This is a genomic window from Kitasatospora sp. Ki12 (genome assembly GCF_054601375.1).
Genome location: NZ_BAAIHT010000001.1, coordinates 747,240 through 804,910, shown reverse-complemented (window position 1 = coordinate 804,910; position 57,671 = coordinate 747,240). Strand labels below are relative to the sequence as shown.

The following is a 57,671-nucleotide window of genomic DNA, read 5'->3' as shown; positions in this document are numbered from 1 at the left end:
GCGGCGCCGACCGGCGGCCGGGTGGCGCTGCGGGAGCCGGTGCCGGGCGAGGACCCGGAGCACTTCCTGGCCGCCTGCCGGGCCGAACTCCACGCCCTGCCCGGGGTGCTGACCGCCCGCAGGGCGCTGGCCAGCATCGAGGGCGAGCCGACGGTGATGTTCGTGGGCGTCCAGCTGGATCCGGCGGCCCCGGCCGACCCGGCCGCGGTGAACGACGCGCTCGGCCGGGCGCTGGGAACCGCGCCGCTGCCGGGCGGCGTCCACCTCGTACTGCTCGACCTCGCCGAGGACCCGGTGGTCGAGTGGCTGCTCACCCGGGTCATGCCTTTCTACACGCGGGCGTGAGCGGGGTTCGTTCGTAGGCACGTCGCCGTGGCGGTGGCCGGTGCCGCGCCATAGGGTGCGTGCAGACGGCCGACGGGCCGGCGGGTTCGAGGAAAGAGGCGCGGCGAGGTGGGCGCATGAGTGCGGGAACGGGAGCGGGAGGGGTGCCGGGGCCCTGGGGCCAGGCACCTGCCGGGCGCCCGGGCACGGATCCGGGCGCGTTGGAGCAGGTCCTGCGCGAGGTCGCGCCGGAGCGCTGGGACGCGTACGAGCGGCTGCTGCACGCGCTGGCGGACGGCCGGGTCTGGATGCTGCTCTGGCACGGTACACCGGGCAGCCCGGACGCCCAGTACGGGAACATGGAGATCAGCGGCCACGGCTACGCGCCGGCCGTCACCTCGCCCGAGCAACTGGCCTCCTCCGGCTGGGCGCGGGCGCACGAGGTCATCTCGGGCCGGGAGATCGCCGCTTCGCTGTACCGCACCCGCTGGGGCCTGTGGCTCAACCCGCACGCGCCCGGCGGCGGCGTCGGCGTGCCCTGGGCGGACCTGCGGCGGATCGCGGCGGGCCTGGACCGGCTGCCGGCCGGGCCACTGAAGCTGAGCGAGCCGCAGCTCAACGCCCAGCAGTTCTTCGCGCTGCTGGAGCGCCAGGCCGGCGAGGTGCGCGCGGTCCGGGCGCTGCGCCGGGCCTGGGTGCAGCCGGCGGTGGGGGAGCCGTACCTGGCGATCGGCCTGGACCTGTACGAGAGCTCTCCGCCGGCGGTGGAGGCGGTGCGCGCGCTGATGCAGCGGGCGATCGCGGTGGCCCCGGAGGGGCTGGCGGTGTCCACGGTGGCGATGTCGGACGAGTACGACCCGGTGGCGCTGTGGATGCGCGCCAACGCGCGGCCGTTCTTCGACCGGGAGGCCGGACGTCCGGCGACCGGTCCGTACCCGCCGGTGCCGCCGCCGGCGTACCCGGGGCAGTCGATGCCCGGGCAGCCGATGCCGGGGTACGGCTACGGGACGCAGCCGCCCGCGCCGGGCTGGCAGCAGCCCCAGCAGCCGTGGCCGGGCTACCCCGGGCGCTGATCGCCGAACCGCCCGGCCGGGAATACCGCCGCGAAGCCGACTTGACCACCCGTCAGGTCGGCTTCGATGCTTTCCGGACGAATTTCCGATTCCGGTATCAGCGCATCTTGACATGCTTGTTACAGGCGTGTGAAGAGGGATATGCCGCAGATCGGCGACGTGCATGCCAGCAGATCACAGTTGGGCATCTGTCGGTTGTCAGGTCTGGCGTAAGCCAAGTCGCATGGCAGAGAGTTCTGCGCAACGCACCGCGCATTCGGAGCCCCACAAAGGTGAGCGCGTACGCCGACCTGCTCGTCCACGCGAAGCCCATCCCGCGTGGCGGCAGTGCCTGTGCACGACGCACTGCCGCGAACACCCGCTCCAGCTAGCACCTTTCGCACGTCCGCAGCCGCAGCGCCGAAGCCGGCGACCGGCACCCGTGGGCCGGCCACCGTCGGCGAGGGGACCAACTGACCATGACCGCATCCGTGACCACCGCCGGGAACGAACCGGAGGCAGCAGCCCCCGACGGCCCGGCCAAGACGATCGAGGGCCGCTCCCTCGGTCAAATCGCCTGGACCCGCTTCAAGCGGGACAAGGCCGCCGTCGCCGGCGGCGTCGTGGTGATCCTCCTGATCCTCCTCGCCGTTCTGGCCAAGCCGATCGAGTCGCTGTTCGGGCTCGACCCGGACGCCCTCCACCAGGACCTCCTGGACGCCAACCTGGGCGGTCTGCCGCTCGGCGACTGGGGCGGCATGAGCCTGGACCACCCGCTCGGCGTCGACCCCCTGCAGGGCCGTGACCTGCTCACCCGCGTCATCGAGGGCTCCTGGGTCTCCCTGCTGGTCGCCTTCGGCGCGACCCTGCTGTCCAACACCATCGGCACCGTGCTCGGCATCATGGCCGGCTACTACGGCGGCTGGGTGGACACGCTGATCAGCCGCGTCATGGACGTCTTCCTCGCCTTCCCGCTGCTGCTGTTCGCGATCGCGATCTCGACCTCGCTGCAGGGCGGCGCGTTCGGCCTGCACGGCCTGCCGCTGCACATGATGGTGCTGATCTTCGTGATCGGCTTCTTCAACTGGCCCTACATGGGCCGGATCGTGCGCGGCCAGACGCTCTCGCTGCGTGAGCGGGAGTTCGTCCACGCGGCCCGCAGCCTCGGCGCCCGCGGCCCGTTCATCCTGTTCAAGGAGCTGCTGCCCAACCTGGTCGGTCCGATCCTGGTCTACTCGACCCTGCTGATCCCGACCAACATCCTCTTCGAGGCCGGGCTGAGCTTCCTCGGTGTCGGCATCCAGCCGCCCCAGGCCTCCTGGGGCGGAATGCTCCAGGACGCGATCCGGTACTACCAGGTGGACCCCCAGTACATGGTCGTCCCCGGTCTGGCGATCTTCATCACCGTGCTCGCCTTCAACCTGCTCGGCGACGGGCTGCGCGACGCCCTCGATCCCAAGAGCAACTGACGCCGCGTCAGACCCTCCCTCCTCCACATCCTCAAGGGGTTGATCTCACCCATGCGTAGGTCCCGTACCGTCGCCCTGACCGCAATGGCCGCCGCCGCGGTCCTGGTCGTCACCGGTTGCTCCAGCTCGTCGAAGAGCGGCGACTCCTCCTCGTCCTCCGCCGCGGGCGCCGGTGCCGACGCGGCCACCAAGAACATCGTCAACGCCTCGGACAAGAAGGGCGGGACGGTCACCTTCGAGATGAAGGGCACCCCGGACTCGCTCGACCCGGGCAACACGTACTACGCGTACATCTACAACTTCTCGCGCCTGTACGCCCGGCCGCTGACCACCTTCAACCCGGCCGCCGGCGAGGAGGGCAACAAGCTCGTCCCGGACCTCGCCGAGTCGATGGGCCAGCCGAGCGCGGACGGCCTGAGCTGGACGTACAAGCTCCGCAAGGGCCTGAAGTACGACGACGGCACGCCGATCACCTCGAAGGACGTCAAGTACGCCGTCGAGCGCTCCAACTTCGCGCCGGACGTGAACTCCAACGGCCCGACCTACTTCCACGACCTGCTGGTGGACAACCCGACGCCGTACGCGGGCCCGTACAAGGACAAGGAAGGTGATCTGAAGTCGATCGAGACCCCCGACGACACCACGATCGTCTTCCACCTGCAGCACCCGTTCGCGGACTTCGACTACCTGGTGAGCGCCCCGCAGACCGCGCCGGTCCCGCAGGCCAAGGACACCGGTGCCGACTACGTCAAGCACATCGTGTCCTCGGGCTCCTTCAAGTTCGAGTCCTACGAGGACGGCAAGCAGGCCACCCTGGTCCCGAACACCAACTGGGACAAGAGCACGGACCCGATCCGGAAGCAGCTGCCGGACAAGATCCAGCTCAAGATGAACATCGACCAGGCCACCATCGACAAGGACCTGCTGGCCGGCAACGCCCAGGTCGACCTGGTGGGTGGCGGTGTCGACCCGCAGACCCAGGCGCAGATCCTGCAGAACCCGAAGCTGAAGGCCAAGACCGACAACGCCTACGGCGGCCGTCTGGTCTACCTGGCGATCAACTCCAAGGTCGCGCCGTTCGACAACGTCGAGTGCCGCAAGGCCGTCCAGTTCGCGATCGACAAGGTCTCGGTGCAGACCGCCGAGGGCGGCCCGATCCGCGGCCAGATCGCCAACACGGTGCTCCCGCCGGACATCCCGGGCCACCAGGACTTCAACCTGTACGAGACCAAGGACAACAAGGGTGACGAGGCCAAGGCCAAGGACGCCCTGAAGGCCTGCGGCAAGGACGGCATCAACACCGTCCTGTCGGCCCGCACCGAGCGCGCCACCGAGGTCGCCGCCGCCACCTCGATCCAGGCCGCGCTGAAGAAGGTCGGCATCAACGCCGAGATCCAGCAGTACCCGCAGGGCAAGTACCTGACCGACAGCGCCGGCGCGCCGCAGTTCACCCAGGACCACAACATCGGTCTGATGATGATGCAGTGGGGCGCGGACTGGCCGACCGGCTACGGCTTCCTGCAGCAGGTCGTCGACGGCCGCGCGATCAAGGCCTCCGGTAACAGCAACCTGTCCCAGCTGAACGACCCGTCCGTCAACAAGCTGATCGACGACGCGGCCGTCAACCCGGACAAGGCCGCCCGCGAGAAGATCTACGGCGACATCGACAAGAAGGTCATGGAGCAGGCCGTCATCGTCCCGCTGACCTACTTCAAGGTCTTCCTGTACCGCCCGGACAGCGCCACCAACCTGGCCTCCACCCCGGCGTTCTCGGGCGAGTACGACTACCTGAACATCGGCTCCGCCAAGTAAGAGCCTGGCTCCGCATCCCTGAAGGCAGGTGAAGGCAGCGGCGCCCGCCGCCGTCCGGAGGATCCCGGACGGCGGCGGGCCGCCGGAGCCGCCCAACTGTGTTTGCCTACATCATCCGCAGGATCTTCGCTGCGGTGATTCTGCTGCTGGTCGTCAGCGCGGTCACCTTCGCGATCTTCTTCCTGCTCCCGCGCTTCGCCGGCGAGACGGCCGACCAACTGGCCGCCCAGTACATCGGGAAGAACCCCTCCCCGGAGGCGATCGCGGCGGTCAAGCAGAACCTCGGCCTCGACCAGCCGCTGTACGCCCAGTACTGGAACTTCCTCAAGGGGCTGGTCAGCGGCGCCGAGTACAAGTTCGGGCCGGAACCGGCCACCTGCCACGTGCCCTGCTTCGGCTACTCCTTCAAGAACCACCTGGAGGTCTGGCCCGAGCTGTCCAAGCGGATCCCGATCACCGTCTCGCTCGCCGCCGGCGCGGCCGTGCTGTGGCTGGTCTCCGGCGTCGCCACCGGCGTCGTCTCCGCCCTCAAGCCGCGGTCGATCTTCGACCGGATCTCCATGGGCGTCGCCCTCGCCGGCGTGTCGCTGCCGGTCTTCTTCACCGGCGCGCTGCTGCTCACGCTGTTCAGCTACGAGTGGCCGATCCTGGACAACCTGCAGTACGTCGACTTCACCGACAACCCGCTGATGTGGGCCCGCAACCTGATCCTCCCCTGGATCTCGCTGGCCTTCCTCTACTCCGCGCTCTACGCCCGGCTCACCCGCGCCGGGATGCTGGAGACCATGAGCGAGGACTACATCCGCACCGCCCGGGCCAAGGGCCTGGTCGAGCGCAAGGTCGTCACCCGGCACGGACTGCGCGCCGCGCTCACCCCGATCGTCACCATCTTCGGCATGGACCTCGGGCTGCTGCTCGGCGGTGCGCTGATCACCGAGCAGGTGTTCTCGCTCCAGGGCGTCGGCCAGTTCGCCGTCCAGGCGATCTCCGACAACGACCTGCCCAAGATCCTCGGCGTCACCCTGCTGGCCGCCTTCTTCATCGTCGCCTGCAACCTCGTGGTCGACCTCCTGTACGCCCTCGTCGACCCCCGGGTGAGGCTCTCGTGACCGAGCTCCAGAAGACCACGGCAGCCGCCGCTCCCGGATCGGCACCGTCCGGCGACCCGTTCCTGTCCGTGCGCGACCTGCGGATCCACTTCGACACCGACGACGGCCTGGTCCGCTCGGTCGACGGGGTCAGCTTCGACCTGCACAAGGGCCGCACCCTCGGCATCGTCGGCGAGTCCGGCTCCGGCAAGTCCGTCACCTCGCTCGGCATCATGGGCCTGCACCGCTCCAAGCGGGCCCGGATCAGCGGCGAGATCCTGCTCGACGGCGAGGACCTGATCACCGCCGGCCCGGACCGGGTGCGCCAGCTGCGCGGCCGCCAGATGGCGATGATCTTCCAGGACCCGCTGACCGCGATGCACCCCTACTACACGGTGGGGCAGCAGATCGTCGAGGCCTACCGGGTGCACCACCCCGAGGCCAACAAGAAGCAGGCCAGGACCCGCGCGATCGAGATGCTCGACCGGGTCGGCATCCCGCAGCCGGACCGCCGGGTGGACGACTACCCGCACCAGTTCTCCGGCGGCATGCGCCAGCGCGCGATGATCGCCATGGCCCTGGTCAACGACCCCTCGCTGCTGATCGCCGACGAGCCCACCACCGCCCTGGACGTCACCGTCCAGGCGCAGATCCTGGACCTCATCCGCGACCTCCAGGACGAGTTCGGCTCCGCCGTCATCATCATCACCCACGACCTCGGGGTCGTCGCCGAACTGGCCGACGACATCCTGGTCATGTACGGCGGCAAGTGCGTCGAGCGCGGGCCGGCCGAGACCCTCTTCGACGCGCCCGAACACCCCTACACCTGGGGCCTGCTGGGCTCGATGCCGCGCCTGGACCGGGAGCTGCAGGACCGGCTCGTCCCGGTCAAGGGCACCCCGCCCAGCCTGATCAACGTGCCGACGGGCTGCGCCTTCCACCCGCGCTGCCCGTACGCCGCCCTGACCGACGGGCGCTCCACCGGCGAGCTCCCGGTGCTGGCCGAGGCCGCGCCCGGGCACTTCGCGGCCTGCCACCTGCCGGCCGACGAGCGGCACCGCATCTTCGCCGAAGAGATCGCGCCCCGGCTGTGAGCCCGGCCTCGTACCACCTTTCTGGAGAGAACCGATGACGGACACCCAGACGGCGCCGATCCCGTCGCCGGCCCCCGCCCCCGACCGCGAGCCGCTGCTGAAGGTGACGGGCCTGACCCGGCACTTCCCGATCCGCGGCGGACTGATGCGGCGCCAGACCGGCGCGGTCCGGGCCGTCGACGGCATCGACTTCACCGTCAACGCGGGCGAGACGCTCGGCGTCGTCGGCGAGTCCGGCTGCGGCAAGTCGACCATGGGCCGGCTCGTCACCCGGCTCGACGAGCCGACCGGCGGGAAGATCGAGTTCGAGGGCACCGACATCACCCACCTGAGCGCCGGGGCGATGCGGCCGCTGCGCCGCGACATTCAGATGATCTTCCAGGACCCGTACTCCTCGCTGAACCCCCGGCACACCGTCGGCACCATCGTCGGCGCGCCGTTCAAGCTGCAGGACGCGGTCCCGGCGGGCGGGCTCAAGAAGGCCGTCCAGGAGCTGCTGGAGCTGTGCGGCCTCAGCCCCGAGCACTACAACCGCTACCCGCACGAGTTCTCCGGCGGCCAGCGCCAGCGCATCGGCATCGCCCGGGCGCTCGCCCTGAAGCCGAAGATGATCGTCGCGGACGAGCCGGTCTCGGCCCTGGACGTCTCGATCCAGGCGCAGGTGGTCAACCTGCTGGACGACCTCCAGAAGGAGCTCGGCCTGACCTATCTGATCATCGCGCACGACCTCTCGGTGGTCCGGCACGTCTCGGACCGGGTCGCCGTGATGTACCTCGGCAAGGTCGTGGAGATCGCCGACCGGGACTCGCTCTACCGCAGCCCGATGCACCCGTACACCAACGCGCTGATGTCCGCCGTGCCGGTCCCCGACCCGCGCCGCCGGCAGCGCGCCGGGCGCGAGCGGATCCTGCTCACCGGCGACGTCCCCTCCCCGATCAACCCGCCCAGCGGCTGCCGCTTCCGCACCCGCTGCTGGAAGGCGCAGGACGTCTGCTCCACCCAGGAGCCGCCGCTGGTGGCGCTGAAGACCGGGCACCAGGTGGCGTGTCACTTCCCGGAGAACGCCCCCGAGAGCACGCCGGAGAAGGTCTCCTCCTGACAGCGCAGGCGGAGGGGAGGGTTCCGCACAGGTCATAGTTGTGTGGTGACCTCGCAGATCTTCCCCTCCGACGTGCAGCAGTCGCTGGACCTCGTCGGCATCTTCGTCTTCGCCCTCTCCGGGGGCCTGCTCGCCGTCCGCAAGAACATGGACATCTTCGGGATCTGTGTGCTGGCCGAGGTCACGGCCCTCGGCGGCGGGGTGATGCGCGACCTGGTGATCGGGGCGACCCCGGTTGCCGCCTTCACCAACCTCGGCTACTTCGTGACCCCGCTCGCCGCCGCCCTGGTGGTGTTCTTCCTGCACCCCGAGGTCGAGCGGATCAACCGCGCCGTGCAGACCCTGGACGCCCTCGGGCTCGGGCTGTTCTGCGTCACCGGCACCGCCAAGGCGCACGACTACGGGCTCGGCGCGGTCGCCGCGATCGCGCTCGGCATGGTGACCGCGGCCGGCGGCGGCGTGATCCGCGACATCCTGGCCGGGGAGATCCCCTCGCTGCTGCGCTGGGACCGGGAGATCTACGCCGTCCCGGCCCTGGTCGGCGCCGCCCTGGTCGCGCTGCTGATCGGCACCGACCGGCTCACCGGCCTGACCGGCACCGCCGCCGCGCTCACCGCCTTCGGCCTGCGGATGCTCGCCCTCAAGTACGGCTGGCGCGCCCCGCGGGCCTGGCACCGCAACGGTTCTCGCACCAGCGAGGAGTAGGCGAGCCGCCGTACGCCAGCGAGATCGCCTCGGCCGTGCAGAGCAGCTCCGGGACCATCCGGGCCAGCTCGGCCGGCGGCACCTCGCCGGCCGGGGCGCTCAGCGCGCAGGCCGCGACCGTCCGTCCGCCGCTGCCCTCGACCGGTGCGGCCACGCAGGTCACCGGCTCCCGGTGCTCGGCCGACTCGGCCGCCCAGCCCCGGCGGCGCACCGCCGCCAGCTCGGGCTCCTCGGCGCCGTCCGCGGGCAGCCCGGCGAGCAGCACCCGGCCGACCGCCGTACCCGTCACCGGGGCGCGGCGCCCGATCCGGGACGGCTCGGCGGCCGACGGTCCGGCCACCTCGTCCAGGTAGAGCACCTCGCCGTCGTGCAGCACGGCGAGGCGCACGGTGTAGCCGCAGCGGGCGTTGAGCGCGGCCAGGTACGGCGCGGCGACCTGCCGGACGTCGAAGTCCTCCAGCGCGCGGTGGGCCAGCGAGAGCACCCGGCCGCCGAGGCGGTAGCGCAGGTCGGGCTGGCGCCGGGCGAAGCCGTGCTCCTCCAGGGTGCGCAGCAGCCTCAGCGCGGTGGACTTGTGCACCCCGAGGCTGCTCGCGGCCTGCTCCAGCGAGAGCGGGGCCTCACCGAGCGCGTCGAGCAGGGTCAGCGCGCGGTCGACCGACTGCGACATGACGCCCCCGTGGATCCGGCTGAGAAACGTCCGCCAGGCTAACCGCTGGACGGCACAGTGGTACAAATCGGTCCGGACACCGCCGTCCGGCATTGGTGCAGACCAGTGCTGCCGCGGTGTCACCGGCCGGGCGATGGCCGGAACGATGCGCAGGCCCGGGGTGCGGCGCCCGGAAGCCCTCTACAATCGGATGGTTATGCCATACCTGGACCATGCGGCGACCACGCCGATGCTGCCCGAGGCGATCGCCGCGATGACGGCGCACCTGGGGGTGGTCGGCAATGCCTCGGCCCTGCACGCGGCCGGCCGCCGGGCCCGCCGGGTGGTCGAGGAGTCCCGCGAGTCGCTCGCCGAATCGCTCGGCGCCCGCCCCAGCGAGATCGTGTTCACCGGCGGCGGCACCGAGTCCGACAACCTCGCGGTCAAGGGCCTCTACTGGGCCCGCCGCGACGCCGACCCGGCCCGCACCCGGGTGCTGAGCAGCCCCGTCGAACACCACGCCGTCCTGGACGCGGTGCACTGGCTCTCCGAGCACGAGGGCGCCACCGTCGAGTACCTGCCGGTGGACGAGTACGGGCGGGTGCACCCCGAGGCGCTGCGCGCGGCCGTCGAGCGCGACCCCTCGTCGGTCGCCCTGGTCACCGTGATGTGGGCCAACAACGAGGTCGGCACCGTCCAGCCGGTGCGCGAACTCGCCGCCGTCGCCGCCGAGTACGGCATCCCGATGCACGCCGACGCGGTGCAGGCGCTCGGTCAGCTCCCGGTCTCCTTCGCCGAGTCCGGGCTCACCGCGCTCACCGTCACCGGCCACAAGATCGGCGGCCCGTTCGGCATCGGCGCCCTGCTGCTCTCCCGCGGCGCCACGCCCGTACCGCTGCTCCACGGCGGCGGCCAGGAACGCGACGTGCGCTCCGGCACCCTGGACGCCCCCGGCGCCGCCGGCTTCGCGGCCGCCGCGGCGGTGGCCGTGGCCCACCGCGAGGAGCACGCGGTGGTGCTCGGCGCGCTGCGGGACTCCCTGGTCTCGGCGGTGCTGGCCGCCGTGCCCGACGCCGTGCTCAACGGCGACCCCAAGCCTGGAGGCCGGCTCCCCGCCAACGCCCACTTCTCCTTCCCCGGCTGCGAGGGCGACGCGCTGCTGATGCTGCTCGACGCGGCCGGCATCGAGTGCTCGACCGGCTCGGCCTGCACCGCCGGGGTGCCGCAGCCCAGCCACGTGCTGCTCGCCATGGGCGTCGACCCGCTGCTGGCGCGCGCGTCGCTGCGGTTCTCGCTCGGGCACACCTCGGTGCGGGAGGACGTCACCGCGCTCGCCGAGGCCATCGGGCCGGTCGTCCAGCGGGCGCGCAACGCCGGGCTGGCGTCGGTGCGGCGGTAGGTTTTCCCCGCCCGGGCATGTCCGGCGGCCCCGTACTCTTGTAGTCACCATGACTGACTTCCCGGGTGCCCCGACCACACCGTCCACCGGCCGACTGCGCGTGCTCGCGGCGATGTCCGGCGGAGTCGACTCCGCCGTCGCCGCCGCCCGCGCCGTCGAAGCGGGCCACGAGGTGACCGGCGTCCACCTGGCGCTCTCCGCCAACCCGCAGTCCTTCCGCACCGGCGCCCGCGGCTGCTGCACCATCGAGGACTCCCGGGACGCCTGGCGGGCCGCCGACGTGATCGGCATCCCGTTCTACGTCTGGGACCTGGCGGAGCGGTTCCGCGAGGACGTCATCGACGACTTCGTCGCCGAGTACGCCGCCGGGCGGACCCCGAACCCCTGCCTGCGCTGCAACGAGAAGATCAAGTTCGCCGCGCTGCTCGACAAGGCGATCGCCCTCGGCTTCGACGCCGTCTGCACCGGCCACTACGCCCGGATCGTCGACCTGCCGGACGGCGCGCGCGAACTGCACCGGGCTGTCGACGCGGCCAAGGACCAGTCGTACGTGCTGGGCGTGCTCGACGCCGACCAGCTCGCCCACTCCCTCTTCCCGCTCGGCGACACCACCAAGGAAGCCATCCGCGAGGAGGCCGAGCGGCGGGGCCTGGCCGTGGCGAAGAAGCCCGACAGCCACGACATCTGCTTCATCGCGGACGGCGACACCCAGGGCTTCCTCGCCAAGCACCTCGGCACCGCGACCGGCGACATCCTCGACGTCGACGGCACCAAGCTCGGCGAGCACGACGGTGCGTACGGCTTCACCATCGGCCAGCGCAAGGGCCTGCGGATCGGCCGCCCGGCCGCCGACGGCAAGCCGCGCTACGTGCTGGACATCTCCCCGGTGAACAACACCGTGACCGTCGGCCCGGTCGAGGGCCTCGACGTCACCGGGCTCACCGCCATCCGCCCCCGCTGGTGCGGCACCGAGCCCCTGGCCGACGGTCGCTACACCGCCCAGCTCCGCGCCCACGGCGAGGAGGTCCCGGTGACCGCCTCGGTGGTCGACGGCGAGCTCCGGGTGCAGCTCGACACCCCGGTCCGCGGCATCGCCCCCGGTCAGGCCGTCGTGCTCTACGACGGCACCCGCGTCGTCGGCTCCGCGACCATCGCGACGACCGAGCGCCCGGCCGTCAACGCGTAGTCCCCTTCTGCCGGGACGGGTCCTAGAGCGGCGGGTTGTCGTCGGCCGTGAACGGGGCGCCGTGGCCGGGGACGATGACGTCCGCCGCCGCCAGGACCCGGCGGCGGGAGGCGCGCAGGACCTCGCGGTCGGGGGCGACCGGGTCGTCGGCGGGGCCGTGCCGGTGCCACCACAGGTCGCCGGCGAAGGCGACGACGCCCGACTCCGTCCCGGCGAGCAGGGTGATGTCCTCGTGGCTGTGGCCGGGGGTGCGGATCAGCTTCAGCGAGGGGGTGAGTTCGTAGCCCTCGGCGTCGCGGTTGGTCCAGTGGTGGCCCTGGTACTCGACCTTGTGGTCGTGGACCCGGGCCTTGCCGAAGAGGCCGACGTTCATCGTGTTGTCGGGGTGGTGGTGGCTGAGGACGACGTCGGTGATGTCGTCGGGGCCGAGGCCCAGTTCGGCGAGCGGGCCGAGGATGTCGTCGTGGCCGGCGACCATGCCGGGGTCGAAGATCACATGGCGTCCGGCGTCCGCGATGTAGGAGACGGTGGCGGCGACTCCGGGGCCGGTGGAGCCGACGTAGCCGGTGGTCAGGACCTGGTACTCGGCGCTGCGGCCGAGGGGTGCGTCGTTCATGGTTCGATCCTGTCGGCTGGACCGATCGCCGACGAGTGGCACGGATGCCACTGATCGCAGGAAATGTGCCACCATCCACGGATGGCTCCCTTCACCACCGTCGCCGCCTACGTCCCGCCCGGCGTCGGCATGTTGGCCGTCGGCATCGTCGCCGAGGTGTTCGGCCCGCACGGGCAGGCCGCGCCGGGCTTCGACTTCGCCCTCTGCACGGACCGGACGGGCAGCGTCCCGACCGACCTCGGCATACCGATCGCGGTCGAGCACGGCCTGGACCGGCTGGCCGCCGCCGACCTGGTGCTCGCCCTGCCGGGGGCCGGGTTCCGTACGCCGCCCCCGCCCGCCGTGCTGGAGGCGCTGTCGGCCGCGCACGGGCGGGGCGCGCTGGTGGCGGCGCACTGCGTCGGCGCGTTCGCGCTGGCCGCCGCCGGACTGCTCGACGGCCGCCGGGCCACCACGCACTGGCGGTTCGCCGAGCTGCTGGCCCGGACGTACCCGGAGGTCGTGGTCGAGCCCGACGCGCTCTACCTGGACGAGGGGCGGATCACCACGGGCGCGGGCGCCGCCGCGGGCTTCGACCTCTGCCTGCACCTGATCAGGCGGGAGCACGGGACGGCCCTGGCCAACCACATCGCCCGGGACATGGTGCTGCCGTCCCACCGCGACGGCGGCCAGGCCCAGTACCTGGCCGCGCCCGTCCCCGAGGACGGCGAGGACGAGCGGCTGGCCGAGGTGCTGGCCTGGGCCCGCGGGCACCTCCACGAGCCGCTGCCGGTCGCGGAGTTGGCCCGGCGGGCGATGATGAGCAAGCGCTCCTTCGCCCGCCGCTTCGCCGCGGCCACCGGCACCACCCCGCACGCCTGGCTGCGGGAGCTGCGGCTGAGCGGCGCCGAGGAGCTCCTGGAGACGACGGACCTGCCGGTCGAGGAGGTCGCCCGCCGGGTCGGCTACGGCAGCGCGGCCGTCCTGCGCGAACAGTTCGTCCGCCGCCGCGGAGTCCCACCCCGCTCCTACCGCCGGGCCTTCACCCGGGTTGCGTCATAGTGGACGGAAGAGCGATGCCCGAGGCACACCCTCCGGAGAGGACGGCATGACCTTCTACGAGCAGCACCGCGACTTCATCGAGGAACTGGAGCGGATCGCCCCGGAAGGCGTCCGGATCGAATGGTCCGGAGACACGCTGATCATGCAGGCGTCGCCGTCCAACATCCATCAGCTCAACGTGGCCCAGGTGCGCCGGCAGTTCGAGCGGCACGCCCCCGACGGCTACCTCCCCAGCGAGCGGAGCGAGATCGTCAGTCCGGACGTCTCCAAGGGGCGCGAGCCGGACCTGACGTACCTGCCGGTGGAGGTGCTCTCGGAGGCGGGGAACAAGGCTCCCGCCGCGGAAGCCCTGATCGCCGTGGAGATCGTCTCGCCGTCCAATCCGGGCAACGACTGGATGGACAAGCTGCACGACTACGCCGTGATGCGCATTCCGCTCTATCTGATCGTGGACCCGCGCCAGCAGACGGTGACGCTGTTCTCCGAGCCGGACCACGACCGGTACCACGTCCGCAGCGACCGGAAGTTCGGCGACGCGATCGGCATCCCGGAGCCCTTCGGCTTCACGCTGAGCCTGTCGAAGCTCCTTCCGTACAAGGACTGATCCCCGGTGGCCGGGCAGCGGTGGCCGGGGGTAATGCCGGTGGGCTCGTCCGGGGCGGCGTGATAGACCAGGGGGCACTATGAACATCACTGTCTTCTGCTCCGCGTACTCGCTCGACGACCGCTACTCCGCCCCCGCCGCGGAGTTCGCCCGGCTCCTCGGGGAGGGCGGGCACACCCTGGTCTGGGGCGGGTCGAACGCCGGGCTGATGGGGCTGCTGGCCGACGAGGTGAAGGCGGCCGGCGGCCGGCTGGTCGGCGTGATGGTCGAGATGCTGAAGCACAAGGGCTACGTCGGCGCGGACGAGCTGGTGATGACCGCCGACCTGGCCGAGCGGAAGGCGGAGCTGGCGGCCCGCGCGGACGCGATCGTCGTGCTGGTGGGCGGGCTGGGCACGCTGGACGAGGTCACCGAGGTGCTGGAGCTCAAGAAGCACGGCATGTTCGAGAAGCCGGTGGTCCTCCTGGACACCGAGGGCTTCTACTCGGGCCTGCGGACCCAGCTGGAGCGGATGGACGCCGAGGGCTTCCTGCCGCGGCCGCTGGCCGAGCTGGTCACCTTCGCCGACACGCCCGCCGAGGTGTTCGCGCAGCTCAAGGCCTGAGAGGATCGGACCCATGGCTGCACATCTGATCACCGGCGCCGGCTCCGGCATCGGCGCCGTCCTGGCCGGGAAGCTCGCCGAGCGCGGGGACGACCTCTGGCTGCTGGCCCGTGACGCCCGTCGCGCCGCCGAGCTGCGGGAACGTTTCCCCGGTGCGCGCACCCTCGTCGGCGACCTGGGCGACCCGGCGAAGCTGTCCTGGGCCTTCGGCCACCAGGCGCTGCCCGGCGAGCTGGACTCGCTGCTGCACGTGGCGGGCGTGGTCGAGCTGGGTACGGTCGGGGACCTGCCGGTGAAGGCCTGGCAGGAGACGCTGAACGTCAACCTGGTCGCCCCCGCGGAGCTGACCCGGCTGCTGCTGCCCTCGCTCCGCCTGGCCAAGGGCCACGTGGTCTTCGTCAACTCCGGCGCCGGCCTGAACGCCCACGCCGAGTGGTCGGCGTACGCGGCGAGCAAGCACGGTCTGAAGGCGCTGGCCGACTCGCTGCGCCAGGAGGAGCACGCCGGCGGCGTCCGGGTCACCTCGGTCTACCCGGGCCGCACCGCGACCGCGATGCAGGTGAAGGTGCACCAGCAGGAGGGCAAGGAGTACGACGCCGGCCGCTGGATCGAGCCGGAGTCCGTCGCCAAGGCGGTCCTGGCCGCCCTGGACGCCTCCCGGGACGCGGAGATCACCGAGATCACCGTCCGCCCTGGCCGCTGACCCAAGCTGACACGAGCTGACCCGGGCCGCCTGACCCGGGCCGCTGGAACCGGTCACCGGTGCCGCGCACTAGGCTCGGGCGGGTGAGCACCCCACACCCCTTCCCCGACCTGCGCGGCGCCGCCACCGGCGTCGGCTCGCTGCCCGGTACCGACGCCCGGGAGGCGGCCAGGACCGCCACCGGGGCGCTGGAGCAGCTGCCGTTCCTGCCGGAGCTGCCGGCCCGCGGCCCGGGCGCCGACATGATCGGCCGCGGCGCCGGCTTCCTGGTCGAGCTGTTCGCGCAGACCGAGCCCAGCGGCTGGCGGTTCACCGACCGCCCCGGCCGGGACACCCGGCGGGCCCACTCCTGGCTCGGCGAGGACCTGGACGCCCTGGAGGAGTTCACCCAGGGCTACCGGGGCGCGCTCAAGGTCCAGGCGGTCGGCCCGTGGACGCTGGCGGCGAGCGTCGAACTGCGGCACGGCGAGAAGGCGCTCGCCGATCACGGCGCCTGCCGGGACATCGCCGGCTCGCTCACCGAGGGCCTGCGCCGCCACCTGGCCGAGGTCCGCAAGCGGATCCCCGGCGCCGAGGTCGTCCTCCAGCTGGACGAGCCCTCGCTGCCCGCCGTGCTGGCCGGCTCGGTGAAGACCGCGAGCGGCTTCCAGCGGCTGCGCTCCGTCGACCGGCAGGTCGCCGAGGAGGTGCTGCGGGAGGTGATCCGCGGCCTGGACGCCCCCGTCGTGGTGCACAGCTGCGCGCCGGACGTGCCGATCCCGCTGCTGCGCCGGGCCGGAGTGGCCGGCATCTCGCTGGACTTCTCGCTCCTCACCGACCGTTCGGACGACGACCTGGGCGAGGCGGTGGAGGCGGGCACGGCGATCCTCGCTGGTGTCGTCCCCTCCACTGACCAGGCGGTGTCGGACCCGGCCGGTAGTGTCCAGGGTGTCAGGACCTTGTGGCGCAGGCTCGGGTTCGCCCCGGAGCTGCTGGGCCGTCGCGTGCTGGTGACGCCGACCTGCGGGCTCGCCGGGGCCTCCCCGGCGTACGCGCGCGGGGCGCTGTCGCTCGCGGCGCGGGCGGCGCAGAGCCTGGTGGACAACCCGGAATGAGAACGTAGGAGGGCTTGCGGTGACGGCTGTCGAGGGCTGGGAGGACGTCCCGGCGGAGGTGCGCCGGCGGCACGCCGAGCTGGCGCAGGAGATCACCGACCACCGCGTCCGGTACTACGAGCAGGACGCACCGGTCGTCAGCGACTCCGAGTTCGACGCCCTGATGCGCGAGCTGGAGGCGATCGAGGCCGAGCACCCCGTCCTGGTCACCCCCGACTCCCCGACGCAGCGGGTCGGCGGCGCCGCCACCGGGCTGTTCGCCGAGGTCGAGCACCGCGAGCGCCTCCTCAGCCTCGACAACGCGATGGACGACGAGGAGCTCGCCGCCTGGGCCGAGCGGGTCGCCGGCGAGCTGCACGGCATCGACTACCACTACCTGTGCGAGCTCAAGGTGGACGGCCTGGCCGTCAACCTCACCTACGAGAACGGCCAGTTGGTGCAGGCGGCGACGCGCGGCGACGGCCGGGTGGGCGAGGACATCACCGCCAACGTGCGCACCATCAAGGAGATCCCGCACCAGCTCAAGGGGGAGGACGTCCCCGAGCTGGTGGAGATCCGCGGCGAGGTCTACTTCCCGACCGAGGCCTTCGAGGCGCTCAACGCCTCGTTCGTGGCGGAGAACGAGCGCCGCCGCGCGGAGAACGAGGAGCGCGCCAAGGAGGGCAAGCGGCCCCGGGCGCTGATCCGGCTGTTCATGAACCCCCGCAACGCGGCGGCCGGTTCGCTGCGCCAGAAGGACCCGCACGTGACCGCCTCGCGCCCGCTGCACATGGTGGTGCACGGCATCGGCGCCCGGGTCGGCTTCGACATCGACAACCAGTCGCACGCCTACGAGCTGCTGCGCGGGTGGGGGCTGCCGACGGCCCGGCACAACCGGGTGGTGAAGACCCTCGACGAGGTGCGGGCGTTCATCGGGAAGTTCGGCGAGCAGCGGCACTCGGTCGAGCACGAGATCGACGGCGTGGTCGTCAAGGTGGACGAGATCGCCCTGCAGGGCCGGCTCGGCGCCACCTCCAAGTCCCCGCGCTGGGCGATCGCCTGGAAGTACCCGCCGGAGGAGGTCACCGGCAAGCTCGCCGAGATCAAGGTCGGCATCGGCCGCACCGGCCGGGCCACCCCGTACGCGGTGCTGGCCGAGCCGGTGAAGGTGGCCGGCTCGATGGTGCAGTACGCGACGCTGCACAACCAGGACGTCGTCAAGGCGAAGGGCGTGCTGCTCGGCGACACGATCGTGCTGCGCAAGGCCGGTGACGTCATCCCGGAGATCCTCGGCCCGGTGGAGGACCTGCGGGACGGCACCGAGCGGGCGTTCGTGATGCCCTCGCACTGCCACGAGTGCGGGGCGGAGCTGCGTCCGATGGCCGAGGGCGACATCGATCTGCGCTGCCCCAACGCGCAGTTCTGCCCGGCCCAGATCCGGGAGCGGATCGCCTTCCTGGGCGGCCGGTCCTCGCTGGACGTGGAGGGCCTGGGCTACGTCGCGGCGACGGCGCTGACCCAGCCGCTGGAGCCGGCCGAGGCGCCGGTGAAGGACGAGGGCGACATCTTCGGGCTGACGATGGAGCAGCTGCTGCCGATCGAGGTGCTGGTGCGGGACCAGAAGACCGGCATGCCGAAGCTGGACGACCGCACCGGCAAGGAGAAGAAGGCCACCTTCTTCGCCAACCAGAAGGGCGAGCCCAAGAAGACCGCCGGAGTCCTGCTGGAGAACCTGGAGAAGGTGAAGGACCGTCCGCTGTGGCGGTTCCTCAACGGTCTCTCGATCCGGCACGTGGGCCCGGTCGCGGCGCAGGAGCTGGCCCGGGAGTTCCGTGACCTGGACCGGATCTTCTCGGCCACCGAGGAGGAGCTGGCCGCGGTGGAGGGCGTCGGTCCGATCATCGCCCGGTCGGTGGTGGAGTGGTACCAGGAGCAGTGGCACCGCGACATCCTGGAGAAGTGGCGTGCCGCCGGTGTCCGCTTCACCGAGGAGTTCGCGGACGAGGAGGAGGCGGAGCGCCCGCTGGAGGGTCTGACCGTGGTGGTGACGGGCACGCTGGCCGGCCACACCCGGGACGGTGCCAAGGAGGCGCTGACCTCGCGCGGAGCGAAGGTGACCGGTTCGGTTTCGAAGAAGACCCATTTCGTGGTCGCCGGTGACAACCCAGGGTCCAAGTACGACAAGGCAGTTCAGCTCGGACTGCCGGTCCTGGACGACGCGGGCTTCGCCGTCCTGCTGGCCGACGGGCCGGCCGCCGCCCGCGCCCACCTGGGACTTCCGGAGCCGGAGGAGGCCGCGCCGCCGCGGGAGGAGCCCGCCGAGGGCTGATCCGGGGCCGCCCCGAGCGGCGGGTGGCCGGAACCGGGTTGTTATCGTCCTGATGCAGCGTCACCGGGTGCCGTACGGTGAAAGCGGGCATTGTGTCACTGTGCGACACCCGGGCGCGGTGGCGCGTTTCCGGTTGTCCGAAAGTCTGCCCACCGGGTCGACCCCGGCATACCCTGGAGCGCAACAGAGTGTCAGCAGGGGTGGGGGCACCGGCTGAGCCGGTGCTCCTCGGGGTCGCTCCATGCCCGGCAGCTGTCGGTACCGGCACGGTGCCTCACCGTAAGGCGGCCTGACGGGGCGGGCCCGACGGAGGACAGGGCTTATGGATCGTACGACCGGCGGTGCGCCCACACGCCCGCCGCAGGGGGTGGCGGGTGCGGTCCTGCTGCTCGGCGTGCTGCTGGCCGGAGCCGCGCCGCTCATCCCGCTGGCCGTCCTGGTCTACCGGTACGAACCCGAGCTGCTGCCGCTGTTCGCGGTGCCCCTGGCCGTGCTGGTGGCGGCCTGGCGGATCGCCCGGGACCGCGCCCGCGACCAGCTGACCGACCCGCTGACGGACCTGCCCAACCGTCAGGCCCTGCTGCTGGCCGCCCAGGAGGCGATCGCCGAGTGCGACCAGGGCTACAGCGTCGGTCTCATCCTGCTTGACCTCGATCGATTCCGATCACTCAACGACACACTAGGTCATACGGCTGGTGACCGGCTGCTGGTTCACATCGCCCGCCGGCTGCACCGCGCACTGCGCTCCGGCGGCCCGGCCGGCAGCCCCACCCGGGAGTCCATCGACGACGTCTTCGCCGGGCTGCCCCGGCACTACCGGCGCGGCCGCCCGATGGTGGCCCGGATGGGCGGCGACGAGTTCGCCGTCCTGCTGCCCGGCATCAACTGCCCGGACAGCCTGGAACGGGTCGCCAAGGCGCTGATCACCGAACTCGCCGCCCCGATCCGGCTGGACGGGCTGCTGCTCGTCCTGGAGGCCACCGGCGGCGTCTGCGTCTACCCGCAGCACGCCCAGGACGCCGAGTCCCTGCTGCGCCGGGCCGACGTCGCGATGGGCCACGCCCAGCGCGGCTGCCACGGCGTCGCCCAGTACGACGAGACCCAGGACGCCGACACCCCGTACCGGATCGGGCTGCTCGGCGACCTGCGGCGGGCCCTGGAGACCGGCGAGGTGCAGCTGCACTACCAGCCGAAGGTGGCCTTCGACGGCCGGGTGGTCGGCCTGGAGGCGCTGCTGCGCTGGGACCGCCCCGGCCAGGGCCGGGTCTCCCCGGACGAGTTCGTCGGGCTCGCCGAGTCCAGCGGGCTGATGCCCCGGCTCACCGACTACGTGCTGGAGGCGGCGGTCGGCCAGCTCGCGTACTGGCGCGACCAGGGCCTCCAGGTGCAGGTCGCGGTCAACGTCTCGCCGCGGGACGTGCTCAACCCCGGCTTCGCCCAGCGCGTCGCCGGCCATCTCGTGCGCCACCAGGTGCCGGCCCACGCGCTCCAGCTGGAGATCACCGAGCGGCTGCTGCTGGACGACTCCCGGCGGGCCGCCGACACCCTCGCGGAGCTGCGCGGCTACGGCGTCGGGATGTCCCTGGACGACTTCGGCACCGGACACTCCTCGCTGGTGCGGCTGCGCAGCCTGCCGGTCGGCGAGCTGAAGATCGACCGCTCCTTCGTCTCCCGGATGGTCGCCGACGACCACGACGCGGCGGTGGTCCGCTGCTCGGTGGAGCTCGCCCACTCGCTGGGCCTGACCGTGGTCGCCGAGGGCGTCGAGGACGACGAGACCTGGGAGCGGCTGCACTGCATGGGCGTGGACGCCGTCCAGGGCTGGCTGGTGTCGGCGGCGCTGCCGGCCGAGCAGGCCACCGCCTGGTTGCGGGTGCACCGCACCGGCGCCCCGCCGGTGGAGCGGCTGGGCGCGCCGCCCCGGTGGCGGGCCGGCCTCCAGCCGGTCCAGGGGGGCAAGCCGGTGGTCCAGCCGGCCGGCCCGCCGGTGCTGCCGCCGACGCTCCCGCCCGTCCTGCCGCCGGTCCTGCCCCCTGTGCTGCCGCCCGTGGTCCAGGCGGTGCAGGCCGCGCAGCTGGAGATCAAGGCGCCGGGGCCGCAGAGTTGGGCCCCCTCCCGCCCGCAGTGAGGCACCCGGCGGCGGGGCCGCCGGGAACACCCGGGGGCATCCGGGGGACACCGGGACGGACACCCCGCTCCGGCAGTGACGGGCACCTCGGCTCACTCGTTGGCCGGTGGCCGGGCCGGGCCCCATAGGATGGGGTCCAAAGACCATGAGGACGGAGCGCCGAACCAGGCTGCTCCTGCCCGGGCCCGGCACCGCTCGCAAGGCACCGCCGGGTCTCACCAGAACTCACCCTGAGGATCGCTGCATGCCTGGCATCACGCGCGAGGAGGTCGCCCACCTCGCCCGGCTGTCGCGTCTTGAGCTGAAGCCCGAAGAGCTGGACCACTTCGCCGAGCAGCTCGACGTGATCATCGGCGCGGTCGCCCGCGTTTCCGAGGTCACCGGACAGGACGTCCCGCCGACCTCCCACCCGCTGCCGCTGACCAACGTCATGCGCGCGGACGAGGTGCGGCCCTCGCTCACCCCGGAGCAGGCGCTGTCCGGCGCCCCCGCCGCCGAGGAGCAGCGTTTCCGTGTGCCGCAGATCCTCGGGGAGGACTGACCGAGATGACCGAGCTGATCAAGTACACCGCCGCGGAGACCGCGGGCGCCATCGCCAAGGGTGAGGTGTCGGCCGTCGAGGTCGCACAGGCGCACCTGGACCGCATCGACGCCGTCGACAAGAAGGTCAACGCCTTCCTGCACGTCGACACCGACGGCGCGCTGGCCGCGGCCAGGGCCGTCGACGAGAAGCGCGCCAAGGGCGAGGAGCTGGGCCCGCTGGCCGGCGTCCCGCTCGCGCTGAAGGACGTCTTCACCACCAAGGGCGTCCCGACCACCTGCGGCTCCAAGATGCTCGAGGGCTGGATCCCGCCCTACGACGCCACGCTGACGACCCGTCTCAAGGACGCCGGCGTCGTCATCCTGGGCAAGACCAACATGGACGAGTTCGCGATGGGCTCCTCCACCGAGAACTCCGCCTACGGCCCGACCGGCAACCCGTGGGACCTCACCCGCATCCCCGGCGGCTCCGGCGGCGGTTCGGCCGCCGCGCTGGCCGCCTTCGAGGCCCCGCTGGCGATCGGCACCGACACCGGCGGCTCGATCCGCCAGCCGGGCGCCGTCACCGGCACCGTCGGCGTCAAGCCGACCTACGGCTCGGTGTCCCGCTACGGCCTGGTCGCCTTCTCCAGCAGCCTGGACCAGGGCGGCCCGTGCGCCCGCACCGTGCTGGACGCGGCGCTGCTGCACGAGGCCATCGCCGGGCACGACCCGCTGGACTCCACCTCGATCGACGCGCCGGTCCCGGCCGTGGTCGAGGCCGCGCGGATGCGCGACGTCCGCGGCATGCGGATCGGCGTGGTCAAGGAGTTCGCCGGCGAGGGCTACCAGGCCGGCGTGATGCAGCGCTTCGACGAGTCGGTGGAGCTGCTGCGCGAGCTGGGCGCCGAGGTCGTCGAGGTCTCCTGCCCGTCGTTCACCCTGGCGCTGCCGGCGTACTACCTGATCGCGCCCAGCGAGTGCTCCTCCAACCTGGCCCGCTTCGACGCGATGCGCTACGGCCTGCGGGTCGGCGACGACGGCACCCGCTCGGCCGAGGAGGTCACCGCGCTGACCCGCGAGGCCGGCTTCGGCGACGAGGTCAAGCGCCGCATCATCCTGGGCACCTACGCCCTGTCCTCGGGCTACTACGACGCCTACTACGGCTCGGCCCAGAAGGTCCGCACGCTCATCTCGCGGGACTTCGACACCGCCTTCGCCGGCGTGGACGTGCTGGTCTCGCCGACCACGCCGACCACCGCCTTCCCGATCGGCGAGCGCGCCGACGACCCGATGGCGATGTACCTGGCCGACCTGTGCACGATCCCGTCGAACCTGGCGGGCAACGCGGCCATGTCGCTGCCGGTCGGCCTCGCTCCGGAGGACAATCTCCCGGTCGGCCTGCAGATCATCGCGCCCGCGATGGCGGACGACCGCCTGTACCGCGTGGGCGGCGCCGTCGAGGCCGCACTCAACGACAAGTGGGGGCACACCCTGCTGGAGGAGGCACCGGCACTGTGAGCAAGATCGAGAAGGCGAAGTCCCAGTCCGCTTCGCTGAAGGGCTTCAAGCACTCCAAGCCCGGTCTGTGGCTGTCCATCGGCACCAGCGCCTTCGGCGCGATCTCCGTGGTCAAGGACGTCCGCAAGGCCCGCGAGGAGAGCGACACCCTCAAGCTGGTCAACGCCCTGGTCGGCGCGGCCGCGCTGGTCACCGGCACCGCCCTGCTGGTGCGCGAGCTGCGCCGGCTGGGCTCCGACGACGTGCTGCTGGGCTGAGCCGAGCCGAGTGCCCAGGCCCGGCCCCGCGTGAGCGGCGGCCGGGCCCGTACCTCCCGAGTCTTTAGTTGAGAAGGGACGCTGTGAGCGTCATGACCCTGGTCTCCTACGAGGACGCTCTGGCGTCGTACGACCCGGTGATGGGCCTTGAGGTCCACGTCGAGCTCGGTACCAAGACCAAGATGTTCTGCGGCTGCTCGACCGAGCTGGGTGCCGAGCCGAACAGCCAGACCTGCCCGACCTGCCTGGGCCTGCCGGGCTCGCTGCCGGTGGTCAACGCGATCGGCGTGGAGTCGGCCGTCAAGATCGGCCTGGCGCTGAACTGCGACATCGCCGAGTGGTGCCGGTTCGCGCGGAAGAACTACTTCTACCCGGACATGCCCAAGAACTTCCAGACCTCGCAGTACGACGAGCCGATCGCCTTCAACGGCTACCTCGACGTGCAGCTGGAGGACGGCTCGACCTTCCGCGTGGAGATCGAGCGCGCCCACATGGAGGAGGACACCGGCAAGTCCAGCCACGTCGGTGGCGCGACCGGCCGCATCCACGGCGCCACCCACTCGCTGCTGGACTACAACCGGGCCGGCATCCCGCTGATCGAGATCGTCACCAAGCCGATCGAGGGCGCCGGCGAGCGCGCCCCCGAGGTCGCCAAGGCGTACGTGGCCGAGCTGCGCGAGGTCATCCGCTCGCTCGGCGTCTCCGAGGCCCGGATGGACAAGGGCCAGATGCGCTGCGACGTCAACCTGTCGCTGCGCCCGAACGGCACCGAGACCTTCGGCACCCGCTCGGAGACCAAGAACGTCAACTCGCTGCGCAGCGTCGAGCGGGCCGCCCGGTACGAGATCCAGCGGCACGCCACGGTGCTGACCGACGGCGGCACCATCGTCCAGGAGACCCGCCACTTCCACGAGGACAACGGCACCACGACCTCGGGCCGGATCAAGGACAACGCCGAGGACTACCGCTACTTCCCCGAGCCGGACCTGGTGCCGGTGGCCCCCGCCCGCGCGTGGGTCGAGGAGCTGCGTGCCGCCCTGCCCGAGCTGCCGCGGGTGCGCCGCGCCCGGCTGCAGGCCGAGTGGGGCCTCACCGACAAGGACATGCAGTCCGTCCTGAACGCCGGTGCGGTGGAGCTGATCCAGGAGACCATCGCGGCCGGTGCCCCGGCCGACCAGGCCCGCAAGTGGTGGCTGGGCGAGCTGGCCCGTCGCGCCAACGAGACCGGCACCGAGCTGAGCGAGCAGCCGATCACCCCGGTGCAGGTCGCCCGGGTCGCCGCGCTGGTCGCCGAGGGCAAGCTGAACGACAAGCTGGCCCGCCAGGTCATCGAGGGCGTGCTGGCCGGCGAGGGCGAGCCGGACGAGATCGTCGAGAAGCGCGGCCTGGCCGTGGTCTCGGACGACTCCGCGCTGGGCGAGGCGGTGGACAAGGCCATCGCCGAGAACGAGGCGATCGCCGCCAAGATCCGTGACGGCAAGGTCCAGGCCGTGGGCGCGCTGGTCGGCGCGGTCATGAAGGCCACCCGCGGCCAGGCGGACGCCGCCCGCGTGAAGGACCTGATCTTCGAAAAGCTGGGCGTCTCCGGCTGAGCGGGCTCCCGATCGGGGGCGCCTAGGCCGCTAGGCCTGTCTTCCTAAGGCATCTAAGGCGTCTAAGTCCCTCTAAGTAAGGCCTAAGGCCCGGTCTCACCTCCGTAATGGGGTGAGGCCGGGCCTTAAACCTTTCCCGGGCCCCGATCTAAGGCATCCGGGCCCCGGAAGATCGGGCACGCTCCCGATGCCGCACCCCCCACTGGGAGAGGAAGCTCTTACCTGTCAGCGAAACGCAGTGAAGACCCGCAGGGGGAACCGAAGATGATCGAGTACCAGACCTTCCAGCAACAGGCCCACGAGCTCGTGGCCCAGGCCGAGCACGAGCGCCTGGTGCGCGAGGCCAAGGAGGCCCGCCGGCTGCGGCAGCGCCCGGTGGCCGCCCGCTTCTCGCGGCGCCCCGTTCGTCGGCCCGAATGCTGACGGCACGGCACCAGGACGGTGCCGACGGAGTTCCGGAGGGGGAGACGCTGCGTGTGAGCGTCTCCCCCTCCGGGCGTTCGCCGGGGGAGATATCCTCTCGGCCGGTCCCCACCGGCTATGGCATGCTCGCCTCCATGCAGCAGATATCGGTCAGCCCCGTCTTCGTCGGCCGTGGCAGCGAGATCACCGAACTGACCGACGCGCTGCGCCGGGCGGGCACCGGCAGCCCGCAGGCCGTACTGATCGGCGGCGAGGCCGGCGTCGGCAAGACCCGGCTGCTGGAGGAGTTCCTGCAGCGCGCCGCCGACCGGGGCGCGGTCACCACGCTCGGGGGCTGTCTGGAGGTCGGCGCCGAGGGCCTGCCGTACGCGCCGCTGGCCGCCGCGCTGCGCCGGCTGCACCGCTCGCTGGGCACCGAGTTCGAGACCGCAGCGGCCGGCAGCGAGGGCCACCTCGCCCGACTGCTCTCCGAGTTCGGCGAGGCGGACGGCGAACCGAACGACGAGTACGGCCGGGCCCGGCTGTTCGAGCACACCGCGAGGCTGTTCGAACGGCTCGGCGCGGAGCGTACCCTCGTCCTCGCCGTCGAGGACCTGCACTGGTCCGACCGCTCCACCCGCGAGCTGCTCGCCTTCCTGGTGCGCACCCTGCACCGCTCCCGGGTCCTGCTGGTCGCCACCTACCGCAGCGACGACCTGCACCGCCGGCACCCGCTGCGCCCCTTCCTCGCCGAGCTCGAACGGCTGCGCACCGTCCAGCGCCTGGAGCTGGAGCGGTTCGTCCGCCGCGAGGTGGCCGCCCAGCTGGCCGGCATCCTCGGCACCGCCACCCCCGACCGCCAGCTGGTGGACCGGATCCACCGCCGCTCGGAGGGCAACCCCTTCTTCGTCGAGGAACTGGCCACCGCCTTCGAGGACGGCTGCGGCGCCGGGCTGACCGACTCGCTGCGGGACATCCTGCTGGTGCGGGTCGAGGGCCTGGACGAGGAGGCCCAGCGGGTGGTGCGGATCGCCGCCGAGGGCGGCTCGCACGTCGAACACGCCCTGCTGGCCGCCGTCCTGGACGACGACGAGGAGGCGCTGATCGAGGCGCTGCGGTCGGCCGTCGGCGCCAACATCCTGCGCCCGGACAGCGAGGGCGAGGGCTACCGGTTCCGGCACGCGCTGGTCCGCGAGGCGGTCTCGGACGACCTGCTGCCCGGCGAACGCCACCGGATCAACCGCAAGTTCGCGCTCGCCGTGGAGGCCCAGCCGCAGCTGGTCTCCTCCGACGCGCTGCCGGCCCGGCTGGCCAACTACTGGTACCACGCGCACGACCCGGCCCGCGCCCTGCCGACCGCCCTGGACGCCGCCCGCGCGGCCCGCCGGCGCAACGCCTTCGCCGAGCAGCTGGGCATGCTGGAACGGGCCCTGGAGCTGTGGGACCTGGTCTCCGAGGACGTGCTGGCGCACACCCTGCGCCCGTACGACTGGGCCGAGACCTACCCGCCCGGCTCCTGCGACCACAGCGCCGCCGACGAGGAGTGCGACCGGATCCAGCTGGAGGACGTACTGGCCGAGGCGGTGGTCGCGGCCCGGCGCAGCGGCGACCGCGAGCGCGGCCTGAGCCTGGCCAAGCGCGGGCTGCGGCTGGTCGACGAGACGGTGCACCCGGTGCGCGCGGCCTGGTTCAGGATCAACCGGGCCCGGATGCTGGGCAGCCTGCGCCGCTCCGGCGACGAGGCGGAGATCGGCCACGCGCTGCGGCTGGTGGAGCAGCTGCCGCCGTCCGCCGTGCAGGCCGAGGTGCTCGCGCTCGGGGCCGGCTCGGCGATGCTCAAGCAGCCCGGGCCGGAGCACCTCGAACTCGCCGAGCGGGCGATCCGGATCGCCGTGGAGGTCGGCGCGCACTCGGTCGAGGTGCACGCCCGGATGACCCTCGGCGGCCTGCGCTACGACCTGCACGGTGACGCCGAGGGCGGGCTCGCCGAGCTCGCCGGGGCGGTCGAGCGGGCCCGCCGGCTGGGCGTGCCGGACCTGCTGCTGCGCGGCCTCAACAACCTGTCCAGCATGCAGCGCGGGCTGGGCCGGGCCGAGGAGGCCGTCCGGCTGGCCCGCGAGGGCCTGGAGTTCGCGGACGGCAACGGCCTGCTGCGCAACGTCGGCACCATCCTGACCGGCAACCTGGTCGAGGCGCTGACCGACCTCGGGCGGGCGACGGAGGCCGCCGAGGTGCTCGCCGCCTGCGAGCTGACCAGTCTGAGCGGCACCCACGCCGAGTTCCTGGACCGGATGCGCGGCGAACTCGCCCTGCTGCAGGGCGACCTGCCCACCGCGGCGACCATGCTGGCGCAGGCCAGGGCGGCCAACCGGGTCGGCCAGGTCCAGCACAGCCTGCCGATCAGCCGGCTGGCCGTGCGGCTCGCCGCCCTCGGCGGCCGGCCGCTGGAGGCCCGGGCCGAACTGCTCGCCGCGCTGGCGGGGGAGGGGCGGCTCGGCCACGAGTCCGACGTCTACCCGCTGCTGGCCGAGGCCGCCGGGGTGGAGGCGGACACCAGGGGCCTGCCGGAGGCCGAGGCGGGCCGGGCCGGGGCGCTGGCCGCGATCCGGAGGGCGGCCGACGGGCTGCGGCCCCGGGCGCCGCTGCACCACGGCTGGGCCCGGCTGCTGGAGGCCGAACTGGCCCGTGCCGAGGGCGCCGACACCGCCGCGCAGTGGGCCACGGCGGTCGAGGCGCTGCGCCCGACCGGCCTGCCGCACCCGCTGGTGCTCGCCCTGCTGCGGGCCGGCGAGGCCGAGGTCCGGGACGGGCGGCGCGAGGCCGGGGCCGAACTGCTGCGCGAGGCGGCCGAACTGGCGACCGTACGGGGGGACCGGGTGCTGACGGGGCAGATCACCGGCCTCGCCGAGCGAGCCGGGCTGAACCTCGCCCCCGCCGAGCGCCCGGGGGCGGAGCCGACGCCGGCCACGACCGCCGCCGACTCCTTCAACCTCACCCCCCGTGAGCGGGACGTGCTCCGGTTGCTCGCGCGCGGCTGGACCAACCGGCAGATCGCCGAGGAGCTGTACATCTCTCCGAAGACCGCGAGCGTGCACGTCTCCAACATCCTGGGCAAGCTCGCGGTCGGCGGCCGGGGCGAGGCGGCCGCGCTGGCGCACCGGCTGCGGCTGTTCCCGGAGGACCAGGTCGCGCCGGGCCGCTGAGACCTGGCCGCTGAGACCGGGCCCCGCCGCCGGGAGTCCGAGGACGGGCCCCGCGGCGGGGCGCTGCCGCGTGCTCCCGTGCGCGCCGCGTGTGCCCCCGCCCGCGCGCCGCCGCCAACCGGGCCGATCCGTCGGAATCCGGGACATTCGCCCACCCTCCCGCCATTACTCTAAGTTGAGTGTGCGTGTCATTGAGTGACGGAATTGGTGTAGGGTCGATTGCGGGAGCATCGGTGCGGTGCGGCGGCCCGCAAGCCGCCCACCCCCTGGGCCGCCGTCCTGACGGGGCGCCAGGCCGCCGCGTACGGCCGAGAGGTGCGCGGCCGGTGGCCCGTGGCCGGGGCGCGAGGCCCCGGGCCGGAGGGGGAGAGGCCGAGTGAGCTCCACCGATACGGTGTTGCCCGGAGCCGGACGCCCGGGCGCACCGCCCGCCGACACGTCCGCCGTCGACATGCCCGCGCCGCCCGTCCGCCGCGGCCCGCTGCGCCGGCTCCGGGAGAGCCGCACGCTGCCCGGACTGGTCCTGGGCGCGCTCTGCCTGGCCTACGCCATGGGCGCCGCCACCGGCTGGGGATCCGGCCAACTGTCCATCTTCATGGGTGACTTCGGCCTGGCGGCGGCGGCCCTCGCGGCCGCGCTGTCCTGCCTGGTGTACGGCTGCACGGTCGGCGGCCACGCCCGCCCGGCCTGGCTGCTGTTCGGCCTCTCCTCGCTCACCGTCGCCTTCGGCAACGGCACCTGGGGCTGGTACGAGCTGGTGCTGCGCGTCCAGCGGCCGCAGGACTCGCTCGCCGTGTACGCCTTCCTGCTGTTCGCCCCGCTCGCCATCACCGGCCTCATGGTGCTCGCCCAGCGCCCGCGCTCCGCGGCCGGCTGGCTCTGCCTGCTGCTCGACGGCTGGCTGATCGCGGGCTCGCTGTTCACCCTCAGCTGGAGCCTGGCGCTCGGCCGGATCGCGGCCGGGGAGAGCGGCTCCCCGCTGCGGCTGGCCCTCAACCTGGCCTACCCGGTGCTGGACATCCTGCTGGTCAGCCTGGTGGTCGGGCTGCGCTTCGGCGGCCGGGACGGCAACCGGGCGGCGGTGCACACCGCGATGGTGGCGCTCGCCGTCACCGTGGTGTGCGACGCCCTGTTCACCTCCCCGGAGCTGCGCAGCAGCTACCACTCCGGCTCACTGCTGGACGCCGGCTGGTTCTCCGGCAGCCTGTTGCTGGCCTGGGCGCCGTGGTCGCGGCGCTGGCGCCGCCCGCTGCGCGAGCACCCCTCGGCCGGCGGTCTGCCGCGCCGCCGGGTGGCCACCACCTTCAGCGCGCTCACCCCGTACGCGGCCGCCGCGGTCTGTACCGCCGGCATCCTCTACAACGCCCTCGGCGGGCGCGAGCTGGACCGCGTGGTGGCCGCGGCCGCGTGCACCGTCGGGCTGGCACTGATCCTGAGGCAGGGCGTGATGCTGCTCGACAACCTCTCGCTGGCCCAGGAGCTCGCCCACAAGGAGGCGCACTTCCGTTCCCTGGTGCAGGGGTCCAGCGACGTCATCATGATCGCCGGCGCGAACGGCGTGCTCTCCTACGTCTCCCCGGCCGCGCTCGGCGTGTACGGGCGGGACCCGGAGGAGCTGGTCGGCGGCAACCTGCTGGACCTGGTCCACCCCGAGGACGTGGGCCGGGTGCTCTCCGAGGTCCGCCGCTACCTCGCCCGGGTCCGGCTCACCGCCCACCGGGTCCGCGGCGCCGTCGAGCCCTCGGCCCGGGTGGAGTGCCGGATCAGCTCCGGCGGCGGCGAGTGGCTGCACGTGGAGTCCACGGTGAGCCGGCACCGCGACGGGCTGCTGCTCAACAGCCGGGACGTCACCGAACGCGTCATGCTCCAGGCCCAGTTGCAGCACAACGCGTTCCACGACCCGCTCACCGACCTGCCCAACCGGGCGCTGTTCACCCAGCGGCTGCGCGCCGCCCTCGGCGCCCGCGGCCAGCAGGGCGGGACGGGCGCCGGGATCGCCGTGCTCTTCCTCGACCTGGACGGCTTCAAGGCGGTCAACGACTCGGCCGGGCACCAGGTCGGCGACGAGCTGCTGGTGCAGGCCGCCCGCCGGCTGCAGGGCGCCGTCCGCTGCGGGGACACCGTCGCCCGCTTCGGCGGCGACGAGTTCGCCGCGCTGGTGTGCGGCCCGCTCGGCCGCCTGCAGGTCCAGGAGCTGGCCGAGCGGCTGCGGGTGGCGCTCTCCGAGCCGTACTGGATCGGCGGCGCCGAACTCGGTGTCGCCGCCAGCATCGGCATCGCCTTCGGCACCCCCGAACGCGGCCCCGCCGCCGACCCCAGGGCCGCCGCCGACGAACTGATGCGCAACGCCGACCTGGCGATGTACCGGGCCAAGTCCGAGGGCAAGGGCCGGGTGGTGCTCTACAGCCCCGCGATGCGGGCCGACCTGGAGCGCCGCACCGAGCTGGAGGAACGGCTGAGACTCGCCGTCCGGGAGGGCGGCTTCACCCTGCTCCACCAGCCCCTGGTGGACCTGGCCACCGGCGCCGTGACCGGCGTCGAGGCGCAGGCCCGCTGGCGCTCGGCGGGCGGGCTGCTGCTCACCCCGGCCGAGTTCCTGCGCTCCGCCGAGCACGGCGACGCGGCCACCCGGTTCGCCCGCTGGCTGGTCCACGAGACGGTCGTCGCGGCCGTCGCCCGCCGGGGCCGGCTCGGCCGGGGCCACCCCGGGCCGGAGCCCGTCCCGGTGGCCGTCCGGTTCAGCGCCGAGCGGCTCTGCTCGCCCGGCCTGTACGAGACGGTGGCCGCCGTGCTGCGCGACAGCGGGCTGCCGGCCGGCCAACTGGTGATCGAGGTGGCCCGGATGGGGCCGGACTCGCTCGCCGACGAGCTCGGCCGCCGGCTGGCCGCGCTGCGCCGGCTCGGCGTCTCCACCTGGCTGGCCGGCTACGGCGCCGGCGGCGGTTCGCTCGGCGCCCTCGCCCGGCTGCCCCTGGACGGTCTGAAGCTGGACCGGACGCTGGTCCGGGACCTGGGGGAGTCCCCGCTGGCCCGCACGCTCGCCGGGCACGCCCTGCGGCTCGGCCGCGACCTCGGGATGGCCACCGCCGCCGAGGGGGTGGACCTGCCCCGCCAGGTCGCCGTGCTGCAGGAGCTCTGCTGCGGGCAGGCCCAGGGTTCGGCCTTCGCCCCGCCGCTGGACGAGCCCCGGCTGCGCCGCGCGCTGGCCCGCCGCGGTTACCCGCTGCCGAAGCCGCTCGGCCCGCCCCCCGGCCGGCGGCCGTACCTCGCCGCGGACACCCGGACGAGTGGCCGCCCGGACGCCGCGCCGGGACGTGTCGTACATCACCACGGTGGCTCTGACCTGCCCGAACACCGTGCCGCCGCTGGTCCGGGAGGGGGTCCGCATGGCGAGACGGTCATCCCACCTGCTTGACACGCCACCCTGGACGGGAGGAAGGTCGTTGCCATGCGCACCCGAATTCTCGTACTTGGCGGGCGCGTCGGCTGACAGGGCTCGCACGCCCTGCTCGTGACAGACCGACGCGCCACCCCTCGCATGCCCTTGGGCACGAGGGGTTTTTTGTTGCACTGACGCTGTTCCATCCCGCAAGACCCCTGGCTTCGACCGCCCGAAAACGTCCGACTCGTCGGAATGAGCGGGACGATTGAGGCAGAGCCGGCGATCGACCCGGACCGGGACCCCACCCTCGCAGCAGGGGCCCGCAGCCGGGTCGGCAAGAACCGAGAAGAGACAGGCAGATGACCGAGCACGCCGCATCCCCCCGCCGCGGGGACAACCCGGCCGCCAACGCTCCCGCTCCCCAGCACGTCGTCGAGACCATGACCGGCGCCCAGTCGCTCATCCGCTCGCTGGAGGCCGTGGGCGCGGACACCGTCTTCGGCATTCCGGGCGGGGCCATCCTTCCCGCGTACGACCCGCTGATGGACTCCGCCAAGGTGCGCCACATCCTGGTCCGGCACGAGCAGGGCGCCGGCCACGCCGCCACCGGGTACGCGCAGGCCACCGGCAAGGTCGGCGTCTGCATGGCCACCTCCGGCCCGGGCGCGACCAACCTGGTCACCCCGATCGCCGACGCCTACATGGACTCCGTGCCGATCGTCGCGATCACCGGCCAGGTCTCCTCCAAGGCGATCGGCACCGACGCCTTCCAGGAGGCGGACATCTGCGGCATCACGATGCCGATCACCAAGCACAACTACCTGGTCACCGACCCGGCCGAGATCCCCCGGGTGATCGCCGAGGCGTTCCACATCGCCGCCACCGGCCGCCCCGGCCCGGTCCTGGTCGACATCGCCAAGGACGCGCTGCAGGCGACCACCACCTTCCGCTGGCCGGTCGAGGCCGCGCTGCCCGGCTACCGCCCGGTCACCAAGCCGCACGCCAAGCAGATCCGCGAGGCCGCGAAGATGCTGGTCGGCGCGAAGCGCCCGGTGCTGTACGTCGGCGGCGGCGTGATCAAGGCCCGGGCCACCGCCGAGCTGCGGATCCTCGCCGAGCTGACCGGCGCCCCGGTGGTCACCACCCTGATGGCGCTCGGCGCCTTCCCGGACAGCCACCCGCAGCACCTGGGCATGCCCGGCATGCACGGCTCCGTCCCCGCCGTCACCGCCCTGCAGAAGTCCGACCTGCTGTTCACCCTCGGCGCCCGCTTCGACGACCGCGTCACCGGCAAGCTGGACGGCTTCGCCCCGTACGCCAAGATCGTCCACGCCGACATCGACCCGGCCGAGATCGGCAAGAACCGCCCGGCGGACGTCCCGATCGTCGGTGACGCCCGCGAGGTGCTCGCCGACCTGATCGTCGCCGTCCAGGCGGAGTTCGACGCCGGCCACAAGGGCGACTACACCGAGTGGTGGGAGAAGCTCGACGAGTGGAAGAAGACCTACCCGATCGGCTACGAGCCGGCCCCGGGTGACGAGCTCTCGCCGCAGCAGGTCATCGAGCGGATCGGGCAGCTGGTCGGCCCCGAGGCGATCTACGCCGCGGGCGTGGGCCAGCACCAGATGTGGAGCTCGCAGTTCATCCGGTTCGAGAAGCCGGGCACCTGGCTCAACTCCGGCGGCGCCGGGACGATGGGCTACGCCGTCCCCGCGGCGATGGGCGCCAAGGCCGGCCGCCCGGAGGCCCAGGTCTGGGCCATCGACGGCGACGGCTGTTTCCAGATGACCAACCAGGAACTGGTCACCTGCGCCCTGAACGGCATCCCGATCAAGGTCGCGGTCATCAACAACGGCTCGCTGGGCATGGTCCGGCAGTGGCAGACGCTCTTCTACAACCAGCGCTACTCCAACACCGTGCTGCACGCCGGCCCGGGCCACGACGGCATCGAGCCGCCGGCCCAGGGCACCCGGATCCCGGACTTCGTCCTGCTGTCCGAGGCGATGGGCTGCGTGGGCCTGCGCTGCGAGCGCCCCGAGGACCTCGACGACGTCATCCGGCAGGCGATGGAGATCGACGACCGCCCGGTCGTCATCGACTTCATCGTCCACCAGGACGCCATGGTCTGGCCGATGGTCGCGGCCGGCACCAGCAACGACGAGATCCAGTTCGCCAAGGGCGTCCGCCCCGACTTCGGCGACGACTCCGACTGACGGCCCCCCTTCCAGAACGACTGAGGAACCACATGTCCAAGCACACCCTCTCCGTCCTGGTCGAGAACAAGCCCGGCGTGCTCGCCCGCATCGCCTCGCTGTTCTCCCGTCGGGGCTTCAACATCGACTCCCTCGCCGTCGGCCCGACCGAGCACCCGGACGTCTCCCGGATGACGATCGTGGTCAACGTCGAGGACCTCCCGCTGGAACAGGTCACCAAGCAGCTCAACAAGCTCGTGAACGTGATAAAGATCGTCGAGCTCGACCAGGCCGCTGCGATCCAGCGGGAACTGGTCCTGGTGAAGGTCCGCGCCGACAACGAGACCCGGTCGCAGATCGTCGAGATCGTCCAGCTGTTCCGTGCCAAGACCGTCGACGTGTCGCCCGAGGCGGTGACCATCGAGGCCACCGGCAGCTCGGACAAGCTGGAGGCCATGCTCCGGATGCTGGAGCCTTACGGCATCAAGGAGTTGGTCCAGTCCGGCCTGGTCGCCATCGGCCGCGGCGCCCGTTCGATCACGGACCGCTCGCTGCGCGCCCTCGACCGCAGCGCGTGAACAGTGCGAGACGGTGACCGTCTCACCTTCTGAGAGCAAAGACCCCGACCCCGCCGGGTGCGCCTACCGTAGGAACCCCGGCAACCATCACGCAAGGAGATGTGCCCCCGTGGCCGAGCTGTTCTACGAAGACGACGCCGACCTGTCCATCATCCAGGGCCGCAAGGTCGCGGTCATCGGCTACGGCAGCCAGGGCCACGCCCACGCGCTGTCCCTGCGCGACTCCGGCGCCGACGTCCGGGTCGGCCTGAAGCCGGACTCGAAGTCCCGTGCCAAGGCGGAGGAGGCCGGCCTGCGCGTCGTCACCCCGGCCGAGGCCGCGGCCGAGGCCGACGTCATCATGATCCTGGTCCCGGACCCGATCCAGGCCGACGTCTACGAGGCGGACATCGCCCCGCACCTGAAGGCCGGCGACGCCCTGTTCTTCGGCCACGGCCTGAACATCCGCTTCGGCTTCATCAAGCCCCCGGCGGACGTCGACGTCTGCATGGTCGCCCCGAAGGGCCCGGGCCACCTGGTCCGCCGCCAGTACGAGGAGGGCCGCGGCGTCCCGGCGATCGTCGCCGTCGAGCAGGACGCCTCGGGCAACGCCTTCGCCCTGGCGCTGTCGTACGCCAAGGGCCTGGGCGCCACCAAGGCCGGCGTCATCAAGACCACCTTCACCGAGGAGACCGAGACCGACCTGTTCGGTGAGCAGGCCGTCCTCTGCGGTGGCACCGCCGCCCTGGTGAAGGCCGGGTTCGAGACCCTGGTCGAGGCCGGCTACCAGCCGGAGATCGCCTACTTCGAGTGCCTGCACGAGCTGAAGCTGATCGTCGACCTGATGTACGAGGGCGGCCTGGAGAAGATGCGCTGGTCGGTCTCCGAGACCGCCGAGTGGGGCGACTACGTCACCGGCCCGCGGATCATCACCGCCGACACCAAGGCCGAGATGAAGAAGGTCCTCGAGGAGATCCAGGACGGCACCTTCGCCAACACCTGGATCGCCGAGTACAAGGCCGGCCTGCCCAAGTACAACGAGTACAAGAAGGCCGACGAGGACCACCTGCTGGAGACCACCGGCAAGAAGCTGCGCTCGCTGATGAGCTGGGTCAACGAGAAGGCCTGAGCCTTCCCCGACCGCCCGCTTCCGGCAGGCTTGATTTTGTAACGCCCTTGTACAAGTCGGCTGCTCTCGTCCGGGTGATTTCGCCGGACGGGAGCAGCTTGCTACCCAGCCCGTCGATACACTCCGAGTGCGCGTCAGGCCCACAGCGTCGTGCGTCTACCTACGCGGCATGCCACCTTCCCCCGTCCTTCCACGCCACCTACGTGCCGGGGGAACCGCAGAGCAGAGTTAAGGACACACTGTCGTGAGCACTGTGACATCCAAGACCGCCGTCGTTCTGATCGCCGAAGAGCTGTCGCCCGCCACCGTGGACGCCCTCGGCCCCGATTTCGAGATCCGCCACTGCAACGGCGCCGACCGCACCGAGCTGCTCACCGCGATCGCCGACGTGGACGCGATCCTGATCCGCTCCGCCACCAAGGTCGACGCCGAGGCGCTGGCCGTCGCCCGCAAGCTCAAGGTGGTCGCCCGGGCCGGCGTCGGCCTGGACAACGTGGACGTCGCCGCCGCCACCAAGGCCGGCGTGATGGTCGTCAACGCGCCGACCTCCAACATCGTCACCGCCGCCGAACTCGCCTGCGGCCTGCTGATCTCCGTCGCCCGCAACATCGCGCCGGCCAACGCCGCGCTCAAGCAGGGCGAGTGGAAGCGCAACAAGTACACCGGCGTCGAGCTGAGCGAGAAGACCCTCGGCGTCGTCGGCCTCGGCCGGATCGGCGTCCTGGTCGCCCAGCGGATGTCCGCGTTCGGGATGAAGATCGTCGCGTACGACCCCTACATCCAGGCCGCCCGCGCCGCGCAGATGGGCGTCAAGCTGGTCACCCTGGAGGAGCTGCTGGAGGTCTCGGACTTCATCACCGTCCACCTCCCCAAGACCCCCGAGACCATCGGCCTGATCGGCGACGAGGCGCTGCACAAGGTCAAGCCGACCGTACGCATCGTCAACGCCGCCCGCGGCGGCATCGTGGACGAGGAGGCGCTCGCCAGCGCGCTGCGCGAGGGCCGGGTGGCCGGCGCCGGCCTGGACGTCTACGCCAAGGAGCCGTGCACCGACTCCCCGCTGTTCGGCTTCGACAACGTGGTCGCCACCCCGCACCTGGGCGCCTCCACCGACGAGGCGCAGGAGAAGGCCGGCATCGCGGTCGCCAGGTCGGTGCGCCTCGCGCTCGCCGGCGAGCTGGTGCCGGACGCCGTGAACGTCCAGGGCGGCGTGATCGCCGAGGACGTCCGCCCGGGCCTGCCGCTCGCCGAGAAGCTCGGCCGGATCTTCACCGCGCTGGCCGGCGAGGTGGCCGTCCGACTGGACGTCGAGGTCCGCGGCGAGATCACCCAGCACGACGTGAAGGTGCTCGAACTGTCGGCCCTGAAGGGCGTGTTCGAGGACGTCGTGGCGGAGACGGTGTCCTACGTCAACGCCCCGCTGTTCGCCCAGGAGCGCGGCGTCGAGGTCCGGCTGACCACCTCCAGCGAGAGCCCCGAGCACCGCAACGTGATCACCGTGCGCGGCACTCTCGCGGACGGCGAGGAGATCGCCATCTCCGGCACGCTGGCGGGCCCCAAGCAGACCCAGAAGATCGTCGGCGTGGACGCCTTCGACGTGGACGTGGCGCTCACCGACCACATGGCCTTCTTCAAGTACGAGGACCGCCCCGGCGTGGTCGGCGTGCTCGGCCGCCACCTCGGCGACGCGGGCATCAACATCGCCGGCATGCAGGTCGCCCGCGAGGGCGGCGGCGCGCTGGCCTCCATCACCGTGGACAGCCAGATCCCGCAGGACGTCCTGACGGTGATCGCCGCCGAGATCGGCGCCCGCTTCGCGCGCTCGGTCGACCTGGGCTGATCCCAGCGCGAGTGCTTCGCCCCGGGCAGGGCCCGGACCACCGTTCGAACGGTGGTCCGGGCCCTGCTGCGTTCTCCCGGGTGACTCCCGTCTCAGATACTAGGAAATCCAAGTATTCGTGCAGACACGGCCGGGGCGGGGTCGTACCGTGGAAGGGCCATACGGTGTGCCGCCCCTGTAGCCAGGGCGCGCGGCCCGTGTGCGCGTGCGCCATCACAGGCGGGTGACCCCTGCCTCGCGTGCTCCTCTCCCGTTCCATGCCGCGCCGTCGAGCGCGCCGCTTCCAAGGAGCCCGGTATGTCTCCCACCGCCGACCGCCACGCCACCCCCGCCCCCGCCGCCACCTCCGTCCGCGCCCCGCGCCGCCGTCGGGCCGCCGAGCGGAACCCCTTCGCGGCCGCCGCCCTGCAGCGCTCGCTGGACCGCCGGGACAACGGTGGCGTGACCGGCCACCACTGAGCGGTCCTGTTCTCGCGATTGTCGTCCGAATAGGCCGTGCGGGCTGACGGCGCGTCACTCCGTAGAGTGCAACTTGCGGCTGTCCGAGCGAAGTTGCTCGTGCTCGGTGGCGAGATCATCCTAATTTGGGGCCCCCGGAAGGGTGATCGACGTCCGCGCGGGCGGGTGTCAGCGACCTCCTCGGTGTGCGGATCATCCCCCCTTGCCGGGGAGAGGGTCCCTCGTGCGACTGCCACCTGTCCGCCGTCCGCTCGCCCGGATCGGTCTCACCCTGACGCTGCTGGCCGCTGCGTTCGTTCCCAGCAGCGCCCTGCTCGCCGCGACCCCGGCGTCCGCCGGCCCACCGCCGACCGGACCACCCGGCGCGGGATCGTCGCGGGGCGGCCGAACCACCTCCGTCCTGCTCGAACTCGCCACCGAGGCGGCCGGCCCCGCCTGGCGGCGCGCCGCCGACGGGGCCCGGCGCGAGCGGCGCTCCCCGGAGGCCGTCCGCCGGGAGTCCGCGCGGGCCGGGGCGGCCCAGCGGGCCCGGGCCGGAGACGCGCTCGACCGGCTCGCCGACGCCGTCCACCGGGCGGCGCCCGACACCCGGGAGCTCTACCGCACCCGCACCCTGCTCACCGGCCTCGCGGTCAGCGCGCCCGCCGGCCGGCTGCCCGCGCTGCGGGCGCTGCCCGGCGTCCGGGCCGTCCACCCGATCGTCGTCAAGCGGCGCGACAACGCCTACTCCGTCCCGCTGACCGGCGCCCCGCAGGTCTGGGCCGGTGACCCGGCGCCCGCCGGCAACACCGGGCAGGGCGTGCGGATCGGCATCATCGACAGTGGCATCGACTACACCCACGCCGACTTCGGCGGCCCCGGCACCGAGGAGGCGTTCCGCTCGGTCGAGCGCGGCAAGCCCGCGCCGGCCGCGCTGTTCCCCACCGCCAAGGTGATCGGCGGCAAGGACCTGGTCGGCGACGACTACGACCCCGACCCGTCCTCCCCGCGCCACCAGCCGGTGCCGCACCCCAGCGACAACCCGCTCGACTGCGACCGCAACGGGCACGGCACCCACGTCGCCGGCACCGCGGCCGGGTACGGCGTCACCGCCGACGGCCGCCCGTACACCGGTCCGTACGGGCCCGGACTGGACCCGGCCGGGTTCAGGATCGGCCCCGGCGCCGCCCCCGGTGCCCAGCTGTACGCGATCCGGGTGTTCGGCTGCGACGGCTCCACCGACCGGCTCGCCCAGGCCCTCGACCTGGCCGCCGACCCCGACGGCGACGGAGACCTGGCCGACCGGCTGGACGTCGTCAACCTCTCGCTCGGCAGCCGCTTCGGCAGCACCGACGACACCGACGCGCTGGCCGTCGACCGGCTCGCCGCGCTGGGCACCGTCGTGGTCGCGGCCGCCGGCAACGAGGGCGACGTGTACGGCATCGGCGGCAGCCCCGGCACCGCCGCCCGGGCGATCACCGTCGCCGCCTCCGTCCACGGGCACGCCGACGTGGACGGCATCACCGTGCTCGAACCGGCCGCCCTGGCCGGGGTCGTCCCGGCGCACTGGAGCGAGCGCTACCAGGGCTGGGCCACCGCCGAGGTCAGCGGCGAACTCGCCCTGCCCGCCGACCAGTCGGACGGCTGCGCGGCCTTCGGCGAGGCCGACCGGCAGCGGCTGGCCGGGAAGGTCGCGCTGCTCGCCTGGAAGACCAGTGACGCCGACCGGCCCTGCAACTCCGGCCCGCGCGCCGACCACGTCGCCGACGCGGGCGCGATCGGCGCGGTCTACGCCGCCGACAGCGACCACCTCGCCGAGATCGCCGGCAACGACCGGGTGCCCGTCGCCCTGCTGGCCCGCGCCGACGGCGAGCGCCTGCGGCAGTCCGCGGCCGCCGGGCCGACCAGGGTCCGGCTCGCCGCCCCCGGCAACCCGCTGCACGGCTCCGTCGCGCAGAACCAGCCGGCCCGGGCCGACACCCTGACCGACTTCACCTCGCGCGGCACCGGCGTGCCCGGCGTGCTCAAGCCCGACCTGGCGGCCCCCGGCGAGACCATCTGGTCCGCCCTGGTCGGCAGCGGCACCGGCGGCCAGCGCGAGAACGGCACCTCCATGGCCACCCCGCACGTGGCCGGGCTCGCCGCGCTGGTCCGCGCCGCGCACCCGGACTGGCCGGTCGAGCAGCTCAAGGCCGCGCTGATGAACACCACCACGGACACCTACCTCGGCGACGACCACAGCGGACCGGTCTACGGGCCCGAGCGCACCGGCGCCGGGCGGGTCCGGGTCGACCAGGCGGTCCGCACCCCCGTCGTCGCCTACGCGGCGGGCCAGGGCGCCGAGGAGGGCGGCGTCGGGGTCTCCTTCGGGCCGGTCGAGGTCGGCGGGCCGACCGCGCTCGGCCGGGAGATCGAGGTCCGCAACCACTCGGACGCCCCGGTGAGCTACCGCACCGGCTACGCGGCGGCCACCGAACTGCCCGGCGCCTCGTTCGAGGTGACGCCGGACCGGGTCGACGTCCCGGCCGGCGGCACCGCCCGGGTGCGGGTGACGCTGTCCGTCCCCGGGGAGCTGGGCCGCGCGCCCGACCCGACCATCGCCACCGTCCAGGCCGGACACCCGCGCACCTACCGGGGAGAGCTCTCCGGCCGGGTGCTGCTGACGCCGGTCGCCGACGACGCCCTGCCGCGGCTGCGGGTCCCGGTGCTCGCCGCCCCGCGGCCCACCAGCGACCTCGCGGCGACGGCCGCCGTCCGTGCCCCGCGGGGCGGCAGCCTCGTCACGGTCGGCGGCGGCGCCGCCCCCGGCGCGGCGCCCGGGCTGGTCACCGCCCTCGCCCTCGGCGGCGAGGCGGCCCGCTGGGCCGACTGCCCGCCCGGCAGCGGCGCCGCCGTCGGGCCGGGCGCGGGCATCCGGCCCGAGGACGCGGGGGAGGAGGCCGGCGCCGCGCAGGACGTCTGCGTCGAGCACCCCGGCGAACGGTCCGCGAACCTGCGCGCGGCCGGCGCCGCCGTCGACTCCGAACTGCTCTACGTGGGCGTGCAGTTGTGGGCCCCCGCGGTCACCCCGGTCGGGCTGTACGGCGTCCGGGCCGTGCTGGACACCGACGGGGACGGCAGCACCGACGTCATCCTCAAGGCCGACCGGCTGCGCGGCAGCGACGTCCTGGTCTCCCGGGCCCTCGACGCCCGGACCGGCGCCGAACTCGACGTCCAGCCGCTCAACGCCCGCTGGGGCGACACCGACACCGCGCTGCTGGACAGCGACGTGCTCCTGCTGCCCGTCAAGCTGAGCGCCCTGCCCGGCGTCGGCCCCGGCCACAGCACCGTCCGCTACGGCGTCTGGACCGGCGCCGCGACCGCCGGCACCCCGGAGGTGGCCGAGGCCTACTCCGCCATCGGCCTGCGCGGCACCCGCCCGGACGTCCCGCTGGACGTCCTGCACCCCGCGCTCGCCGCCCGGGCCGGCCTCGACGGCCCCCCGGCCGTGCTGGCCCCCCTCGGCCCCGGCACCGTCCTCGACGTGCGCCGCACGGCCGGCACCGGCGGCAGGCTCCTGCTGCTGCACCACCTCAACGCCGACGGCCGCCGGGCCCAGGTGCTCACCCTGCCCTGACCCGACACCCGTACCTCCGGGGCGGCCCACCGATCGTCGGCGGGCCGCCCTAGGCGTTCCGTCAGGCGGTTCGCTGTCGGGCGCGGCGGCGGGTGAGGTGGCCGGCGGCGGTGACCAGGGCGAGGACGGCGGCGGTGGCGGCGGTGACGGTGAGGCCCTCGGTGAGGCCGGGCGGGCGGAAGGAGCAGGAGATCCGGGAGGCGCCGGGGCCGAGGGGGACACCGATCATGCCCAGCACCGGGGTGGGCGCCGCGGACCGGCCGCCGTCGACGGCACAGGTCCAGCCCTCCGCGGCGGGGACGGAGAGCAGCGCGGTGCCGGTGGAGCCCGCCGGGAGGGTGGCCGCGACGGTGTGCCCGCCGGCCTCCACCCGGGTGGCGCCGGTGGCGGTGAGCCGGGCGACGGCGGCGTCCAGGGCGTCGGTCCGCAGGCAGCCGATCGGGCGGGCGGGGACCTGGCTGACGGTGTCGGAGCGCAGCGTCACCCGGACCACCCCGTCCGCCGGGACGGTCCCCAGCCGGTGGATCGCCACGGCCGTGGTGGGCTGCTCGCCGTCGCTGCGGTAGCCGGTGCCGAGGCCGCTGACCGTGCCCCGGTACCAGACGCCGTGGAAGTAGGCCGTCGACCCGGGCGTGCAGGCGGCGGTGAACACGGTGCCCTCGTCGCCGGGCGGCACCGACCAGCCGCTGGTGCCGTGCAGGATGGGCGCCGGTCCGCCGGCCGGGACGGGCAGCGGGGCGTCGTACACCTGGCTGCCGAGCAGCGACTCCTGGCGGGACCAGACCGAGGAGGTCTCCGTCCGGGCGCCCGGCGGCAGCACGGTGACCAGCGGTGGTGCGGCGGCCCGGCCCTGGGCGAGCCCGTACGGCGGCGGGCCGTCGTCCAGGTGGGCGCGGACGGCGAACAGCGCCTGCCCGACCGGGTCGGTGACGCTCGCGGTCTGCCGCCCGCCGGCCGTCCAGCCCGCGCCGAGGTCGTGCAGCAGCAGGGCGGCGACGGTCGGCAGGTAGCCGCTGAAGTAGCCGCCGCCCTGACCGCCGAGCAGCAGCGGGTCGTTGGTGGTGAAGGCGTGCGGGCCGGGGTCGCTGCGGCCCCGCGGCCAGTCGTCGGCCGTCCGGACGGCCGTGTGCCCGGCCCGTACGGCGGCCGGGGAGAGCCCGTCGGGGGGCGTCGCGCCGAGCGCCGCGTACCCGGACCAGACGGCGTTGCCGAGCACCGTGCCGCCGATCACCCAGGTGGCCACCGCGTTCGCCCGGCGGTCCGGGTGCCGACGGTCCAGCACCCAGAGGGCGGTGAGCAGGACGGCGCCGCCGGCGCCCAGCAGCACCCAGGTGGCGGGGCGGACCGAGTGCCGGCCCGCCGCCAGGCCGGCGATCACCGCGACCGCGCCGGCGCCGCCCAGCAGGGTGAGCGGGTCCGGCCGGTGCGACAGCGACACCCAGCCGGCCAGCACCAGCAGCCCGCTCAGCACGAAGGCCACCCGGTACGGCCCGCCGGCCGGGATCGCCAGGCCGTGCCAGACCAGGACGGTCGGGGTCCAGAGGAAGCCGAGCACCACCAGCACCAGTGCCGCGCACCAGGCCGCCCGCTCCCGCGGCCGCACCCGCCGGTTGAACGGCAGCCCGCAGACCAGCAGCAGCCCGAGCACGCCGATCGCCACGTCCGGCAGCGCCCGTCCGCCGTGGGCGGCGGGCAGCAGCTGGGCGAGGTGGCCGCCGAGGCCGGACGGGCCGAGCGGCTGCACCGGGGACTCGGGCTGGGCGCCCCGGGCGGCCCGGACCGCGACGAACAGCACCGGGGCGGCGAGCAGCACCCCGGCGGTGACCATGGTGACCGCCCGGCCGGTGGCCCGGACCCGTCGGCGCTGCGGCATCGGGGAGGCGAGCAGCCGGACGGCGAACAGCAGCGCGGCCGCCAGGGTGGCCAGGGCGGCGGTGTACAGGTTGCCGGCCCAGGCCAGGGTGACGCACAGGGTGCCGGCCACCCAGCGCCGCTCGTGCAGGCACCAGTCGGTGGCGAGGCCGAGCAGGGGCAGCGAGACCAGGCCCCAGAGCCACATCGGGGCGGCCCCGCCGACGTCCAGCACCCAGGCGCACAGCCCGTACCCGACGGCGGCGAGCGCCCGCAGCGGGCCCGGGCCGGCGTGCAGCCGGCCGAGCAGGCGGGCCATCAGGGCGGTGCCGAGGCCGATGGTGGCGAGGGTGACCAGGAGGACGGCGAGTTCGCCGCGGTCGCGGGGGAGGAGGGCGGCGAACCAGGAGAACGGGTTCATCAGGTAGGCGAAGAAGTCCGCCAGGAACGGGACGCCGTACCCGCTGTTCCAGTTGAACAGCAGGTCCCCGGCGGTGTCCCCGTGCAGCAGGTCCCACAGGTGGGCGTGGTAGGGCACCGCGACCGCGTCCGCCCCGGCCGGCCACCGTCCGCGCAGCCCCGCCGCCAGCGCGTACCCGCCCGTGGCCAGCGCCGCCGCGCCCCCGCAGACCAGCCCCTCCCGTCGCCGCTCGCTCCTCACCGACACGCCCCGTTCCACCAGTGACCCCGCACCTCGCCACCCTAAGCGCGCCCCCCGCGCGGGATCCGACGCACGCGCTCCTTCGAAGGGGTGACGCACCGTCGGGACGGGCGGCGCCCTCACCCGGACGTGTAAGGAGCTGTCCGGATGGTGGACGTGAGGTGTCAGCCCCTGGGACGGCGGAGTAGGGTCCGAGCATGTCTCGCACCATTCGTCTCGCAGTTGTTCCCGGTGACGGCATCGGCCAGGAAGTGGTGGCCGAAGGCCTCAAGGTCCTGGGCGCCGTGCTTCCCGCCGACGTGAAGCTGGAGACCACCGAGTACGACCTCGGGGCCCGGCGCTACCACCGGACGGGGGAGACGCTGCCGGACGACGTGCTGGCGGAGCTGAAGTCGCACGACGCGATCCTGCTGGGTGCCATCGGCGACCCGAGCGTGCCGTCGGGGGTGCTGGAGCGCGGGCTGCTGCTCAAGCTGCGCTTCGCCTTCGACCACCACATCAACCTGCGTCCGGGGCGCCTGTTCCCCGGGGTGGAGTCCCCGCTGGCCGGCCAGCCGGAGATCGACTTCGTGGTCGTCCGCGAGGGCACCGAGGGCCCGTACGTCGGCAACGGCGGCACGCTGCGCACCGGGACGCCGCAGGAGGTGGCCACCGAGGTCAGCCTGAACACCGCGTACGGCATCGAGCGCGTGGTGCGCGACGCCTACCGGCGGGCCCAGGCGCGGCCGCGCAAGAAGCTCACCCTGGTGCACAAGAACAACGTGCTGGTGCACGCCGGGCACCTGTGGACCCGGATCTTCGCCGAGGTCGGCCGGGAGTTCCCCGAGGTCACCACCGACTACCTGCACGTCGACGCGGCGACGATCTTCTTCGTCACCCAGCCCGAGCGCTTCGACGTCATCGTCACCGACAACCTGTTCGGCGACATCCTGACCGACCTGGCCGCCGCCGTCACCGGCGGGATCGGCCTGGCCGCGAGCGGCAACATCAACCCGGGTGGCGAGTTCCCGTCCATGTTCGAGCCGGTCCACGGCTCGGCACCGGACATCGCCGGCCAGGGCAAGGCCGACCCGACCGCCACCGTGCTGTCGGTCGCCATGCTGCTGGAGCACCTGGGCTTCGCCGCCGAGGCCGCCCGGGTCGAGGCCGCCGTCGCGGCGGACCTGGCCGAGCGCTCCGGCACCCGCAGCACCTCCCAGGTCGGCGACGCGCTCGCCGGCCGAGTATCCGGGTAGCGGGCCGGATCCGAGCGGAGGTCCGGCCCGTCGGCCGGATCCGAGAACGGGATCCGGCCGGTCGGCCGGATCGCGACAAGGTTTCCGGCCAGGTGGGCCGGACCGCATAACCGCAGCTTGCAGCTCTCAAAGGAGCCGGCGGCTGTTCGGCACGGCCCTCTGGATGCGAGTATCGACAGTGGGCCGTGCCGTCGTGCGTTCGTTCCGGCGTTCGATCGCCGAAACGTTCATTCGACGGTGGCGGCCCGGACCAACCCCACGGTGAAGGAAACAGCCATGAGCACGCCCACCCCGGCGCCCATCACGTTCGACCTCAAGCCCTCCGCGCACCCGCTGCCCGCAGCGGAGCGCCAGGCCCGGCTGACCAACCCGGGCTTCGGTCGTATCTTCACCGACCACATGGTCACCATCCGCTGGACCGAGGGCGTGGGCTGGCACGACGCCCAGCTGGCGCCGTACGCGCCGCTGGAGATCGACCCGGCGAACATGACCCTGCACTACGGCCAGGCGATCTTCGAGGGCCTGAAGGCCTACCGCCAGGCCGACGGCTCCATCGCCACCTTCCGCCCGGAGGCCAACGCCGCCCGCTTCCAGGCCTCGGCCCGCCGCCTGGCGATGCCGGAGCTGCCGGTGGAGACCTTCGTCGAGGCCGTGGAGCTGCTGGTCCAGCAGGAGCAGGAGTGGGTCCCGAACGAGCCGGAGCAGAGCCTCTACCTGCGTCCGTTCATGTTCGCCACCGAGGTCGGCCTGGGGGTCCGCCCCGCCAACTCCTACCTGTTCATGATCATCGCCTCGCCGGCCGGCGCCTACTTCCAGGGCGGCATCAAGCCGGTCTCGGTCTGGCTGTCCAAGGAGTACGTCCGGGCCGCTCCCGGTGGCACCGGCGCCGCCAAGTGCGCCGGCAACTACGCCGCCTCGCTGGTCGCCCAGGCCCAGGCCGCCGAGAAGGGCTGCGACCAGGTCGTCTGGCTCGACGCCGCCGAGCACCGGTGGGTCGAGGAGATGGGCGGCATGAACCTGTACTTCGTCTTCGGCGAGGGCGCCGACGCGAAGATCGTCACCCCGGAGCTGTCCGGCGCCCTGCTGCCCGGCATCACCCGTGACTCGCTGCTCCAGCTGGCCACCGACCTCGGCTACGCCGTCGAGGAGCGGAAGATCTCCACCGACGAGTGGCAGCAGGCCAACGCCGACGGCACCCTCACCGAGGTCTTCGCCTGCGGCACCGCCGCCGTCATCACCCCGGTCGGCTCGGTCAAGTCCGCCGCCGCCGACTGGACCGTCGGCACCGGCGAGCCCGGCCCGATCACCATGGAGCTGCGCAAGGCGCTGCTGTCGATCCAGGGCGGCCAGACCCCCGACACCCACAACTGGCTGCACAAGATCGTCTGATATTCGGACCGAAGTACCGCCGCCGGCCTGCCCTGTTCCGCATCGCGAGACGGGCGGGCCGGATCCCGGCGGCTGTGCCAGACTGCCAGCGTGTCCTCGCTTTCGCTGATTATCGGCAGCAGGCGCGCCGGTCCGCAGTGACCGCTTCCGCAGGACCCGACGCGGAGCGACCACGACGTCCAGACCCGCGCGCAGACCTCTCGCACCCGCGAGGGGTCTTTTTGCTTTCGGGCACAGCCCCCGACGAGCACGACACCCGGACCGGCCGACGGCCCCCACAAGGGGCTCGGGACACCGGGGCGGCGCGCGAGATCCTGGACAGTGGAGCCGGGACGAGAAAACCGGCCAGAGCAGTACGAACCTCCCCGAACGGAGAACCAGGGGTCATGACCGAGGTCAGCCGCACCGACGACAGTTTCCACGTGTTCGACACCACGCTGCGCGACGGCGCCCAGCGGGAGGGCATCAACCTGACGGTGGCGGACAAGCTGGCCATCGCCCGGCACCTGGACGAGTTCGGGGTCGGCTTCATCGAGGGCGGCTGGCCCGGGGCCAACCCGCGGGACACCGAGTTCTTCGCCCGCGCCGCCGCCGAACTGGAGCTGGCGAACGCGCAGCTGGTCGCCTTCGGCGCCACCCGCCGGGCCGGCGGCCGGGCCGCGGACGACCCGCAGCTGGCCGCGCTGGTCAGCTCCGGCGCCCCGGTCGTCACCCTGGTCGCCAAGGCGCACGACCGGCACGTCGAACTGGCGCTGCGCACCACCCTGGACGAGAACCTGGAGATGATCCGGGACAGCGTCGAGTTCCTGCGCGCCCAGGGCCGCCGGGTCTTCATCGACTGCGAGCACTTCTTCGACGGGTACCGGGCGAACCGCGAGTACGCCCTGGCGGTGGTCCGCACCGCGCACGAGGCCGGGGCGGACGTGGTGGTCCTCTGCGACACCAACGGCGGGATGCTGCCGGCCGGCGTCCGGGAGACCGTCGCCGAGGTCCTGGCGAGCACGGGCGCCCGGCTCGGCATCCACGCCCAGGACGACACCGGCTGCGCGGTCGCCAACACCCTGGCCGCGGTGGACGCCGGGGCCACCCACGTCCAGTGCACCGCCAACGGCTACGGCGAGCGGGTCGGCAACGCCAACCTGTTCCCGGTGGTCGGCGCGCTGGAGATCAAGTACGACCGCCGGGTGCTGCCCGCCGGCCGGCTGGCCGAGATGACCCGGATCTCGCACGCGATCGCCGAGCTGGTCAACCTGACCCCCTCCACCCACCAGCCGTACGTCGGCTACTCGGCCTTCGCCCACAAGGCGGGCCTGCACGCCTCCGCCATCAAGGTCGACCCGGACCTGTACCAGCACATCGACCCCGAGCGGGTCGGCAACACCATGCGGATGCTGGTCTCCGACATGGCCGGCCGCGCCTCCGTCGAGCTCAAGGGCAAGGAGCTCGGCTACGACCTCTCCACCGACCGGGACCTGGCCGGCCGGGTGGTGGCCAAGGTGAAGGAGCAGGAGAACCTCGGCTACACCTACGAGTCCGCCGACGCCTCCTTCGAGCTGCTGCTGCGCGACGAGGTGCGCGGCAGCCGGGACCGCTTCTACACCCTGGAGTCCTGGCGGACCATCAGCGAGCAGGGCCCGAACGGGATCTCCGGCAACGAGGCGACCGTCAAGCTCCGGGCCAAGGGCGAGCGCCGGATCGCGGTGGGCGAGGGCAACGGCCCGGTCAACGCGCTGGACCAGGCGCTGCGCACCGCGCTGGAGGGCATCTACCCGCCGCTGGCCACCTTCGAGCTGGTGGACTACAAGGTCCGCATCCTGGAGGGCCAGCACGGCACCGGCTCCAAGACCCGGGTGCTGATCGAGTCCACCGACGGCACGGCCACCTGGTCCACCGTCGGCGTCGCCGACAACGTGGTCGCCGCCTCCTGGCTGGCGCTGGAGGACGCGTACACCTACGGCCTGATCCGGGCCGGGCTGGACCCGACCGAGTAGCCGGAGCGGGGCAGCGGGACGTGAGGCCCATGGACCGGAAGGTCCGTGGGCCTCACGTGTGCTCGTCCCCGGTCTGTCGGGTCTCTTCGCTCGGGTTCAGCGGAGTCGGGCGAGGAGGGCGTGTTCGACGAGGGTGATGAGGGCGCTCTTGGCGCTGTCGCGTCGGCGGGCGTCGAGGGTGACGACGGGGGTGTCGGCGCTGAGTTGGAGTGCTTCGCGGACTTCGTCGGGGGTGTGGGGCTGGTGTCCGTCGAAGCCGTTGAGGGCGACGACGAAGGGGAGTCCGCTGTTCTCGAAGTAGTCGAGGGCGGGGAAGCAGTCGGCGAGGCGGCGGGTGTCGACGAGGACGACGGCGCCGATGGCGCCGCGGACGAGGTCGTCCCACATGAACCAGAAGCGGTCCTGTCCGGGGGTTCCGAAGAGGTAGAGGATGAGGTCTTCGTCGAGGGTGATGCGGCCGAAGTCCATGGCGACGGTGGTGGTCGTCTTGCCGGAGACGTGGCTGATGTCGTCGATGCCGGCGGAGGCCGAGGTCATGACGGCTTCGGTGCGCAGCGGGTTGATCTCGGAGACGGCGCCGACGAGCGTGGTCTTGCCGACACCGAAACCGCCCGCGACGACGATCTTCGCGGAGGTGGTGGCGCGGGTGGGGGCGGCCGCGTTAGAGCTTGCGAAGTCCACTGAGGACCCTTTCGAGCAGCGTGACGTCGGGCTGGTTTCCGGATTCGCCGCCGGAAGCGGGCTGGTGGATGGCGACCAGGCCGGCCTCGGCCAGGTCGGCCACGAGAATGCGGGCCACTCCCAGGGGAAGGGAGAGCAGCGCCGACACCTCCGCGACGGATTTGACCTCCGTGCACAGGGTGCAGATCCGCTGGTGCTCGGGGAGCAGGGTGGCCAGGCGCTGCGGATCGACGTCGGCGGAGACCAGGGCCTCCAGCGCGAGTTCGTAGCGCGGCCGGGTGCGGCCACCGGTCATCGCGAACGGGCGGATCAGCGGGCCCGAGTCGGGCTCGTCCTCGAACTCCTCGACGTGGCCGGGCTCCTGGGCGGGCCGGTAGCCGGGCGTCGGCTCGGGCGCCGGCGACTGGGCCGGGTAGCCGGGCGCCGGGGCACCGTAGGAGGGCTGCTGCCGGGAGTACTGGTCGTACTGGCCGTACTGCTCTTCGGGCCTGGCGTACGGGTGCTGGGGCTGCCCGTACTGGTGCCGGCCGTACTCCTGACCGTGGCCGACGCCGGGTGCTCCGAAGGCGTCATGGCCTGTGCCAGGGTACGGAAGACCGTACTGGCCGCTGCGGTCGTCGGGCGGTGTCACGGTTCCTCTCCTCACAGGGTGCGGCGGTGCGGTTCGAGCTTCGGCGCGAGTCCGGAGCCGGTGGTGCGAAGGCCGTACAACGTCCGAACCCGAGCCCGCCGAAGCGGGCCCGGGAAGGACGCGGAGGTACTTCGAATACCTGGACGGTATCCGACGAACCGTCAGTGCAGGAGACTGCCCTGGAGTTCCGCGCGAAGTGCGGGGGTGAGGACGGCGCCGGCGCGGTCGACGAGCAGGGCCATCTCGTAGCCGACGAGGCCGATGTCGGAGTCGGGGGCGGCCAGGACGGCGAGGGCGGAGCCGTCGCTGATGGCCATGAGGAAGAGGAAGCCCCGTTCCATCTCGACGACGGTCTGGTTGACCTCGCCTCCCTCGAAGATCCGGCTGGCGCCGGAGGTGAGGGAGGTGAGGCCGGAGGCCACGGCGGCGAGCTGGTCGGCGCGGTCGCGGGGGAAGCCCTCGGACATGCACAGCAGGAGGCCGTCCGCGGAGACCACCACGGTGTGGGACACCCCGGGGGTGTTGTCCACGAAATTGGTGATCAGCCAGTTCAGGTTCTGTGCGGCCTGGCTCATCTGAGTCAACTCAACGCTCCTGGTGGTTCGAGCCGCCGAAGAGATCGGTGCTCCGGTTCTGTCCGTTGCCGGACTGGTCTACCTGATCGGGGTCGATCCGGAAGCTTCCGGTGTTCCCGGCACTGCGGCCCTGCTCCACGCCACGGCGCAGGTTGGTGAGGCGGCCACGGACCTCCTCGGGGCTGCGGGAGACCTGCGGCCCTTCCTGCGGGATGGACTTGGCGTTGCCGGGCACCAGGTTCTGCTTGGGCACGCGCCGCGGCAGGCCGGCGCCGGTGGTGCCGGCGGAGGAGGGTTCGCGCAGCTGCTCGGCCCGCTGCCAGTCGCCGTCGTTCGGCGACTGCCAGGGGGAGGCGGTCGGGCCGGTCGGGCCGTATCCGCCGAGCGACGACACGTCGTGGCCGCGGGTCTCCGCGGGCATCGAGGTGTCCTTGGCACCGGCGAACCAGTTCGGGGTCTCGCCGGACGGGCCGGAGGCGGCCGGCGCGCTGCCGGGGCCGCCGTTCGCCAGCTTCTCGCCCGGGCGGCGCTGCGGCAGCCCGGACGGGAGGGTGGCGGGCGCCTGCCCGGGGGCGGGCAGCGCGGGCGGCTCCGGGGCGTACGGGTGGCCGGCCGGGGCCTCCTGGGCCTGCTGGCCGTACTGGTCGGCGTAGCCGTCCTGCCGGTAGCCGCCCTGGTCGTAGCCGTACTGGTCGTCCGCGTAGCCCTGCTGGTCGTAGCCCTGCTGACCGTACTGGTCGGCGTAGCCGTCCTGGGCGTACCCGTCCTGCTGGTAGCCCTGCTGGTCGTAGCCGTACTGGTCGTCGGCGTAGTCCTGCTGCTGGTAGCCCTGCGGGGCGTACTGGTCGTAGCCCTGCTGGTAGTCGTCCTCGACCTCGGCGTCCACCACCGGCGACTGCGGGCCGCTCTCCAGGGCCGCGCGGCGGACCTGGTCGAGGCGCTGCGAGCGCTGGACGGCCTCCAGGGCCGGGCTGAAGCCGGAGGAACCGGCGTTGCCGGCACCGGTGAGGTGGTCGTCGAAGCCGAGCTCGGCGGCGCTGCGGGCGCCGGCCTCGGCCGCCCAAGGCGCGGTCGGCTCCTGGTCGGCGAAGATCCGGGAGACGGTGAACTGCTCCTCGGGCTCCGGCGGGGCGCCGCCCTGGGTGACGAACGGCGGGAGCATGACCAGCGAGGTGGTGCCGGCCGACTCGCCGGACGGGCGGAGCTGGACGCGGATGTCGTGCCGCTGGGACAGCCGGCCGACCACGAAGAGGCCCATGCGACGGGAGATGGTGGCGTCGACCGTGGGCGGCTCGGCCAGCTTCTCGTTGATCTCCGCGAAGTCCTCGGCGGTGAGGCCGATGCCCTTGTCGTGGATCTCGACCAGCACGCGGCCGTCCGGCAGGCGGGTCGCGTTGACCATGACCCGGGTCTGCGGGCTGGAGAACGAGGTGGCGTTCTCCAGCAGCTCGGCGAGCAGGTGGACGAGGTCGGTCACGGCGGCGCCGACGACGTCGACCTCCGGGATGCCGGAGAGCTCGACGCGCTCGTACTGCTCCACCTCGGACGCGGCGGCGCGGAGCACGTCGACCAGCGGCACCGGGGTGTTCCAGCGGCGGCCGGCCTCCTCGCCCGCGAGGACGAGCAGGTTCTCACCGTTGCGGCGCATACGGGTCGCGAGGTGGTCCAGCTTGAAGAGGTTCTCCAGCTGGTCCGGGTCGGCCTCGTTGTTCTCCAGGTCCGTGATCAGCGCCAGCTGGCGCTGGATGAGGCCCTGGCTGCGGCGCGACAGGTTGGTGAAGATCGCGTTGACGTTCCCTCGGAGCAGGGCCTGCTCGGCGGCGAGCGCCACGGCCTGCTGGTGGACCTGGTCGAACGCCCGGGCGACTTCGCCGATCTCGTCCTTGCCGTGCAGCGGGATCGGGGTCACCGAGGTGTCGACCCGGTCGGGGTCGGTCTTGGAGAGCTTCTCGACCAGGTCCGGCAGGCGGTGGTCGGCGATCTCCAGGGCGGCGCTGCGCAGGGTGCGCATGCCGAGGATCATCGAGCGGGCCACGTAGCCGGTGAGCAGACCGGCCAGGATCAGTGCGGCGACGACGATGACCGTGTTGAGGATGGCGTCGTAGAGCGCGTTGTCCTTGAGGCTGCGGGAGTCGTTGAGGACGTCGTCCAGCAGGAGGACTTCGGTGTTCCGCAGCGCCTGGATGTGGGTGTTGGCGGCCTGGTTCCAGTTGTCCGGGGTCAGACCGGCGTTCTTCGCCTCGGCGAACGAGGCGTCGGCGTTGGCCTTGCCCTTCAGCTGGCCCTCGGCGGCCGCCTGGCTGTAACTGGCGGCCAGCGCCATCAGGCCCTGCATCGTGGGCGCGGAGCCGTTCGGCATCTTGTACGCCGAGCGGTCCTTGGCGGTGTCCAGGGCGACCTGGGCGTCCGCGTACTTCCTGACGTCCTCGGGGGCGCTACCGGTGTTGAACTCGTTGAGGGAGACCTGCTCCAGCTTCTCCGCGATCAGGATCTGCTGGGTGGCGTCGGCGTTCTCGTACCGGGTGGTGCCGTTCTGCGCGATGCCGACGAGCAGGCTCAGCATCAGCGAGCGCTGGGTCGAGGCGGAGGCCTTGGCCAGCGACATCGCGTAGATCGCGCGGCCCTTGCTGGTGGCGTTCGCGGAGCCCAGGCCGACCGAGTTGTCGTAGGCCAGCAGCGGGGCGAACATCACCGAGTAGGCGCTGGCGGTCGCGCTGAGGAACAGCTCGGGGCTGTACGCGTTGGCCCGCAGGTGCGGCAGGTCGATGAGCAGGGCCTGGAAGGCGTCGTGGCGGCGCGGCAGCTCACCGGACTTGTCCGAGGCCGCGTAGGCGGCGTTGTACGCCTTCAGCGCGGCGTCGGTGTCGGCGCGGCGCTTGGTGACCTCGTTGTTCGGGTCCTGCTTGGTCAGCAGGGGTATGAGCGTCTTGTCACGCTCGTTCTCCAGCGCTTCGGCGAGCTCGGTCGCGGCCTTGGCCAGCTCGGCGGTCTTCTCGGCGCGGGACGCCTTGATGAAGCCGTCGACCGAGGTGTTCACTCGCAGACCGCCGAAGACGAGACTGATGATCACGGGGATCAGCAGGATCGCGATCAGGCGGGTCGGCACGCGCCAGTTCCGCGGGCGGAGGAACTCGTACCGGCCGGAACCGCCGCCGTCCTCGCCCGTGGCGCCGCCGCTGCGGGGCGCCGAGGGGATGCTCGGGGGTTTCGGGGCGGCTGCGGCCTGGGGGCGTTCCTCGGTGGGAGTGAACGCGGAGAATCCGGCCGGGCCCGCGGGGGTACCGTTCGGCTCGCTCTGGCGGGGCTCGGAGCGCCGCTGCGGGGCGGGTTGCTGCTTACGCCTCACTCGACAACTACCTCTCGGCCGACTGCCGGCCATGGATCAATCCAGCGCTACCCCCGGGCCCTGGCCCGTCGCCGGGCGGGCCGGCGGGAGAGATTCAGGGGTAGCTGGAATTTCAGCACGTGCAGGGATGGGGGACAAACAGCCGTCGTATGGCACCCGCGTCGGCGCAATCCGGACAATCACCGACATGACGGAGCAAAACCGTGGTCATCTGGCGCTGAGTGACGCTGTTTCGCCACTCTGCGTCATTGTTGATCACGAAATGCCTACCGAACTGTTATCCGCTGCTTATACACGGGTCTTGCGCGGGGCCCCGGGAGGACACCGGCCGGTCAGTGGCACGGCCCCGCCGACCCGCTGCTAGGACGGGCCGACGGGGCCGACTGGTTCCTGCTGTCACTCGCGCGCTCGCCTCCGGAGCGCTCGGGATCCGGTGCCGACGGTCGGCGGGCACTGCGCCACCTCCTTCGTCGGTGGCTTGGCCCTTCTCCCTTTCGGCACCGGCGCGCTCCTTCGGCTCGGCGCGGCCGTCACTCGCGCGCTCGCCTCCGGAGCGCTCCTTCGCTTCGGTCCGCTGCGGGGGTTCAGCGGAGTCGGGCGAGGAGGGCGTGTTCGACGAGGGTGATGAGGGCGCTCTTGGCGCTGTCGCGTCGGCGGGCGTCGAGGGTGACGACGGGGGTGTCGGCGCTGAGTTGGAGTGCTTCGCGGACTTCGTCGGGGGTGTGGGGCTGGTGTCCGTCGAAGCCGTTGAGGGCGACGACGAAGGGGAGTCCGCTGTTCTCGAAGTAGTCGAGGGCGGGGAAGCAGTCGGCGAGGCGGCGGGTGTCGACGAGGACGACGGCGCCGATGGCGCCGCGGACGAGGTCGTCCCACATGAACCAGAAGCGGTCCTGTCCGGGGGTTCCGAAGAGGTAGAGGATGAGGTCTTCGTCGAGGGTGATGCGGCCGAAGTCCATGGCGACGGTGGTGGTCGTCTTGCCGGAGACGTGGCTGATGTCGTCGATGCCGGCGGAGGCCGAGGTCATGACGGCTTCGGTGCGCAGGGGGTTGATCTCGGAGACGGCGCCGACGAGCGTGGTCTTGCCGACACCGAAGCCGCCCGCCACGACGATCTTTGCCGACGTCGTGGCACGGGCGGATCCGTTAGAGCTTGCGAAGTCCACTGAGGACCCTTTCGAGCAGCGTGACATCGGGCGTTCCGCCCGACTCGCCCGCGGCGGCGGGCTGGTGGATGGCGACGAGACCGGCTTCCGCGAGGTCGGCGACGAGGATGCGGGCGACACCGAGCGGCACACCGGCCAGCGCGGAGATCTCCGCGATGGACTTGACCTCACGGCAGAGGTTGACGATCCGGGCGTGCTCGGGCAGCAGCCCGCCGGTGCGCTCGGCGGAGCCGGTGGTGGAGATCAGGGCCTCGATGGCGAGCTGGTACCGGGGACGGGTCCGGCCACCGGTCATCGCGTACGGGCGGACCAGCGGCTGCTGCTCGTAGCCGTCGGACTGCTGCCCGCCGTAGCCGCTGCCGTACCCGTTGCCGTACGGGCCGGCGGGTGTCGAGGGCGGGGTCATGGGTCCTCCTTGTGCTGCAGCCTTGAGCAGCCGGTTCCAGCTGGGGTGATGCCAGCTGAGGCGGGATCAGCTGCCTGAGGCTAGCTGAGGGTGAGACGCCGGGTCCGGTCGGGTCGGACCCGGCGGGGAGGTGGGACGGTGGGTGGATCCGTGCGGGCTCCGGTCAGTGCAGGAGACTGCCCTGGAGTTCCGCGCGAAGTGCGGGGGTGAGGACGGCGCCGGCGCGGTCGACGAGCAGGGCCATCTCGTAGCCGACGAGGCCGATGTCGGAGTCGGGGGCGGCCAGGACGGCGAGGGCGGAGCCGTCGCTGATGGCCATGAGGAAGAGGAAGCCCCGTTCCATCTCGACGACGGTCTGGTTGACCTCGCCTCCCTCGAAGATCCGGCTGGCGCCGGAGGTGAGGGAGGTGAGGCCGGAGGCCACGGCGGCGAGCTGGTCGGCGCGGTCGCGGGGGAAGCCCTCGGACATGCACAGCAGGAGGCCGTCCGCGGAGACCACCACGGTGTGGGACACCCCGGGGGTGTTGTCCACGAAATTGGTGATCAGCCAGTTCAGGTTCTGTGCGGCCTGGCTCATCTGGTTCAACTCAACGCTCCTGGTGATCTGCGCCGTTGCCGTCGCTGCGGCCACCGAAACTATCGAATCCGGGCTGCTGGGCACCATGCTGGGAGCCCGGCTGGTTGGAGGCCTGCTCGGCCCCGGCCCGGCGGCCCTGCTGGATGCCGCGGCGCAGGTTGGTCAGCCGGCCGCGGACCTCCTCGGGGGCCCGGGAGACCTGGGGACCGGTCAGCGGCGAGGCCTCGGCGGTGCCGGAGACCAGGTTCGCCTGCGGCGTCCGCCGGGGCAGGCCCGACATGGTGACGCCGTTGGTCGAGGGCTCGCGGACCTGCTCGGCACGGCGCCAGCGCTCGTCGTTGGCGGACGGGCGCCAGGGCGCGTCACCCTCGCCGGGCATCGGCTGCTGCGGACCCTGCGGGTGCGGCTGCTGCTGGGCCTGCTGGGGCTGGTGCTGCTGGCCCGGCTGCGGCTGCTGGTGCTGCTGCGGGGCCTGCTGACGGCCCGGCTGCTGGGGCCGGCCCTGCTGGAACTCCGGCGCGGAGGTGCCGGGGCGACGCGGCTGGTACGACTGCTGCCGCGCCTGCTGCTCGGCCTCGGCCTGCGCGTACCAGGACTGCTGGTCGGCGGGCTGCTGACCGGCGGCCGGCAGCGCCATCGGCTCCTGGTACGGCAGCGGCTGCGGCTGCTGCTGCGGGGCCTGCTCCTGGCGCACCGGCTCCGGGCGCGCCGGGTTCGGCACGTTCGGCAGCACCGGCTCGACCAGGCCGAGGCCCAGCGGGTCGCGCGGGTCGATCTGGCTGGCCTCGAAGCGCGGACGGGCGAACTGCTGGGTGCTCTCCACCGGCGCCGGCTCGGCCGACGGCAGCGGCTGGGGCTGCTGCTGGGCCTGCGGCGGCAGCTGGGGCTGGCGGTCGCGCTGCGGCGCCTCCGGGCCCGGGCGCTGCGGACGGCGCGGACCCTGGGCACCGGGACGGCCGGGGGCACCCTGGGCGCCCGGGCCCTGACGGCCGGGGGCGCGCTGCGGCAGGCCGTCCTGCGGACGGTTGCCCGGGCGGGCACCCTGCTGCGGGGCGCCGGGACCGCCGGGGCGGCCGTGCTGGGGCTGTTCGCCGGTCCGGGGACCCGGACCGCCGTCGGGCGCGCCGGCGGGGCGCGGCCGCTCCTGGCCGGGCCGGGGCTGACCGGGCTGCGGCCGGCCCTGCTGGCCCTGGCCGGGCTGCTGCGGGGCCTGCGGCTGGCGGTCGCGGCGGGGCAGGCCGTTCGGTCCCGCCTGCGGCGGGCCCTGGTGGCCGGGGGTGCGCTGCGGCAGGCCGCCCTGCGGCGACTGCTGCGGCTGCTGCTGGGCCTGCGGCGACTGCTGGGGCTGCTGGGCCTGCTGCGGCTGGGGGGCGGGCTGTCGGCCCTGGCCAGCCGGCGGGACGACGGGGTTCTCCCGCAGCGACTTGCCGACCTGGCGGGTCGGCAGACCGCCGGGGCGACCGCCGGGCGCACCCGGACCGCCCTGCCCACCCGGGCCGGCCTGTCCGCCGGGACCGCCCTGTCCGCCGGGACCGGCCGGAG

General features: G+C 72.9%; 43 protein-coding genes and 1 pseudogene (2 of these 44 cut by a window edge). 33 read left to right on the top strand and 11 right to left on the bottom strand.

Annotated elements, in window-relative coordinates; genetic code table 11:
- The 8 genes from ACYP53_RS03415 to ACYP53_RS03380 form a co-directional block, all read left to right on the top strand.
- Nucleotides 1-345: the final stretch of an enhanced serine sensitivity protein SseB C-terminal domain-containing protein gene (locus ACYP53_RS03415; protein ID WP_189915797.1), read on the top strand. The gene continues 459 nt to the left of window position 1, outside the view; the window shows 345 of its 804 coding nt (coding positions 460-804); its start codon lies beyond the left edge, outside the window; the stop codon is at nt 343-345.
- A 116-nt stretch (nt 346-461) separates the two neighbouring features.
- Nucleotides 462-1,397 (top strand): enhanced serine sensitivity protein SseB C-terminal domain-containing protein, encoded by a 936-nt coding sequence (locus ACYP53_RS03410; RefSeq protein WP_459646599.1) that lies wholly within the window; start codon nt 462-464, stop codon nt 1,395-1,397.
- 458 nt (nt 1,398-1,855) lie between these two features.
- Nucleotides 1,856-2,845, top strand: coding sequence for an ABC transporter permease (locus ACYP53_RS03405; protein WP_459646598.1), 990 nt, complete (start codon nt 1,856-1,858; stop codon nt 2,843-2,845).
- 51 nt (nt 2,846-2,896) lie between these two features.
- Complete coding sequence (locus ACYP53_RS03400; protein WP_459646597.1) at nt 2,897-4,657, top strand: ABC transporter substrate-binding protein; 1,761 nt, start codon at nt 2,897-2,899, stop codon at nt 4,655-4,657.
- A 98-nt stretch (nt 4,658-4,755) separates the two neighbouring features.
- Nucleotides 4,756-5,766, top strand: a complete 1,011-nt coding sequence (locus tag ACYP53_RS03395; protein ID WP_189915801.1) for an ABC transporter permease — start codon at nt 4,756-4,758, stop codon at nt 5,764-5,766.
- Nucleotides 5,763-6,839: an ABC transporter ATP-binding protein gene (locus ACYP53_RS03390; protein ID WP_459646596.1), complete on the top strand. Its 1,077-nt coding sequence runs from the start codon at nt 5,763-5,765 to the stop codon at nt 6,837-6,839. The genes ACYP53_RS03395 and ACYP53_RS03390 overlap by 4 nt, the downstream gene beginning before the upstream one ends.
- Before the next feature lie 34 nt (nt 6,840-6,873).
- Nucleotides 6,874-7,938, top strand: coding sequence for an ABC transporter ATP-binding protein (locus ACYP53_RS03385; RefSeq protein ID WP_459646595.1), 1,065 nt, complete (start codon nt 6,874-6,876; stop codon nt 7,936-7,938).
- Nucleotides 7,939-7,983: 45 nt separating this feature from the next.
- On the top strand, nt 7,984-8,643 hold the full coding sequence (locus ACYP53_RS03380; RefSeq protein ID WP_189915804.1) for a trimeric intracellular cation channel family protein: 660 nt from the start codon (nt 7,984-7,986) through the stop codon (nt 8,641-8,643).
- Here the strand turns inward: ACYP53_RS03380 and ACYP53_RS03375 are convergent.
- Nucleotides 8,579-9,313, bottom strand: coding sequence for an IclR family transcriptional regulator (locus tag ACYP53_RS03375; RefSeq protein WP_459646594.1), 735 nt, complete (start codon nt 9,311-9,313; stop codon nt 8,579-8,581). The genes ACYP53_RS03380 and ACYP53_RS03375 overlap by 65 nt on opposite strands.
- A 196-nt stretch (nt 9,314-9,509) precedes the next feature.
- Between ACYP53_RS03375 and ACYP53_RS03370 the strand changes: the two genes are divergently transcribed.
- Together ACYP53_RS03370 and mnmA are read left to right on the top strand one after the other, a co-directional pair.
- Nucleotides 9,510-10,691, top strand: coding sequence for a cysteine desulfurase family protein (locus ACYP53_RS03370; protein ID WP_189915806.1), 1,182 nt, complete (start codon nt 9,510-9,512; stop codon nt 10,689-10,691).
- Nucleotides 10,692-10,740: 49 nt separating this feature from the next.
- Nucleotides 10,741-11,877, top strand: a complete 1,137-nt coding sequence (gene mnmA / locus ACYP53_RS03365; protein ID WP_459646593.1) for a tRNA 2-thiouridine(34) synthase MnmA — start codon at nt 10,741-10,743, stop codon at nt 11,875-11,877.
- Between the two features lie 22 nt (nt 11,878-11,899).
- Here the strand turns inward: mnmA and ACYP53_RS03360 are convergent, their stop codons facing one another.
- A complete protein-coding gene (locus tag ACYP53_RS03360) occupies nt 11,900-12,493 on the bottom strand; it encodes an MBL fold metallo-hydrolase (RefSeq protein ID WP_459646592.1) in 594 nt (197 codons plus the stop codon).
- 81 nt (nt 12,494-12,574) lie between these two features.
- Here ACYP53_RS03360 and ACYP53_RS03355 point away from each other — a divergent pair, with 81 nt between their 5' ends.
- The 20 genes and pseudogenes from ACYP53_RS03355 to ACYP53_RS03260 all read left to right on the top strand — a co-directional run bounded on the left by ACYP53_RS03355 (nt 12,575) and on the right by ACYP53_RS03260 (nt 41,623).
- Nucleotides 12,575-13,534: a GlxA family transcriptional regulator gene (locus ACYP53_RS03355; RefSeq protein ID WP_229928538.1), complete on the top strand. Its 960-nt coding sequence runs from the start codon at nt 12,575-12,577 to the stop codon at nt 13,532-13,534.
- 46 nt (nt 13,535-13,580) lie between these two features.
- On the top strand, nt 13,581-14,138 hold the full coding sequence (locus tag ACYP53_RS03350; protein ID WP_459646591.1) for a Uma2 family endonuclease: 558 nt from the start codon (nt 13,581-13,583) through the stop codon (nt 14,136-14,138).
- A gap of 79 nt (nt 14,139-14,217) precedes the next feature.
- On the top strand, nt 14,218-14,742 hold the full coding sequence (locus tag ACYP53_RS03345) for an LOG family protein (RefSeq protein WP_459646590.1): 525 nt from the start codon (nt 14,218-14,220) through the stop codon (nt 14,740-14,742).
- Nucleotides 14,743-14,755: 13 nt separating this feature from the next.
- Nucleotides 14,756-15,445: an SDR family oxidoreductase gene (locus ACYP53_RS03340; protein ID WP_189915811.1), complete on the top strand. Its 690-nt coding sequence runs from the start codon at nt 14,756-14,758 to the stop codon at nt 15,443-15,445.
- 83 nt (nt 15,446-15,528) lie between these two features.
- Nucleotides 15,529-16,539: a methionine synthase gene (locus ACYP53_RS03335; RefSeq protein ID WP_229928539.1), complete on the top strand. Its 1,011-nt coding sequence runs from the start codon at nt 15,529-15,531 to the stop codon at nt 16,537-16,539.
- A 19-nt stretch (nt 16,540-16,558) separates the two neighbouring features.
- Nucleotides 16,559-18,847, top strand: a complete 2,289-nt coding sequence (ligA, locus tag ACYP53_RS03330) for an NAD-dependent DNA ligase LigA (protein WP_189915812.1) — start codon at nt 16,559-16,561, stop codon at nt 18,845-18,847.
- A gap of 385 nt (nt 18,848-19,232) precedes the next feature.
- Nucleotides 19,233-20,975: pseudogene (locus ACYP53_RS03325) on the top strand (putative bifunctional diguanylate cyclase/phosphodiesterase); the annotation flags it as partial.
- A 244-nt stretch (nt 20,976-21,219) separates the two neighbouring features.
- Nucleotides 21,220-21,516: an Asp-tRNA(Asn)/Glu-tRNA(Gln) amidotransferase subunit GatC gene (gene gatC / locus ACYP53_RS03320; RefSeq protein WP_459646589.1), complete on the top strand. Its 297-nt coding sequence runs from the start codon at nt 21,220-21,222 to the stop codon at nt 21,514-21,516.
- A gap of 5 nt (nt 21,517-21,521) precedes the next feature.
- Nucleotides 21,522-23,015 carry an Asp-tRNA(Asn)/Glu-tRNA(Gln) amidotransferase subunit GatA gene (gene gatA / locus ACYP53_RS03315; RefSeq protein ID WP_189915814.1) on the top strand — a complete coding sequence of 498 codons (1,494 nt, stop codon included), beginning with the start codon at nt 21,522-21,524 and terminating at the stop codon, nt 23,013-23,015.
- Nucleotides 23,012-23,272, top strand: coding sequence for a hypothetical protein (locus tag ACYP53_RS03310; RefSeq protein ID WP_229928540.1), 261 nt, complete (start codon nt 23,012-23,014; stop codon nt 23,270-23,272). The genes gatA and ACYP53_RS03310 overlap by 4 nt, the downstream gene beginning before the upstream one ends.
- Before the next feature lie 83 nt (nt 23,273-23,355).
- A complete protein-coding gene (gatB, locus tag ACYP53_RS03305) occupies nt 23,356-24,864 on the top strand; it encodes an Asp-tRNA(Asn)/Glu-tRNA(Gln) amidotransferase subunit GatB (protein WP_189915815.1) in 1,509 nt (502 codons plus the stop codon).
- 264 nt (nt 24,865-25,128) lie between these two features.
- Nucleotides 25,129-25,287 carry a hypothetical protein gene (locus ACYP53_RS03300; RefSeq protein WP_189915816.1) on the top strand — a complete coding sequence of 53 codons (159 nt, stop codon included), beginning with the start codon at nt 25,129-25,131 and terminating at the stop codon, nt 25,285-25,287.
- Between the two features lie 134 nt (nt 25,288-25,421).
- Entirely contained in the window at nt 25,422-28,469 is a 3,048-nt protein-coding gene (locus tag ACYP53_RS03295; protein ID WP_308437556.1) for a helix-turn-helix transcriptional regulator, read from the top strand.
- Between the two features lie 451 nt (nt 28,470-28,920).
- Nucleotides 28,921-31,884 carry a putative bifunctional diguanylate cyclase/phosphodiesterase gene (locus ACYP53_RS03290; protein ID WP_459647947.1) on the top strand — a complete coding sequence of 988 codons (2,964 nt, stop codon included), beginning with the start codon at nt 28,921-28,923 and terminating at the stop codon, nt 31,882-31,884.
- A 326-nt stretch (nt 31,885-32,210) separates the two neighbouring features.
- A complete protein-coding gene (locus ACYP53_RS03285) occupies nt 32,211-34,064 on the top strand; it encodes an acetolactate synthase large subunit (protein WP_189915818.1) in 1,854 nt (617 codons plus the stop codon).
- 32 nt (nt 34,065-34,096) lie between these two features.
- Entirely contained in the window at nt 34,097-34,621 is a 525-nt protein-coding gene (gene ilvN, locus ACYP53_RS03280) for an acetolactate synthase small subunit (protein WP_030057405.1), read from the top strand.
- A 109-nt stretch (nt 34,622-34,730) separates the two neighbouring features.
- On the top strand, nt 34,731-35,729 hold the full coding sequence (gene ilvC / locus ACYP53_RS03275; RefSeq protein ID WP_189915819.1) for a ketol-acid reductoisomerase: 999 nt from the start codon (nt 34,731-34,733) through the stop codon (nt 35,727-35,729).
- 253 nt (nt 35,730-35,982) lie between these two features.
- A complete protein-coding gene (gene serA, locus ACYP53_RS03270; protein WP_373313710.1) occupies nt 35,983-37,569 on the top strand; it encodes a phosphoglycerate dehydrogenase in 1,587 nt (528 codons plus the stop codon).
- Nucleotides 37,570-37,866: 297 nt separating this feature from the next.
- Nucleotides 37,867-38,028 carry a hypothetical protein gene (locus ACYP53_RS03265; protein ID WP_189915821.1) on the top strand — a complete coding sequence of 54 codons (162 nt, stop codon included), beginning with the start codon at nt 37,867-37,869 and terminating at the stop codon, nt 38,026-38,028.
- Nucleotides 38,029-38,251: 223 nt separating this feature from the next.
- Entirely contained in the window at nt 38,252-41,623 is a 3,372-nt protein-coding gene (locus ACYP53_RS03260) for a S8 family serine peptidase (protein ID WP_459646588.1), read from the top strand.
- Between the two features lie 61 nt (nt 41,624-41,684).
- Here ACYP53_RS03260 and ACYP53_RS03255 read toward each other — a convergent pair whose 3' ends face one another.
- On the bottom strand, nt 41,685-44,141 hold the full coding sequence (locus ACYP53_RS03255) for a YfhO family protein (RefSeq protein ID WP_459646587.1): 2,457 nt from the start codon (nt 44,139-44,141) through the stop codon (nt 41,685-41,687).
- A 191-nt stretch (nt 44,142-44,332) separates the two neighbouring features.
- Here ACYP53_RS03255 and ACYP53_RS03250 point away from each other — a divergent pair, with 191 nt between their 5' ends.
- From ACYP53_RS03250 to cimA, 3 genes are all read left to right on the top strand, one after another.
- Nucleotides 44,333-45,370, top strand: coding sequence for a 3-isopropylmalate dehydrogenase (locus tag ACYP53_RS03250; protein ID WP_189915824.1), 1,038 nt, complete (start codon nt 44,333-44,335; stop codon nt 45,368-45,370).
- A 276-nt stretch (nt 45,371-45,646) separates the two neighbouring features.
- Nucleotides 45,647-46,759, top strand: a complete 1,113-nt coding sequence (locus tag ACYP53_RS03245) for a branched-chain amino acid aminotransferase (protein WP_189915825.1) — start codon at nt 45,647-45,649, stop codon at nt 46,757-46,759.
- Nucleotides 46,760-47,145: 386 nt separating this feature from the next.
- Nucleotides 47,146-48,750 carry a citramalate synthase gene (gene cimA, locus ACYP53_RS03240; RefSeq protein ID WP_189915826.1) on the top strand — a complete coding sequence of 535 codons (1,605 nt, stop codon included), beginning with the start codon at nt 47,146-47,148 and terminating at the stop codon, nt 48,748-48,750.
- A gap of 96 nt (nt 48,751-48,846) precedes the next feature.
- On the opposite strand, the gene ACYP53_RS03235 is transcribed toward cimA, so the two are convergent.
- From ACYP53_RS03235 to ACYP53_RS03200, 8 genes are all read right to left on the bottom strand, one after another.
- On the bottom strand, nt 48,847-49,431 hold the full coding sequence (locus ACYP53_RS03235; RefSeq protein ID WP_459646586.1) for a GTP-binding protein: 585 nt from the start codon (nt 49,429-49,431) through the stop codon (nt 48,847-48,849).
- Entirely contained in the window at nt 49,412-50,062 is a 651-nt protein-coding gene (locus tag ACYP53_RS03230; RefSeq protein ID WP_229929326.1) for a DUF742 domain-containing protein, read from the bottom strand. The genes ACYP53_RS03235 and ACYP53_RS03230 overlap by 20 nt, the downstream gene beginning before the upstream one ends.
- 161 nt (nt 50,063-50,223) lie before the next feature.
- Nucleotides 50,224-50,637, bottom strand: coding sequence for a roadblock/LC7 domain-containing protein (locus tag ACYP53_RS03225; RefSeq protein ID WP_030291361.1), 414 nt, complete (start codon nt 50,635-50,637; stop codon nt 50,224-50,226).
- Between the two features lie 10 nt (nt 50,638-50,647).
- Nucleotides 50,648-53,983 carry a nitrate- and nitrite sensing domain-containing protein gene (locus ACYP53_RS03220; RefSeq protein WP_229929323.1) on the bottom strand — a complete coding sequence of 1,112 codons (3,336 nt, stop codon included), beginning with the start codon at nt 53,981-53,983 and terminating at the stop codon, nt 50,648-50,650.
- 584 nt (nt 53,984-54,567) lie between these two features.
- Nucleotides 54,568-55,146: a GTP-binding protein gene (locus tag ACYP53_RS03215; RefSeq protein WP_459646585.1), complete on the bottom strand. Its 579-nt coding sequence runs from the start codon at nt 55,144-55,146 to the stop codon at nt 54,568-54,570.
- Nucleotides 55,127-55,552, bottom strand: coding sequence for a DUF742 domain-containing protein (locus ACYP53_RS03210; RefSeq protein ID WP_045706034.1), 426 nt, complete (start codon nt 55,550-55,552; stop codon nt 55,127-55,129). Before ACYP53_RS03210 ends, ACYP53_RS03215 begins: the two co-directional genes overlap by 20 nt.
- 163 nt (nt 55,553-55,715) lie before the next feature.
- Nucleotides 55,716-56,129, bottom strand: coding sequence for a roadblock/LC7 domain-containing protein (locus ACYP53_RS03205; protein WP_030291361.1), 414 nt, complete (start codon nt 56,127-56,129; stop codon nt 55,716-55,718).
- 10 nt (nt 56,130-56,139) lie between these two features.
- Nucleotides 56,140-57,671, bottom strand: partial view of a nitrate- and nitrite sensing domain-containing protein gene (locus ACYP53_RS03200; RefSeq protein WP_459646584.1) — the 3' portion only. Its footprint extends 2,263 nt past the window's final position; the window shows 1,532 of its 3,795 coding nt (coding positions 2,264-3,795); its start codon lies beyond the right edge, outside the window — the gene reads right to left on this strand; its stop codon occupies nt 56,140-56,142.

What these genes read in the sequence shown, in the direction of transcription:
- ACYP53_RS03225 (WP_030291361.1), bottom strand. Translation starts at nt 50,637, where the DNA reads ATGAGCCAGGCCGCACAGAACCTGAACTGGCTGATCACCAATTTCGTG.
- ACYP53_RS03210 (WP_045706034.1), bottom strand. Translation starts at nt 55,552, where the DNA reads ATGACCCCGCCCTCGACACCCGCCGGCCCGTACGGCAACGGGTACGGC.
- ACYP53_RS03410 (WP_459646599.1), top strand. Translation starts at nt 462, where the DNA reads ATGAGTGCGGGAACGGGAGCGGGAGGGGTGCCGGGGCCCTGGGGCCAG.
- ACYP53_RS03295 (WP_308437556.1), top strand. Translation starts at nt 25,422, where the DNA reads ATGCAGCAGATATCGGTCAGCCCCGTCTTCGTCGGCCGTGGCAGCGAG.
- mnmA (WP_459646593.1), top strand. Translation starts at nt 10,741, where the DNA reads ATGACTGACTTCCCGGGTGCCCCGACCACACCGTCCACCGGCCGACTG.
- ACYP53_RS03265 (WP_189915821.1), top strand. Translation starts at nt 37,867, where the DNA reads ATGTCTCCCACCGCCGACCGCCACGCCACCCCCGCCCCCGCCGCCACC.
- ACYP53_RS03350 (WP_459646591.1), top strand. Translation starts at nt 13,581, where the DNA reads ATGACCTTCTACGAGCAGCACCGCGACTTCATCGAGGAACTGGAGCGG.
- gatA (WP_189915814.1), top strand. Translation starts at nt 21,522, where the DNA reads ATGACCGAGCTGATCAAGTACACCGCCGCGGAGACCGCGGGCGCCATC.
- ACYP53_RS03245 (WP_189915825.1), top strand. Translation starts at nt 45,647, where the DNA reads ATGAGCACGCCCACCCCGGCGCCCATCACGTTCGACCTCAAGCCCTCC.
- ACYP53_RS03300 (WP_189915816.1), top strand. Translation starts at nt 25,129, where the DNA reads ATGATCGAGTACCAGACCTTCCAGCAACAGGCCCACGAGCTCGTGGCC.
- ACYP53_RS03405 (WP_459646598.1), top strand. Translation starts at nt 1,856, where the DNA reads ATGACCGCATCCGTGACCACCGCCGGGAACGAACCGGAGGCAGCAGCC.
- ACYP53_RS03285 (WP_189915818.1), top strand. Translation starts at nt 32,211, where the DNA reads ATGACCGAGCACGCCGCATCCCCCCGCCGCGGGGACAACCCGGCCGCC.
- gatC (WP_459646589.1), top strand. Translation starts at nt 21,220, where the DNA reads ATGCCTGGCATCACGCGCGAGGAGGTCGCCCACCTCGCCCGGCTGTCG.
- cimA (WP_189915826.1), top strand. Translation starts at nt 47,146, where the DNA reads ATGACCGAGGTCAGCCGCACCGACGACAGTTTCCACGTGTTCGACACC.
- ACYP53_RS03360 (WP_459646592.1), bottom strand. Translation starts at nt 12,493, where the DNA reads ATGAACGACGCACCCCTCGGCCGCAGCGCCGAGTACCAGGTCCTGACC.
- ACYP53_RS03400 (WP_459646597.1), top strand. Translation starts at nt 2,897, where the DNA reads ATGCGTAGGTCCCGTACCGTCGCCCTGACCGCAATGGCCGCCGCCGCG.
- ACYP53_RS03355 (WP_229928538.1), top strand. Translation starts at nt 12,575, where the DNA reads ATGGCTCCCTTCACCACCGTCGCCGCCTACGTCCCGCCCGGCGTCGGC.
- ACYP53_RS03250 (WP_189915824.1), top strand. Translation starts at nt 44,333, where the DNA reads ATGTCTCGCACCATTCGTCTCGCAGTTGTTCCCGGTGACGGCATCGGC.
- ACYP53_RS03375 (WP_459646594.1), bottom strand. Translation starts at nt 9,313, where the DNA reads ATGTCGCAGTCGGTCGACCGCGCGCTGACCCTGCTCGACGCGCTCGGT.
- ACYP53_RS03385 (WP_459646595.1), top strand. Translation starts at nt 6,874, where the DNA reads ATGACGGACACCCAGACGGCGCCGATCCCGTCGCCGGCCCCCGCCCCC.
- ACYP53_RS03370 (WP_189915806.1), top strand. Translation starts at nt 9,510, where the DNA reads ATGCCATACCTGGACCATGCGGCGACCACGCCGATGCTGCCCGAGGCG.
- ACYP53_RS03340 (WP_189915811.1), top strand. Translation starts at nt 14,756, where the DNA reads ATGGCTGCACATCTGATCACCGGCGCCGGCTCCGGCATCGGCGCCGTC.
- ACYP53_RS03205 (WP_030291361.1), bottom strand. Translation starts at nt 56,129, where the DNA reads ATGAGCCAGGCCGCACAGAACCTGAACTGGCTGATCACCAATTTCGTG.
- ACYP53_RS03290 (WP_459647947.1), top strand. Translation starts at nt 28,921, where the DNA reads ATGCCCGCGCCGCCCGTCCGCCGCGGCCCGCTGCGCCGGCTCCGGGAG.
- ilvN (WP_030057405.1), top strand. Translation starts at nt 34,097, where the DNA reads ATGTCCAAGCACACCCTCTCCGTCCTGGTCGAGAACAAGCCCGGCGTG.
- ACYP53_RS03345 (WP_459646590.1), top strand. Translation starts at nt 14,218, where the DNA reads ATGAACATCACTGTCTTCTGCTCCGCGTACTCGCTCGACGACCGCTAC.